The sequence below is a fragment of the Streptomyces laurentii genome (assembly GCF_040635425.1).
Taxonomy (GTDB): domain Bacteria; phylum Actinomycetota; class Actinomycetes; order Streptomycetales; family Streptomycetaceae; genus Streptomyces; species Streptomyces laurentii.
Genome location: NZ_JBEYHT010000068.1, coordinates 1 through 40,726, shown reverse-complemented (window position 1 = coordinate 40,726; position 40,726 = coordinate 1). Strand labels below are relative to the sequence as shown.

Genomic DNA, 40,726 nt, shown 5'->3' with positions numbered 1-40,726 from the left:
ACCGGCTGCCCCGCCGGGGGGCGGCCCCACCCCCCCCCACCCCCCCCCCCGCGGCCCTGACGGTGTGACGTCGGATCAGCCGTTGAACTCGGCGACGTTCTTCTTGGTGACGACCTTGACCGGGACCTTCACCATGGCGTCGATCTTCTCGCCCTTGGCGGCCTTGACGGCGTTCTCGACGGCCAGCTTGCCGAGCAGCTTCGGCTGCTGGGCGACCGAGGCGAACATCGAGCCGTCCTCGACCGCGACCAGGCCGTCGGGGGTGCCGTCGAAGCCGACGACCGTGACCGACTTGCCGGCCTTGTTGCCCAGGGCCTTGATCGCGCCGAGCGCCATCTCGTCGTTCTGGGCGAAGACGCCGTTCACGTCGGGGTGGGCCTGCAGCATGTTGGTGGTGACGTCCAGGCCCTTGGTGCGGTCGAAGTCGGCCGGCTGCGAGGCGACGACCTTGATGTCCGGGAACGCCTTCAGACCCTCGGTGAAGCCCTTGCCGCGCTCGTTGGCGGCCGAGGTGCCGGTCACACCCTGGAGGACCAGGATGGTGCCCTTGCCACCGAGCTTCTCGGCGAGCGTCTTGGCGGCGAGCATGCCGCCCTCGACGTTGTCGGAGGCGACGGTGGTGGTGACCTCGGCCTTGTTGACCGTGCGGTCCGCGGCGACGACCGGGATCTTCGCGTTGTTGGCGGACTTGACGGCCGGGCCCGCGGCGTCGGAGTCCACCGGGTTCACGATGATCGACTTCACGTTCTGGCTGGTGAAGTTCTGGATCTGGTTGGCCTGCTGCGAGGCGTCGTTCTGGGCGTCGGTGACGGTGAGGGCGATGCCCTGCTTGTGGGCCTCGGCCTGCGCGCCGTCCTTCAGCTGCACGAAGAAGGGGTTGTTGAGGGTGGAGACCGACAGGCCCACCTTCATCTTGTCATCGCCCGAACCGGAGTTGCAGGCCGTGGTGGTGAGGGCGAGCGTGGCGACGGCCGCGACGGCGATCGAGAGGTGCTTGGTACGCATGGTTCTCTCCTTGCAAGTGGAATGCGGGTGGCTGATCCGCAGGGGACGGTAAGACGGAGGGGGAAAACGGTGACGCGGTCAAGCGGTCAAGAAGTGACGCGGTGAAGCGGTGGAGCGGAGGGGTACGGCCGGTCAGGAGCGGCGGCGCAGCGTGTCCACGAGGACGGCGAGCGCGATGACGACACCGATGACGACCTGCTGCCAGAAGGCGGAGACCGAGAGCAGGTTGAGGCCGTTGCGGAGCACGGCGAGGATCAGCGCGCCGATGAGCGTGCCCGACGCCTTGCCGACACCGCCGGAGAGGCTGGCGCCGCCGATGACGACCGCCGCGATGGCGTCCAGCTCGTAGCCGTACGCCGCCTGCGGCTGCGCCGAGGCCAGCCGGGAGGCGAGGACGATGCCCGCCACGGCCGCGAAACCGCCGGCCAGGGCGTAGATGACGATCTTCTGGCGCTTGACGCGGATACCGGAGAGGCGCGCGGCCTCCTCGTTGCCGCCGATCGCGTACATGGTGCGGCCGATGTACGTACGGTTCAGCACCACGGCGGTGATCAGACCCATGGCGATCATCACCAGGACCGGCACCGGCAGCCAGCCGCCGAGGGTGGCGCCCAGCTGGGACACCGAGTCGGGGAACGCGATCGGGCTGCCCTGCGAGATCACCAGGGCGAGGCCGCGGCCGATCGACAGCATCGCGAGGGTCGCGATGAAGGGCGGCAGCTTGCCGAAGGAGATGAGCGCGCCGCTGACCAGACCACAGGCGATGCCGGTGGCGAGGGCGAGCACGATCGAGAGCCAGACCGGCAGGCCCATGGTGGTGGCGGTGTACGCGAGCACGGTGGCCGAGAGCGCGGCGACCGAGCCGACCGACAGGTCGATGCCGGCCGAGACGATCACGAACGTGACACCGAAGGCCAGGATCGCGGTGACCGCCGCCTGGACACCCACGTTGAGCAGGTTCTGGGTGGAGAGGAAGTCCCCGGACAGGAACGACATCGCCACGGCCAGGACGACCAGGGCGGTGAGGGCTCCGTTGTCGAGGAGCAGTCGGCGCAGGGCGGGCGCCTTGCCCGTGTCCTTGCCGCTCTTGAGCGTGTCAGTGGCCACGGGAGCCCTCCACATCCTTTACTGCGGTGTTCGTTGTCGCTGCGGCGCTGACGGCCAGCGCCATCACGGCGTCCTGCGTCGCGTCCTGCGCGGCGAGTTCGCCCGCGATCCGGCCCTGGGACATGACCAGGACGCGGTCGCTCATTCCCAGGACCTCGGGGAGGTCGCTGGAGATCATCAGTACGGCGTGACCGGAAGCGGTCAGTTGATTGATCAGCTGGTAGATCTCGACCTTGGCGCCCACGTCGATGCCGCGGGTCGGCTCGTCGAGGATCAGCACCTTGGTGTCGGCGAGCAGCCACTTGCCGATGACGACCTTCTGCTGGTTGCCACCGGACAGGGTGCCCACGTGCTGGTGCAGTCCGGCCATCCGGACCTTCAGCTGCTTCGAGATCCGGTCGGCGGCCTTGCGCTGCCCGGCCCGGTCGACGAAACCGGCGCGGCTCGCGCGGCCCAGCGTGACCAGGCCCAGGTTCTCCTGGACGGTCGCGTCGAGCACCAGGCCCTGGCCCTTGCGGTCCTCGGGGACGAGGCCGATCCCGGCGTCCATGGCCGCGTTGACGTCGTACGGGCGCAGCCGCCTGCCCTGCACCTCGACGGTGCCGGAGTCGTACGGGTCGGCGCCGAAGACGGCGCGGACGACCTCGGTGCGGCCGGCGCCGACGAGCCCCGCGAGGCCGACGACCTCGCCCGCCCGCACCTCGAAGCCGACGTCGTGGAAGGTGCCGGCCCGGGTGAGCCCGCGGACCTTCAGCAACGCCTGCCCGGCGCCCGCGCGTTCACGCGGGTACTGCTGCTCGATGCTGCGGCCGACCATGAGGCGGACCAGCTCGGCCTCGGGGGTGTTCGCCGGGACCTGGTCGACGCTGCGGCCGTCGCGCAGGACGGTGACGCGGTCACCGAGGGCGGCGATCTCCTCCAGGTGGTGCGTGATGAAGACGATGCCGACGCCGTCCTCGCGCAGCTTCCTGACGATCCGGAAGAGCTTCTCGACCTCTTCGGTGGTCAGGACGGCGGTGGGCTCGTCCATGATCAGCACGCGCGCGTCCAGGCTGAGCGCCTTGGCGATCTCGACCATCTGCAGCCGGGCGATGCCCAGTTCGCGGACGAGGGTGCGCGGGTCGACGTCGACACCGACCCGGGCGAGGAGCGCCTCGGCCTCGGTGTTCATCCGCTTGCGGTCGATGAGACCGAAGCGGCGCGGCTGGCGGCCCAGGAAGATGTTCTCGGCGACCGTCAGGTCGGGAACGAGGTTGAACTCCTGGTAGATCGTGGCGATTCCGAGGCGCTCGGAGTCCTGCGCACCCTGGATGCGCACCTCCTGGCCTCCGACCGTGATCCGTCCGGAGTCGGGGCGGTAGGCGCCGGAGAGCATCTTGATGAGCGTGCTCTTGCCCGCGCCGTTCTCACCGAGCAGCACATGCACCTCCCCGCGGCGCAGGTCGAAGTCGACGCTGTCGAGCGCCACCACGCCGGGAAAGGTCTTGCGGATGCCTTCGATGCGAAGCAACTCGTCCGGGTTGCTCACGACATGCTCCTTTGCGGGGGAGAGGGCCGCGCGGCGGGGGACCGCACAGCGGACGGCTCGCCGGGCTCGCCGGTCTCGCCGCAGGAGCGGCGGACGACGAGACGAGCGGGGAGGGTGACGGACGCGGCGGCCCGTCCTTCGACGCGGTCGACGAGCGCGCGGACGGCGGCCCGCCCCAGCTCGGCGGTCGGCTGGGAGATCACGGTGATCGCGGGGTCGGTGTGCACGAACCAGGGGATGTCGTCGAACGCGGCGAGCGCGATGTCGTCGGGGATCCGCAGGCCGCGCGCGCGGATGGCGTCCAGCGCGCCGAGCGCCATCAGGTTGTCGGCGGCGAACACCACCTCGGGCGGCTCGGCCAGGTCGAGGAACCGCTCGGTGGCCCGGCGTCCGCTCTCCGCCTGGAAGTCGCCCTGCCCGATGTACGCGTCGGGGAGCGGCAGTCCGTACTCGCTCATCGCCGCGCGGAACGACTCGACGCGCTCGCTGCCGGTGGTGGTCGCCGCCGGGCCCGCGATGATCGCGAGCCGGCGGTGGCCGAGCGCGTGCAGGTGGGCGACGAGGTCGTGGACGGCGGCCCGGCCGTCGGCGCGGACGACGGGGACGTCGACACCCGCGATCCAGCGGTCGACGAACACCATGGGGGTGCCGTTCGTGGCGGCGTTCAGCATGAGCGGGGAGCCGCCGTCGGTGGGGGAGACGAGCAGGCCGTCGATCCGCCGGTCCAGCAGGGTGCGTACGTGGTGGTCCTGGAGGTCGGGGCGCTCGTCGGCGTTGCCGATGATCACGCTGTAGCCGAGCTCGCGGGCCTCCTCCTCGACCGACCGGGCCAGGTGGGCGAAGTACGGGTTCACCACGTCGCTGATGACCAGGCCGAGGGTGCGGGTCTCGTGGGTGCGCAGGGAGCGGGCGACGGCGTTCGGCCGGTAGCCGAGCGTCTCGACGGCGGCCTGCACCCGGGTGCGCGCGTCGTCGCTGACCGACGGGTGGTCGTTGAGGACACGCGACACCGTGGCGACGGATACGCCCGCCGCGGCGGCGACATCCTTGATGCTCGCCATCGCCGGAAACACCTCCTTGTGAGTCCGTTCGCACATACCGGCCTGGAATCGTTTACACGGCCGACACGAAGGATTGGAATCGATTACATGGAGGTGGGGCAAGAGAAATCGGAGGGTCGAGATCCGATTGTGACCTGATGTGACTGGTGACGCTCAGATGAGCGAAGGGGGTAAAACGGTCCGTCGCCCCACCGTGCGACACGGCGGCGGCCCTCCACCGGCCCCGCCGGGTCTCGACAGGGGTGGCGAGGGTCGACGAGGGGCCGTGGGAGACGACGAGGGCCGCTGTCAGGTTCCGAAGCCGACTGCACGGATGACCGAAGCCCTCTGCACTCCGGCGTGAGTGGCCCTGTCGCTCCAGTCGGCGCGAGTTGATGTGGCGCCGTAGGCTCCGCTGGCCAGGACCGTAGGGAGCCCAGGTAGGCCCTAGCGTGGCCGTTGACGTCGCACGGCCAGGGTGGCGGAGAGCGCCGCTGTGACGGCGGCCAGGGGCAGGGCGCCCCGCAGGGCGTAGCCGATCCCGTCGGAGAAAGGCATGGCTTCCGCGGCTTGCAGAGCCAAGCCGATGCCGCCTGCCGCGATCAGCCAACGTCCGGCTGTGTTCCGCGCGAACATCAGCAGCACGCCGATGGCGAGCATGGCTGTCCCGACGCCGAACAGCGTCATCCGCACCATCAGTTCGTCGCTCGGTATCGCACCGATGTCGACGGCCTGGGCGGTTGCGACGGGGATGACCGGAACCGTGAGAAGGCATACCAACGCCGTCACAACAGTCGCGGTTCTGGCGGGGGGCTTCTGGATATTGGTCGGTGCCGTATCGGGTTGAGGGGGGCCCTGACCCGCCACGGGTGTGTACCCCGCGATGGTTCTCCGCGCACGCGTCTGAACAGGTCGGGCACCCTGCGGCGCAGTTTTCTCGGCATCGACCGCCAGGGGCGGTGACGTTGGCGAAGCGACCTTGGGGAGATGATTCAGCAGCGTCGCCTGGTGGGTGACGGTTTCCGCGGTGCGTTTGGTGAGCAGAGCGCGCATGGCGAGCGCGATGCGCCTCGGGGCGTCGCCGTAGACAACCCGGAGCGGAGTCGTGGCTGACATGGTGGGGGGTGGGGTGGGCTCGCCTGTTGATGGCGTGGGCTGAGGTGCGTGGTCGAGTTGTCGCAGGGCCTGGGCGACGTCGACGGCGTTTGGGTACCGCTGGTCGGGGTCCTTGTGCAGAAGGCTGAGCACGAGGTCGTCCCAGGTAGATGGGATGCCCGCGGACACGGAGCTGGGGGCGGGCGGTTCCTGGGTGAGGTGGGCCGTGAGGTAGCCCAGGGTGTCGGGAGCCTGGAACGGCAGCTGGCCCGTGATCAGTTCGAAGAGAAGGCAGCCGAGCGCGTACAGGTCGCTGCGCGGTTCCGGGAAACCGCGTGCTTGTTCGGGCGCCATGTACGGGGGCGTGCCCACGATGAAGCCGGTCTGGGTGAGGCGGTCCGAGGTCGCGTAGGGGTCGGCCGCCCGCGCGATGCCGAAGTCGAGGACCTTCACTGTGCCGGAAGGCGTGATGAGGATGTTGGAGGGCTTGATGTCCCGGTGCATGATTCCGGCGCTGTGCGCGTCGGCAAGCGCGTCGCATATCTGCGCGCCCCATCGGGCAGCGTCCGGCAAGGTGACCACGTCCCGGCGTAGCTTCGCGTCCAGGCCCTGGCCTCGCACTCGCTCCATCACCAGGAACGGGGCCTTGGCGTCCCCTGTGTCGGTCTCGCCGAAGTCGTGGACGGTCACGATGTTGGGGTGCTGCAGCTGGGCGGTGATCTGTGCCTCGCGCAGGAACCTGGCGCGTGCCTCGTCACCGCGGCTTCCGCCACCGGCGAGCAGGGAGATCACCTTGACTGCGACGGGCCGCCCCAGCGTCTCGTCCTGCGCCTCCCATACTTGCCCCATTCCGCCCTCGCCGAGTTGTTTTACCAACCGATAACGGCCCCCAAGGAGCTGGTCTCGCACTGCTACGCCTCCCCCGTTTCGAACATTCCTGTCCCTCCTGCCGGCGAACCGGCGCGATGGGGATCATGACGTGACCGCGAAGGCGACACGCCCGATACCCAGAGACCCGCCCAATGCCAGGGACCTTCGCCAAGACGGCCACCCTGATCCGGATCAGCTTTCCATCCCAGACGCGTCCCCGGCTGCGGAGTGGGGCTGTCGACTACCGCTCGCGCAGGGCTTCCGCTCCGTCCGATGACCTCGACTTGCTGCGGGTCAGGAGCCAGGGTCATTGTGAGTCTCCGGACGGCGCGATGGCAGAGACTGCGTCCGCGAGGTAGCGGTGAAGCGAGGTCTTGGGGATTCCGGTCTTCGCCGCGATCTGTCCGAGGCTGGTGCCTTGCTGCTTCAGCAGTCGGGCGTACTCGATCTTGTCGGCGGGGTGGGCGACGGGGCGGCCGATGTGGCGGCCGGCGGCTTCGGCGACGGCGCGCGCGTGGGCGGCGCGTTCGGCGGTGAAGGTGCGTTCCATCTCGGCGAAGAGGGCCAGCAGCAGGAAGGCGATGCGCCCCATGCCCTCGTCGGCGGTGTTGATCGGCAGCGGGTCGGCCAAGGAGCGCACGCCGATGCCCTTCTCGCCCAGATCGTGGACGAGGTTGAGGACTTCACGGAGATTCCGACCGAGCCGATCGAGGGTGTAGACCACGATGACATCGCCGGAGCGGGCGTAGGCGAGCAGGCCGGCCAGGCCGGGGCGCTCCACGGTGGCGCCGCTCTTCTTGTCGACGTAGGTCCGGCTCTCGGGGATGCCAGCCGCGCCGAGCGCGTCGAGTTGGCGTTCCAGACTCTGTTTGGTGGTGGAGACCCGCGCGTACGCGAGTTCGAGCCCGCCCGCGGGGTGGTGGTTGGTGGTTCCCATAGCCGGACCGTACCGGAAATCGGCTCCGTAAGGGGGTTCCGGAACGCCCTCTCTGGAACGACTTCCGGAACGGCTCGCGTGGCGATCCGCTTAGGACGCATGTCTCCTGACGCCCCGTCCGGCACCCTGTTCCACTTCCATGGAAGTGGAACACCGTCAGATGAGGTCGAGACGCCCCAGTTCGCGCGCGCTGGGCAGGAACGCGGCGGGGACGCCTTCCTCGTGGAGGGAGGCGCGCTCCTTTTCGAAGTGATCGAGGGTTCGGCATCCGATGGTCAGCAGGGCGAGGAGCTGCCGCGCGGTGGGCGGGTCGGTGCGGGCTGCGGTGAGTGCCTCCTCGAACGCGGTCATGAAGTCCTGCCAGGCGTTGCGGTACGGGGAGGGTTCGTCGCCGTCGTAGACGTAGTCGTGGGGTGGGACCTGAAGTGCTGAACCGAGGCGCCCGCGGACGGTGATCAGGCCGTCAGCCGCCATCTGGAGCGCGGTGGCGGCGGCGTCCCACATTGCCTCCCGGACCTCGTCTTTCAGCTGCTCAAAGGGGCGCCAGACGTTCAGCCCCGCGCGTTCCGGGTGTCCGGTGTTCTGCCAGATCAGCCGCAACGTTTTCTTGCCGTGGGCGCCTTGGCTGCTCGCGGCGAGGCTGACCTCGTCCAGGAGGGAGCGCAGGAGGCGGAACCACACCCCGGCGTGCACGTTCCTGCCGGGCAGGGCGACTCTGCCGGTGGTCAGTGCCTGGTGGGTGTAGTGGTCCAGGGCGGCACGGGGCGGCTCCAGCGGCTCCCGGTGCGTTTCCCGGCCCAGGATCAGCGCGGCCCTCACCTCGGAGATGTCCAGGAGGCGGCAGTCGTGCTCGACGCAGCTGGTCATCAGTGCCAGCCGCCACATCAGTGACATGCCCCGGTCCGGGTCGGCGACACAGACCGGACAGGCTCGCAGAGCGCCGGGGTGGGGAAGAAGCCACGGCCCCGCCCATCCCGGCTTGAAGCGCAGCACGTGATGCGTCGCGGCCTTTCGCGCGAAGAGAACGGAGTTGTCCCTCACGTAGGCGTCGAAGACCGACTGCGCGTCCCGGACACCCACGGGGAGCATGTCGAAGAGCCAGGGAACCCAGCCGGTCATAGTCATCGACCGAAGTCGGCTGAGGTCCACGCCAGTCTTCTCGGCGAGCGACACGAGTACCGCCGTCGGCGGGTTCAGGTCGAGATCGACCGGAGGGGCCAGGTCGACCAGGCCGAGGTTGTGCCGCAGCAGGTCGTGCACCGGCATCTCGTACAGCTCCGCGAGCCGCCCCAGCCACGACGACAGCGCTTGCAGCGGGCCGGGCTGCGGGTGCAGCGGCCAGCGCCGGACCGCGCTCACGTCAGCTCGCGCTCGAAGAGACGGCGCCGTTCGGTCGGGCCGACGTACGGCGCGAGCAACAGGGTGCGCTGGTTGATGGCTTCCTCGCCGGACTCGATCGCCGCGACAGCAGCATCGGTGAGCAGGTGGGCCAACTTGCCGATCGTTCCCTCGCTGCGGGTGAGCAGGTAGCCGGCCATCTCGGCAGTGGCGATCGGCGAGGCCCGGCGCAGAGGGAACGACGCGGCGAAACTCGCCAGCAGAGAGCAGGCGTCGACATCGGCATCCCAGCGCGCCAGCGTCAGCGGCGCGAACCGGTTCTCCAACTGGTCGTCCGCACGAATGGCCAGGTAGGCGTCCCGGGTACCGACACCGACCAGCGGGATGCGCAGCTCGTTGCCGAGATATCGCAGCAGGTTCAAGAACTCCCGGCGCTTGTCGCCGCTGCCGCCGAGGACGTTGTGCAACTCGTCGATCACCAGCACCCGCACCTCAGCCGCCCGCAGCAGCCGCAGTACCGCCTGTTCCAGGTCGGCCACCCGGTATCGGGTACGCAGCGGCGCGCCGAGCGCGGCCAGCAGAGCCGTGTAGAAGCGGATCACTGACGGCTCGGACGGCATCTGCACCACCAGGACCGGGATCTCCTCGCGGTCCGGATACGACACCGGCGGATGGCCGCGGCGGAACTTCTCCACGATCATCGACTTGCCGTTGTTGGTCGGCCCGATCAGCAACAGGTTCGGCATCCGCTGCTTGGACGGCCACGACAGCAGCGTCTCCAGCCGCTCAAGAGCCTCGGTGGCGCGCGGGTAGCCGATCCACCGGTCCGCCCGGACGTAGCGCAGCCGCTCCGCATCCGGCAGCCGCGCGATCTGCTGCGCGGCCGGGACCAGATGCGACAGGTCCACCGCAGCGTCCTCGTCCTCGTTCACCACTGCTCGATCACCTCGAACGGCCTGGCCACAGCCTTGCTCTCCTGGCCCACATCGGAGGCGGGCGCCTTCGGAGGCGTCACCGTAGGCTGCGGCCGGAAGGGTGCCTCAATGCGACGCTGGCGGTCGCGGCGGGCCTTGCGGGTCGTGGTCGCGGCGGTGTCGGTGATCTCCCGCATCTGCGCCACCATGGCGAACAGGGCATTCTCGTCGACCTCCGCACGGCCCAGCTCGCGCAGCCGCCGGGCGGCGGCCTTCTGCTCCCACGCGCTGATCGGCGGCCGCGACAGCGTCCGATAGGGGACCTCCAGATACGCGGTGCCGTCCGGGGCCAGGACCCAGATCCGGCTGATGTCACGCGGATCCCGGCGCAGCACGAACCGGCCCCACCGCTCGCGGCGGGCGATCCACGGCTTGAGCGCGTCGCTGTAGTACTGCACGCGGTCGATCACGAACCCCGACCGCGACAGAGTCCTGCGGATCACCGGCAGGAAGCCCACCAGGAAGGCGGTCTCGTTGGTCACCGTCACCAGCGGCCCCGACGCGGCGGCCTTCTCGGACCAGACCCCGGCCGGAGGGCGGCCCAGTGTCTCGTGGACCTGGCCGTGATAGCCGGCCACCGCCAGCGCCAGCCAGCCCTGCAACTCCCTTACGGTCAGCACGGCCTTGCCGTCGCTGTCGTAGGCGCCGCGCTCGGCGACGGACGAGAACGTGGTGCCCGGCAGTTCGTGCACGAGCTGCATCATCGTGCCGATCAGCCGCTCGACGATCCCGCCGAAGTGGGGCTGGCCGGGCGGCCGGTAACGCAGCTTGATGCCGTGCTGGTCGCAGCCGCGGCGCAGGGCCTCGCTCTTGAACTCCGCCGCGTTGTCCAGGTACAGCTCGCGCGGCTTGCCGCTCATCGGCCAAACCGCCTCCACGCCCAGCCGCTCCAGCCACGGCCGCTTGTCCATCGCCGTGTGGGCCAGACACAGCCCGACCGAAGTCGCCGACGGCGCCTCCAGCGTCACCACCAGGCCCACCACGCACCGGCTCGCCACGTCGATCGCCGCCGTCAGATATGGACGGCCGATCGGCAGCCGGTGCCGCTCGTCGACCACGATCACATCCACCGGCGTGTGGTCGACCTGAACCTGCTCCAGCAGGCCGGTGTCCGTCGGCGGCACACCGCCGGCCGACCGGAGAGGACGAACCGCCTCTCTTCCTTCGCGTTCCGAGACCGAAGCCACCGGGTCAAGCCGCTCGATCCGCCGCTGTACCGAGCCCCGCGAAGGAGTCCGCAGGCCGCGAGCCAGGCATAGGCGCGTGATCTCCTTGTAGACCGCTGCCACCGAGCGGCGCTGCCGCGTCAAGTACCAGGTCCGTAGCGCTTCCTGGACGATCGTCTCGACCTCACCAGACAGGCGCCCGCCGCCGCGGCCTCCGCTGGAAAGGCCAGGCAGCAGGTCCGACACCACTCCCTCACCGGCGCGCCACCGTCCAAGCAGGACGTACACCTGGCGCCGGGAGACCCGCAGCCGCTCGGCGGCCTCATCCGCCTCGGCCAGCCCCACTGTGTCCTTCGCCGCGAGCGACCCGATCACCTCGGCCTGCCGCACCGCGGTCTCCCACATCTGGGTCGGCGCGGTCAGCACCCCGCGCTCGGCCACCGGTTCCTTGGCCATCCGGAAGCCTCCGTCACGCACACGACTACGGACAACTCGACCGTAACGCAGGCGAGTTCGACCCGTCCGGCGCGTTCGCAGTTCCCTGCACTCGACAGCGAATCACCAGCTCACCCGTGCACGTGACTTCGGAAACTGACAGCCGCGGTCTTACGGAGCGGTGGCGCCCGGCACCGTCGGCAGGTAGCGCGGCGCCCGCCACGCGTCCAGCCGGTCCTCCATCGCCGCGCCCAGCGACAGCAGGGCCGCGTCCTCGCGGTCGCCCGCCATCAGGAGCAGACCGACCGGCAGCTCGCCGACGAACCCGGCGGGCACGGACAGCGACGGGTACCCGGCGACGGCGGCCGGGGTGGAGGACGGGATCACGTCGTCGTCGCCCCGCCCGCAGTCGGTCGTCCAGGCGGGCGGGTTCGCCGGGGAGGCGATGGCGTCCAGGCGGTGCGCGGCCATCGTCTCGTCGATGGACCGCCGGGACAGGTCCTTCAGCTCCGCGCGCATGGCCCGGTAGCCCGGATCCGTGGTCGGCGGCGCGGCCAGGGCCTGCTCGAACAGCTCCTGACCCGCGAAACAGGTCCGCTCGGCCGGATGCGTACGGTTGAACTCGACCAGGCCGGCCAGATCACGCGGCCGGTCGCGCGGACCCCGACGCGTCTTCAGATAGGCGTCGACGTCCCGGTGGAACTCGCTCAGCAGAGCCGGGAACTCCAGCTCCGCGAGCCGGTCCTGATACGGCGGCGTCACCTCGACGACCTCGGCCCCGGCCGCGCGCAGCCGTGCCGCCGTCCGGGTCATCAGGGCGTCCACGTTCGCGCCGAGCGAGGGAAGCCGCCACAGCCCGATCCGCTTGCCGCGCAGGCTGCCGGGGCGCGGCGTCGCGTCCGCGGGGCCGAAGGCGCCGCCGGTGCCCGTGACGTCCTGGCCGCTGAGGACCGACAGGGTGAGCGCGGTGTCCACGACGTTGCGCGCCATGGGGCCGGCCGTGTCCTGCTCGGCGGAGATCGGGACGACGCCGGACTGGCTGACGAGCCCGAGGCTGGGCTTGTGGCCGACGACCCCGTTCATCCCGGCCGGGCACACGATGGACCCGTCCGTCTCCGTGCCGATCGCCACCTGCGCCAGCGACGCGGCGAGCGCCGCCGCCGAACCGGCGGACGAGCCGCACGGGTTGCGGTCCAGGACGTACGGGTTGTTCGTCTGCCCGCCCACCGCCGACCAGCCAGAAGTCGGCTTCGCCGCACGGAAGTTGGCCCACTCCGACAGATTGGCCTTGCCGAGGATCACCGCCCCCGCCGCGCGCAGCCGGCCGACGAGCTCCGCGTCCGCGTCCGGCGGGCGCCCCGCGAGCGCGAACGACCCGGCCGTGGTCGGCATGTCGCGGGTGTCCACGTTGTCCTTCAGCAGGACCGGGATGCCGTCGAGCGGGCCGAGGGTCTTGCCGAGACGGTGCCGGACATCGCTGGCCGCGGCCTGGCGCAGAGCGGTCGGGCTGACGCGCAGCACGGCGTGGATCGTCGGGTCGACGGCCTCGATCCGCCGCAGATACGCCCGGGTCAGCTCCGACGAGGTCAGGTTCCCGCGCTTCATGCGTGCCTGTAATTCGGGGATCGTCACCGTGTCCAGGTCCACGCCGCGGACGACCGCCGGCCCGGCGGGGGAGGCGGAACCGTCGGCGGCCGAGGCGCGCTGCCCCGGCGCGCCCGCCGCCAGCAGGGGTGCCACGGCCAGGGCCGCGGTCAGCACCGTGAGGCTTCTCTTCTTCATGGGGGACACCCCACTGCAGGGCGGCCCCGCGCGCAAGAGGACCTTCCGCGCTTCCGCCCCGCCGCACGCGTCCCACGAGCGGAGCCGGACCCGATTCCCGTACGAGAGGGTCGCACTGACGCCCTGTCGGGAAACGCCCCGGTCACCCCGCCGCCACCCTGCCCCGCCCTGACACGCCCGGTGTCGATGGCCCGTTCGACGGAATGAGCCGGGGCGTTCGGGGCGCCCCCCCCGCCGTGTCGCCGGGATCCTTCCTCTCCTGGCGCACCGTTGCCGGTACTCATGCTGCGAGCGCGCGAGCACACGGAGAGGAACGGCCCGGATGACGCGATGTCAGGGGATGTCCGGTGGCGGGGCCGGACGGCGTCGGCGGGTCCGGCTCTGGGCGGCGCTGCTCGGGCTGGTGGCCGCCGTGCTCGTCGGTACGGGGGCGCCCGCGTCGGGCCAGGGCGACTGGGACTGCCTCGGCGGCCCCGAGACCCGGATCGGCTACCTCTTCGAGGCCGAAGGCTCGGGCTCCGCCCCGTACGACATCGTGCAGGTCGACTACACCACCGGCGCCGCGACGGTGGTGGGCGGCACCCCGGTCCCCGTGGACGGGGTCGGCTTCAACACCTACGACGGCTTCCACTACGCCGTGACCGGCGGTAACACGATCGTCCGGATCGACAGCTCCGGCAACACCACCACGGTCGGATCCGCCGCCGGCAGCGTCTACACCAGCGGCGACTTCGACACGTCCGGCCATCTGTGGCTGATGGGCAACATCCTCCCCGGCGCCTGGGCGGAGATCGACCTGGTGCCGGGATCGCCGACGTACGGACAGACGCTCGCCACCGGAACCGTCACCTGCCCGGGCAACCAGTACCGCGCCCTCGGCGACTGGACCTGGATGACCGGCCCCGCGGGCACCGGCCTGTACGGCGTCGCGGACATGGTGGGCCAGCGCCTCCCGACCATCCTGTTCTTCAACACCGTGACGCGCGCCTTCACCGTCGTCGGCGAGGTGAGCGGGATGCCCGTCGGGATCGGCGGCGTCGACACCCGGGGCAGCTTCACGGACGGCACGTTCCTGTACGTGTACACGTTCACCTCCGGCGCGGTCTACCGCATCGACTACGGCACCCGCGTCGCCACCCAGCTCCCGCAGAGCCCGGGCGCGATCATGTTCGGCGACGGCGCCCAGTGCGCCGCCGCGCACTCCGGCTCCGGCACCGCGCCGACGGTGATCTGCCCGGCGACCACGCTGGCTCCGGGAGCCTCGGTGACGTGTGAGGCGACGTATGTGGTCACCGCAGCCGATGCGCAGGCGGGCGAGGTCACCAACACGGCGAAGGCCACCGCCGACAACCCGTCCGGCACGGAGGTGAGCTCGGCTCCGGCGAGTGCGATCTTCACGACCCACGCCCCGCCGACGTCGTCGCTGAGCCTGAGGAAGTCGGTCACGCCGACCAGCGTCACCCTCGGGGACCAGGTCACGTACACCTACGTGGCCACGAACACCGGGGAGACCTCGCTGTCGGGTCTGTCGGTGGCGGACACCGCGTTCTCCGGTACGGGCACCCCGCCGGACGTGTCCTGCCCGGCGACCACGCTCGCCCCGGGCGCGTCGGTGACGTGCACGGCGACGTACACCGTCACCGAGGCCGACGCCCGGGCCGGACAGATCACCAACACCGCGAAGGCGACCGCCCAGGACCCCTCCGGGGCCGATGTCGCCTCGGGCCCCGCCAGCGCCGTCGTGATCACCAAGGAGACGCCTCCGGCCGCCTCGCTCGGTCTGAAGAAGTCGGTGTCGCCGGAGAAGGCCGGCGCGGGTGACGAGGTCACCTCGGATCCCGCGAGCGCCGTCCTGGTCACCAAGGGGACGCGGCCGCCAGCCGACTCGCTCAAGCTGAAGAAGACCGCGGAGGTCACCGACACCAACCACAACGGACGCAACGACCCGGGCGACATCGTCACCTGGACGCTGACCGTCACCAACACGGGCAGCGGCACCCTGCACGACATCGAGGTCGCGGATCCGGTCGCCGGCCCGGTGACCTGCCCGTCCACGCCCCTCCAGCCGGGCGCCTCGATGATCTGCGCCGCGCCGCCGTACACCCTCCGGGAGGAGGACGCGAAGCGCGGCCACCTCACCAACACCGCCGTCGCGCGCGGCGTCGACGACTCCGGTGAGGTCATCACCTCACGGAAGGCGCGGGTCACGATCCCCGTCCAGCGCGGGCACGGCCCCAAGCCCCCTCCGTACGGGGGCTACTGACCGGCGACGGCGACCGCATCCGACAACCGATGGCCAGCGGGCAACCCACCCGCCGGCCATCGGCGTGTGCGGCGGCTTCAGAAGCTCACGCGGTCGTGCAGGCGGAGCCGTTCAGGGTGAAGTCGGCGGGCTGGGCGAAGGTGCCCGTGTACGTGCCCTGGAAGCCGAACGTCTGGCTGCCTCCCGGGGCGATCCGCGCGTTGTGGCTCACCGGGCTCGCCGTGACGGCGCCCGAGGACGGGGCGACGGTGGCGTTCCAGGCGCTGGTGACGCTCTGGCCGGAGGGCAGGGTGAACCCGAGCTTCCAGTTGTCGACGGCCGTCGAGCCGGTGTTGGTGACGGTGACGTTCGCGGTGAAGCCGCCCGGCCACACGTTCGTGGCATAGGCCACCTTGCAGGCCGCCGGGGTGCCCGGGCCGGGGCCGGAGCCGCCGGTGTTCACGGTCGAGGAGAAGGAGTTCACCGCGAGCCCCGCGCCGTTCTCCCAGGGCTCGAAGCCGGCCTGGACACTGGTCAGGTACCAGTTGTTCTGGGCCATCCCGCGCGTCACGGTCGCCCGGACGAAGTCCATGACGTCGAAGCTCCAGCTGTCGATCGCCGACGGGGCGACGAAGGACAGCACGTCGTTGCCGCCGTTGTTGCCCGACCACAGCTGCCAGCTGCGCCCGCCCACGGTGGCCGTGCCGACCTGCGCGCCCACCGGCTGGATCGGTCCGACCTTGTTGAACCAGATCATGATCTCGGTCCGGTTCACGCCGTCCTTCTTCGGCTCCGGGTCCAGCCAGATGTCGTACGCCGCGTCGTACACGGCGCCGGAGACGTAGGTGTACGAGATGCTGCTGGGCGCGCTGGAGATGGTGTCGAGCCGCGCCGGGAGGTTCGTGCCCGGCGAGCAGTTGGTGTAGTGGCAGCCGTTGAAGACCGAGGGGTACGACTTCGGCGCGCCGTTGGTCGCGACCGCGCCGTCGGCCTGGGTGACCTTGAAGCCGGTGCTGGTGGCGCTGACGCACTGGGCGGCCGCGGTGCCCCAGCGGTTGTTCTGGACGACGTAACGTCCCTGGATCGTGGTGGAGCCGAACTGCTCGCAGATCGTCGTGTCGGCCTGCGCCGGCGCCGTCGTGGTGATCAGCGCGCCGATGGCCATCAGGGCCATGAGAAGACCGCTCAGCAGGGTGCGCGCGGAGCGGGCGGGGGGCGATGACGCTCTCATGCCGGGCCTCTCTCGAAGATGAGGGGATGTCATATGCCGTTCGGGGTGTGGGAGCGCTCCCATGTGTCGATGCTAGGGACTGTAGGAACAGAACGTGTCCCTGACAAGGCTGTGCGCGGCCGAGAAAATGGACGGCGCATGCGGCCCGCCCGGCCCCGCGCGCACCCCTGGCCCCCGTGGCCCCACGTCCCCCGTCCCCGCCCGGCTTCCGTTCCGGGGCCGCCCCGCTTCCGTCCCGGTTCCGCCCCGTCCCCGTCTCCTCCACGGAAGGGCTCCGCCGTATGACCGCCACCTCACCCTCCGGCAGACCCGCCGGCCCCGCCGCCCGCACATCCGCCCGTACCGGTGCCACCGCCGACGGCCGCGTCGAACTCCCGCCGGACGCCGTCCCCGCCGACCCCCGCTTCGTCAACGGCGACCTGCTGCCCGTGCCGCTTGCCGGACGCCGCTGGACCACGTACAACTTCGCCGCCCTCTGGGTCGGCATGGCCCACAACATCCCGTCCTGGCTGCTCGCCTCCGGCCTCGTCGCCCTCGGCATGGACTGGCTCCAGGCCGTCCTCACCATCGCGCTGGCCAATGTCATCGTGCTGCTGCCGATGCTGCTCACCGGGCACGCCGGACCGAAGTACGGCATCCCGTTCCCGGTCCTCGCCCGCGCCTCCTTCGGTCTGCGCGGCGCCAACCTGCCCGCGCTGGTACGCGCCGGGGTCGCGTGCGCCTGGTTCGGCATCCAGACCTGGATCGGCGGCCAGGGCATCTTCGTCCTGCTCGACAAGGTCTTCGGCGGCCACTGGGGCGACGTCGGCCGCATCGCCGGCCAGCCGTGGACGCTGTGGCTCTGCTTCGTCCTGTTCTGGGCCCTCGAACTCGCCATCATCCACCGGGGCATGGACGCCCTGCGCCGCTTCGAGAGCTGGGCCGCGCCCTTCGTCATCGTCGGCGCCCTCGTCCTGCTCGCCTGGGTCACCGTCAAGGCGGGCGGCCTCGGCCCCCTCCTCGATCAGCCGTCCGCCCTCGGCTGGGGTCCCGGCTTCTGGCGCGTCTTCTTCCCCGCCCTCATGGGCATGATCGCCTTCTGGGCCACCCTCAGCCTCAACATCCCCGACTTCACCCGCTTCGGCGCCGGCCAGCGCGCCCAGGCGTGGGGTCAGGCCCTTGGGCTTCCTACCACCATGACCTTGTTCGCCCTGCTGTCCGTGCTCGTCACGTCCGGTTCGCAGGCCGTGTACGGGGCGCCGGTCTGGGACCCGGTCGCGCTCGCCGCCAAGACCGACAGCGTCTTCGGACTGCTCTTCGCCCTGGTGACGGTCCTGGTCGCGACCATCTCGGTGAACATCGCGGCGAACGTCGTCTCGCCCGCGTACGACCTCGCCCATCTCGCCCCGAAGCGCGTCGACTTCCGCCGGGGCGCGCTGATCACGGGGATCGTCGGCGTCCTCATCATGCCGTGGAAGCTCACCTCCACGCCCGAGCTGTACATCTTCACCTGGCTCGGACTGGTCGGCGGGCTGCTCGGCACGGTCGCCGGCATCCTCATCGCCGACTACTGGCTGGTCCGCCGCACCGTCCTCGACCTCGCGGGTCTCTACCGGGTCGACGGCCCCTACTGGTACCGGGGCGGCTGGAACCCGGCGGCCGTGCTCGCCTTCCTCGTCGGCGGCGTGCTCGCGGTCGGCGGGTCGCACTCGGCGCCCGGCGCCGGACCGTTCCCCGAGGACGGCCTGATCCCGTTCCTCAAGCCGCTCGCCGACTACGGATGGGCGGTCGGACTCGTCGCCTCGATGCTGATCCACACCGCCTGCATGGCCCGGCGTTCCCGCGCCGACCACGCCCCTCGCACGGGCGGGTGACGGCGCGACACCGGCCGGGCCGCGGCCGGAGCGGGTCCTTTACCCTCGCCGTCCGCGTGCCATAGCCTCGGCGACGCGCACGCCACGCGCACGCGACGCGGAACAGCGGAACACCCGCACACTGCACCACACGAAGGCGGTCGTCGATGTCCGGCACGGAATCCTCCGACTACACCCAGCGGCTGGCCCGGCTGGAGAACGCGGGGATCAAACGCCTCCTGCCCACCCAGGCCCCCTACCGCTGGAACCTCAGGCGGCTCCGCCTCGGGCGCGTGCTGGACGTCGGCTGCGGCATCGGCCGCAACCTGCTCAACTGCGGCCCCGACAGCGTCGGCGTCGACCACAACGCCACCTCCGTCGCCACCTGCCGCGCACGGGGCCTCACCGCCTACACGCCCGACGAGCTGGCGACGGCCCCGGACTGCGGCCCCGGCGCCTTCGACAGCCTGCTCTGCGCGCACGTCCTGGAACACATGGACGAGACGCTCGGCAACACGATCCTGGAGCAGTACCTCCCGCTGGTGAAGCCGGGCGGCTCGGTCGTCCTGATCTGCCCCCAGGAGGCGGGTTACCGGACCGACACCACCCACGTCCGCTTCGTCGACTTCGCCGGCCTGCGCGCGCACGCCGAGAAGGCGGGCCTGGACGTCGCGCGCACCTACTCGTTCCCGTTCCCGCGCGCGGTCGGAAAGGTCTTCCCGTACAACGAGTTCAATCTCGTGGCGAGGAAGCCGAGGAGCTGACCGGCCCCTCCCGGGGCGGAGCCCAGTCGGGCACGTGGGCGGCCGCGGCGCGTTCCCAGGCGGCCACGCCCTCGGCGAGAGCGCGCGGGCCCGTTGCTCGCCTTCGCACTTCTGCTTCTCCGGGGCACGGCCGACGGCCTCCAGCGGTTTTATCCAATACCGACCGGGCCGAGGTGGCGCACTCTGCTGTCAGAGAGAGCTTTGCCGGGCCCGGGAGGTTCGGCAGGACCGTTGAGACGGAGTGCCGTTGATGAAGACCACCAAGAGGATCGTGGCGGTGGGTGCCGCTGCCCTGCTGGCCGTAGGCGTTGCGGCGGGCAGCGCGAGCGCGGACCAGTACGCCCCCTACATCGGCTACGGCTACAGCAACACCCACGATGGTGTGCAGTGTGTCCAGCACGCCATCAACAACTCCCCCACGCCGTACCACGACCTCGCCGAGGACGGGGTTTTCGGCCCCGACACCTACAACGGCATCATCGCCTTCCAGAAGTGGTGGAACGCGGCTGTCGCCGCCCCGCCGCTCCAGGTGGACGGCGTCGTCGGAAAGAGCACCGGCGGGCCCATGCAGGACTGGGCCGCCGACTGGGGGAACAAGTGCACCAAGGCCCTCCCGAGCTACCCGGCTCCCTGATCCTGGTACGGAATCGGGCAGAGCAGGACCGGAGTCCCGGGCGCCGTCAGGTGCCCGGGACTCCGGTCATCTCTCGGACCCTACGGGACCCGCGCCGTCCACTCCGGGGTGGCGAACTTCGATCCGGCCAGCTCGCGGGCGAGGGCCAGCTCCTCGTCGGTGACGTGGCCCTCCGCGAGGCCGTAGCGCGACCGGAAGGAGGCGATCATCCGCTCGATGACGGCCTCGCGCGGCAGACCGGTCTGGCGGCGCAGCGGGTCGACCCGCTTCTTGGCGCTCTTGGTGCCCTTGTCGGACAGCTTCTCGCGGCCGATGCGCAGCACTTCGGTCATCTTGTCGGCGTCGATGTCGTACGCCATCGTCACGTGGTGCAGCACCGCGCCCTCGCCCGCGACCATGCGCTTCTGCGCGGCGCCCGCGATCTTCCCGGCGTCCGTGGCGATGTCGTTCAGCGGCTGGTACCAGGCCTTGACGCCCATGTCGCCGAGGGCGCCGAGCACCCAGTCGTCGAGGTAGGCGTAGCTGTCGGTGAACGACAGGCCCTGCACCAGGGCGTCGGGGACGGAGAGGGAGTACGTGATGGTGTTGCCCGGCTCGATGAACATCGCGCCGCCGCCGCTGATCCGGCGCACCACCTCGATGCCGTGCCGCTCGGCGGCCTCCGGGTCCACCTCGTTGCGCAGCGACTGGAAGCTGCCGATGACCACGGCGGGGGAGGCCCACTCCCAGACCCGCAGCGTCGGCGGGCGGCGGCCGGCCGCGACCTCGGCGGTGATCACCTCGTCGAGGGCCATGTGCAGGGCCGGGGACTGCGGCGCCGCGTGGATCAGCTGCCAGTCGTAGTCGCTCCACTCGGTGGCGTGCGCGAGCGCCCGGCGCACCGCGACCGCGACGCCCTCCGTCGTCAGACCGTACATCTGCGTGCCCGGCGGCAGCGCCTGGTCGATCCGGGCGGCCAGACCGGCGGCGTCGGTGTCGGACGGGGCGCCTTCGAGCGCTCCGTCGATGGCCTCGATCGCCTCGTCCGGCTCCAGGAAGAAGTCGCCCGCGACCCGGACCCGGCGCAGCGCGCCGTCCTCCACGTCGAGATCGACGACGACCAGCTTGCCGCCGGGGACCTTGTACTCGCCGTGCACCGGACCTGCCTCCCAGCCCGTCGGGGGTGAATGCCGCCAGCGTACTCCGGCGACGGTGTGTGCCCGGCGGGCCGGGCCTATCTCCTCACCCGGCTGCGGACGGCCAGGGCGGCCAGTCCGAGCAGGGCGGGTTCGACGATCCGGGAGGCCATCTCCACGTATGTCCCGATGGGGCTCAGCTGCTGTCCGGAGGAGCGGAATACCACGGAGTTGACGACCACCCGCACCGACTTCTCGAACCGTTTGGCCGTCACGCGGCCGCGGTACGGCCCGCGCGGACCGGCCGGATCCGGGGTGTCGGTGACGAGGGTGATGCTGTCGCCGCTCACCTTTCCCGTACTCCGGGCCTTGGGATCGTCCTGCGGCAGACCCCACAGCATGATCGCCAGAACGGTGGCGGTCACGGCCAGGAGCAGCCATCCGAGGGCGCGCGTGGCCCGCAGGCCGTATCCGGACGTCGCCCAGTACAGGCGGAGGAGGGCACGTTCACCCCGGGACGACTCGGGGTCGTGGCGGCGCATCTCCATCTCGCCGTAGTAGAAGTCGGCCGCCCCCGGCTCGTTCCTGCCGTCCTCCAGGGCCTTGCGCAGCTGCCGGTACACCGGTGCCAGCACGGTGGGCTGGGGGATGCTCGCGCCCGCCGGAGCGGGCGTCCAGCCGGACGCGGCGTACCGCGTGGCCCGCCAGTGGTGTTCCTCGATCAGGGTGCGGCGACGGGTCCAGCGCCATCCTTCCGGAGGCGGGGGAAGAGGGCAGCGCCCCTCCAGTCCGAGCTGGTCGAGATGGACGGCCCCGATGAAGTGGCAGTGTGTCAGGTCGATCTCGTTCAGGGCGAGTTGGGCTGCGTCGACACCCCGGAGGGAGGTGAGGCGTACGCCGGGATCGGTGGGGTCCTGCCCGGTGCTCTCCTCGCCGTCGTCCGGGACGACGGGGCGGGGCCGGCCGGTGACGCTGACCGGGAAGTCCAGGACGGCGTCCGTCAGGTCGACCTCGGCATGACTGAGGCGCAGCGTCGCGGTCGTGCTCCACCGGGTCCGCCGGCAGCGGATGTTCCGTGCCGCGGCCTCGATGGTCACCGCGGACCGGAAGACCGCGCCGGAGAGGTCCAGGGTCCCGGCGAACGCCAGCGGGCCCAGCATGGCGGTCTTCTCGAAGGCCGCCTTCCGGAAGGCGAGGGTGCCGTGGATCTCGGCCCCGTCGAATCCCGCGTCGCCGGTGATCTCCGCCCCGGAGAATCCGGCGCCCTGACGGAAGTACGCGCCGTGGAACGAGGCGTCCCCGCCCATCGTGGCGGAGTCGAAGCGCGCGTCCCGGTCGAACCACGCCCCGTCGAACCACGCCGTGTGAGCGAGGGATGCCTTCGTGAACCGGGCGTCCTGGCGGAACGCCGCGCCGTTGAACCAGGCCGCCCCGCCGATCCGCGCCCCGGTGAACAGGGCGATCCCCAGGAACTCCGTCCCGCTGAACGTCGCGTCGCCGCCGACGCCCAGGTCCTGGAAGACCGCGTTCCCACCGATGCTCTCGACCGCGAAGCGGAGCGCGCCGGCGATCTCGGCCGTGTGGAACCAGGCCGCGCCGAGGATCTCCGCGCCGTCGAACCAGGCGTCGTGCGCGACCTTCGCCTCCCCGAACCTGAGGTCTCCCTCGAACCGGGTCCCGACGCAGGAGACGCCGCCCCCGAACCGGGCCCCGCCGAAGGAGGCGACCCCGGTGACATGCGCGTCGTCGATACGGGCGTCACCGCTGAACTCCGCCTCGTCCAGCAGGACATGACCCAGCCGGGGCCGTCCCGTCGACAGGTCGCGGACCGCGGACAGCAGGTCGTCCAGCAGTCGCGGGGTGAAGGGGGTGCCGCGGTGGTCGAGGTCGCTGCCGGGGGCCAACCCCGCCAGGTACGCGGCTCGTTCGGCCGTGCCGAGGTGTGCCAGGCAGGCCGCGTGGGGTTCGACGCGGCGGCCGCGGCAGAGCCCTCCGTCGGCGTACTCGCAGTGCGGCCAGTCGGGGGCTTCGGGCGTGAGGGTGCCGGAGGGCGAGGTGATGGCGAACTCCTGTGCCGGCGAAGGGACATGGATGGTGTCGGTCGTGAGGTGTCCGGAACGCCGGGACTCACTCGGTGTACAGCGTGATCATCGCCTTGTCCGTGTGCCGTGGATCCTCGGCGAAGGCCTCCACCAGCCAGCGCCCCGGCCCCCCTTCCACCCGCGCGCGCAGGAGTCCCGGCGCGTCACGGACCAGGAGGACCGGCTGCTCGGCCCCGCGGGGAAACCGCCGCATGACGGCTCGCACGTTCCGGTCCCGCAGGTCGGTTCCCAGGACGGCGACCTCGAACGGTTTGCCAGCGACGGCTTCCGCGGGAGCGTGCAGGGTGATCTGGGTGTCACCGGCGAGCATGGCGTTCACCGGGAGGCCCTTCCGGATGGCGGAGACCTTGTCGCCGAGGGCCGCGGAGCTCGCCAGGTCGGCGTGCCGGTGATCCGTCCAGAGCATGTCCTCCAGGTCCTCGGGACCCCAGCCGGCGAGGGCCGACTCCCGTGGCACCGTCCCGTCTCCGGGACCCAGATCGTAGGCCGGGCTCGACAGGTCGACGTCCTGCCCGTCGGCGGTGAGCGCGACGGTGCGCACCGTGGGGTGGGCGGTGCTCCCCAGGCCGTACACCCGGTAAGGCGGCCGGCCGTCGGGGTCGGTGCGCCGATGCGCCTCGCGCGCGCTTCGGATCGCGTGGTGGAAGGACAGGGCGTCGTCGACGAGGGCCGTGGGCAGGCCGGGCACGGGATACCTGTCGTCGGCGATGGTGCGCGGACGCGACTTGCCCGTGACGCGGACCGCGTCGTACACCGGCAGGAGTTGGGCCACGGACGGCAGGCCGAGGGCGAAGGTGCGCAGGATGTCGTTGAGCCCGCGCGCGGCGCTCCCCGCGGCCGAACCGTCCCCGGCGCCATGGCCGGTCAGCAGCCGCAGGGCCTGGGCCATGCCGTCGTTCGGCGAGCCCAGGGTGACCAGGGTGCGCGCGGTGTCCCGGCCGCCGAGGCATTCGAGGTAGTAGCGGCCGACGAGGCCGCCCGTCGAATGGCACACGAGCACGACCCTCGGCTCGTCCGGGCGGTCCGGATAGCGCCGGTCGACCTGCTCGGTCCACCGGGCGAGTTCCCGCGAGATCCGGCGCCCGAGCTCCTCGGCGACGAGCCGGTGGGACAGCCGCCAGTCGTACGGGAAGGGGACGTACTGCCCGTCGACCGGATCGCCGAGCGCCGCGCGCAGGTCCGGGTAGCCCGCGCAGGACAGCAGTCCCGGCATCGAGTCGGGCGACGTCAGCAACTCGTCCGCCACCAGCCGGAAGCGGTCCTCGGGCGCCTCGTCGCCCAGGCCCGGGGGGAGGGCCAGGGGTGCCAGCGACGCGGCCGAGGGCCGGGACCGGAGCAGGGCGTCGCCGCACTCGCTCCACACGTCCCGGCCGTGCCTGGTCAGCCGGCTGCCGAGGAATCCTGGTACGAAGACCACGAGGTCGTGCTCCACTCACACACCCTTCTTCGTCGCACGGCCGCTCATGCCGTGTTCTCTGTCCGCTGATGCTGATTCGATTTAGGGGGCCGGGGCCGGGGGCGGGGCCTGGGACACGTTCACGCCGGACCCGGCTCCCGGGGCCCGAAGAACGCGTGCGGCAGCCGTACGAGATCGCACCGGTCGTTCCCTTGCAGCGCCACCACCAGGCCCTCCGGATCCCGGGCGGCGTCCATGGTGTGCACGGTGTAGCCACGCCACGGGACACCCTGCCCGTGCAGCCACGCCTTGGCCCGGACGTCCCACACGCGCAGGGCCGCCCGTTCGCCGGAGACCAGCAGCAGAGGGTGCTCCGGAGGACCCGCGAACCGCAGCGAGGTCACCGCCCCGGGACCGTGGTCGAGCCGTACGGGCTCCTTGGTGAACCGGGACGAACAGTCCTTCAGATGAATGCCGTTGTCCGACCAGGCCAGCAGGGGAATGGACAGCTCGTCCTCGGCGTCGTACAGCTCGCCCAGCGTGAGATGGGAGGGGAACACCCCCGGGACGCGGTGCGCCGACGTCAGGCCCTGCGCGCCGTGCTTCCAGAGGCCCAGCTCGTCACCGAGATCGGCGGCGAGCCAGTGCGTCCCGTCGCGCATGGCCCGGGCGTCCAGTCCGCAGCAGCGCAGCCCGGCGGGCACGGGCCGTCCTTCGTGCCAGTCGAACCCGGAGCCGGACGCGCCGGTCCGCAGCTCGCCGTGGGTGACGCGATGCCGGTCCGGTACGTGGATCCGCAAGGCCGTCGTCGCGTGGTCGACGGCGAGGCCGATGGACGTGACCGGTTCCCCCGCGTCCCCGCCGAGCACGAGGTCGTGGAGGGACTCGACCGAGAGGTCCTCGGCGAGGCGCCACACGCGGACGGTGCGCTCGGCGGCCGCGACCACGGCCCAGGCGCCCGGCAGGCGGACCGCGGCCACGGCGGTCACCAGCTTCAGATGGGTGAGGACCGTGGCGGGGAGATCGGCCGGAGCACCACGACCGGGCCGGGACACCCTGATCTCGTCGTTCCAGGTACGGCACAGCAGCGGCGGCCCGTCCGGCGCCTCGGCCAGGGCGACCGCCGGTCGCTGGTTGCTGGGCCGGCGCCGCCGTCCGTACCTGGCGGCGAGCGCCGGGGCCACGTCGAGCATGCGGATGTCGGGGCCGTCCGCCACGGCGAGCAGTCCCTGGCCGCCCGGATCGAAGGCCATGGCCTTGCGGGGAGCCGTCAGCTGGAACTCCGCCTCGCCCGACGGATCCTCGACGTCCCAGATACGCACGCCGACCTCCTCGTACCCGGCCAGGAGCACGGTGTCGCCGTGGCGTCCGAAGGCGAGTGCTCCGGCCGTGGAACGGAGTTCGCGGACGAGCCGCACGGTGGGCGGCGCGGAGGGGGCGGCCGGGTCGGTCGCACAGTGCCAGACGCGCACCCTGCTCCCGTCGGCGACGGCGATCCAGCCGTCCACCCGCTCCGGGTGCGGCGTCCGGTCGTCCACCGGGCCGGTCATCGCCGCGGCGGCGAGCGCCGGGTCGTCCAGGCCGCAGAGGACCACCTTCTTCGTGAGCCGGCGGCCGGACCGGTCCGTGAGCCGGTCGACCTCGACGAGGACGGCGGCCCGCTCCCCGGCGACCAGGGCGAACAGGCGGGGCCCCAGGGCGAGCGCCGCGAGCCGCCGTACGTCCATCGTGGCGATCTCCGTCAGATGCGCGCCGTCCCGGCCCATGTCCTGCTTCCAGGACCACACCCAGACCCGCCGTCCGTCGGCGGCCAGCACGACGGTCTCCGAGGGACTCTCGGCCGCGGCGAGACCGCCGACCGTGCCACCCCAGCGGTAGACGTGGTCGGGCAGGCGGGAGCCGGAGTGCCAGAAGTAGAGGGCCCGGTCGTCGCGGGCGATGGTGGTCCAGTGCGGGCCCGCGCCCACCTCCCGTACCTCGGTGAGGGCGTTCCCGCGTTCGTCGGCGGCTTCCCGGGTCCGGCGGGTCAGCAGCCGGGTGCCCGAGTCGGGGTGGAGAACCAGGATCTCGCCGCGCCCGCCGGCGGTCAGCGTGTCCCCGAGCATCAGTTCCGCCGCGCCCGTGCTCGCGCGCCAGCTCAGCGTCCGGGCCCCGCCCAGCGGGGCCGCGCGACGCCACTCCAGCGGGTCCGGCGGCATGTCGGTCCAGTACTCCTGCCAGGGCAGGAAGCCGTCGATCCCCGCTGACGTCCGGTAGGTGGCGTCCCGGTGGCTGACGAACGCCGTCGCGCTCAACAGGGTTTTGCGAGACAGCAGTTCGTCGTGGGGGGACGTGGCGGACAAGGCGCGGAAGGCTCCGCCGATCCGTCCGTAGAGCGCCGCCCCGTCACAGTCGCGGGCGAGCGTGGCGGCCAGCGGCACCATCACATGGGGGTTGGTTCGCAGCAGGAAGGCCACGTCCTTGAAGAGTTCTCGCAGTTCCTCCGGCCCGACCTCGGCGGCATGCGCCCCCAGATAGTCGAACGTGTAGTCGTCCGCGCCGCTCCAGCCGGGACCGGGCAGGGCGCGAAGCGCCCTCACCACCGTGCGATGGGCGTCCTGCGCGCTCGACGCGGCCTGGGCGAGGAAGTACGCGCCGTAGCTGGGGTGGGCCAGGCGAAGCGTGGTCTTTCCGTCGCGGCCGGTGGCCTGCGAGGCGACGATGCCGCCGTCGGCCCGTCGGCACACGTGTGCCAGATCGCCGCGGGTGAGCGCGGGACTGCCCGGATCGCGCAGCGCGTTGGCGAGCGCGAGCCAGGTCCGTCCGGGCTTCAGACCGAGCCCCTGGGCCACGGCCAGCGGGCGCAGGACCTCGTGCGCGCGCCTCGCCCGCCGCTCCGAGGTGAGATGGCCCATCTCCTCGGCCAGTCGCGTGCGCAGGTCCATCCCGCCGTGCCGCATCCACGGCTCGAGTTCCTTCTCGGTGACGGCGCGGCCGCGGCGGGCGAGCTCCGTGGCGGCGAGGCGAGCCACCAGGAACGAGCCGTGGCTGTGGGAGGCGACGAGCCGGGAGGTCCACTCGCGCTCGCTCCTCCTCTCGTCTCCTCGGTAGGGGGAACGCGCCGTGTCGAGTACGGACGCGGCCATGGCGGCGATGCCGCTCCGGGCCTCCTCGTCGTCCTCGAGGACCACCGGACCCACGCTCTGGTCCAGGGTGTCGAGGAGCGACTCCTCCTCCGTGCTCGCGGTGGCCCGCCGTCGGGGCTGGGCCCTCGTCCCCACGACCACGCGGACCCCCCAGAGCCCGGACAGCGGGTTCAGCAGATGGCGTGCGATGTCGTGGGCCTGCTCGGGCAGGGCCTCGTCGAGGGCGTCGAAGAGCAGATTGAGGGAGAAGTTCGCGGTGGAGACGAGGGTGTCGACCGCGGCGCGGAACTCCTCGGGGGTGACCGGCCGTTCGGGCAGCGGCCCCACTCCCTCGAGAGCGGTCAGCACGTCCCAGAGCAGCTCCATGAGCGAGTGGATCGACTGCCCTCGGCAGCTCAGGGCGGCGTGCACGGTGCCGGCCCGGGGCAGCGTCGAGGGGTCGAGGTCGGGACCGAGCGCCTCCCGCTGGCCCGGCAGCGACGTCAGGGCCAGCCGGCCGAGCAGCGCGGTCTTGCCCATGCCCGCGAGGCCCGTCACGGCGAGCAGCCCTCTCGGGTGGGTGTCCATCCAGCGCACCACCCGGGCCAGGGCGCCGTTCCGGCCGGCGAAATGAAGGTCGAGATGGCCGCCGGTCTCCAGACCGAACTGTTCGGCCTCGACCCACGGCTTGCGCCGCTTCAGTTCCGCCGGTGTGTACAGGCGGCGCCCGCTGTCCTGGAAATAAGGGTTGTCGAGGAAGTTGTTGGGCAGGGACCGCACTTCCGTGTAGCCGGGGCGCTGTCCCGCCTCGTCGAGTCCGGCGGCCGCGGCCTCCGCGTCCACGGCGTCCCGCAGATACGGCAGGGGAAGGTAGAGGGCCGACGGTTCGAAGGGGCGGGCGTGATCGGGGGCCACGAAACCGGGCTTGGCCAGAGCCTCGTCGAGCCACTTGACCCAGCGCCCCTCGGGGACCTCCGCGTCCGTCCCCGAGGTCCCGATGACGGCGAAGCCCGCCCGGCGGCTCTGCCGGGCGCCGGCCACGCTCGTGCGGTCCTGGGCCAAGGCCCGGCGCAGGGCCGCGGGCAGGTCGTGGGAGAAGCACGCGTCGACGATCAGAAGGGTGTCGGTCTCGTGGTCGGGGCGCAGGAGGCGGTCCACGAGATCCGTCAGGGCGAGGGCCCGCTCCGGCGCGAAGCGGCCGTCCTCCCAGGAGTCCGCGCAGGCGAGGAAGTAGCCCTGGTCCTGCCGGTGGAGTCCGTGTCCCGTCCAGTAGAGGATCTTCCGCTCCGCGTCGTGGGCCAGGAAGTCCTCGATGGCGTCGCCCAGTTGGCGGCGCGTGGCCCCGGCCTCGTCGAGGCGGACGGACCTCCCGAAGCCCAGCGCGTCTCGCGCGATGTCGGTGAACCGGCCGCGTACGCCGGCCACGTTCCTCAGCCGGATCTGCTGCCGCCTGTCCTCGTCGGGGTGGCGGTAATCGGACACGGCGACGGTGCCCACGAGAGAGGCGGCCCGCCGCCTGGACCTGATCAAAGTCAGATGCTCGCCCACATCGCTCCATATCATGTCCTCGTCCGATGTCCGTAGCTCTACCAGGCCCGAAGATCCGTGTACAAGGTCCTGGAAAGGAAGTTGACGATGCCTCGAGACCGATTCACCGTCGTCGGACGGGAGACGGCCTGCCACATCTACGAGGGTGACGGGGTCCGTTCCATCCTGGAAGACGAAGTCCGTGTCAAGTACCGTCCCACGCGGGTGCAGTTCCCGGAGGAGATCGGCGGCTGGCGGCACGCCATCGAGGAGGAGCAGCAGCGGAACGAGGCGCTCGGGCTGCCGCATCGCTGGAACAACGACCGCTTCGCCGTCGAACGGGTGGTCGTGACCCGCACGCATCTCGACGAGCAGCCGGTGGTCACCGTCTCCCTCCAGGACGCCGACTACTACGACTTCCTCACCACGTCCCTCAACCTCCAGCGCCGGCAGAAGAACGGTCTGACGCTGCGCCAGCAGTATCTGGAGGGTGAGGATCCCGCCCACGCGCCCGCGTGGATGAACTGCAGCTTCGGCGTCAACGTGGCGGTGGAGACGGGCAAGGACGGGTGCATGCTGTTCTCGCGGCGCAGCGCCCATGTGGCCGGGCCCAACAGCTCGCGGTGGAACTCCTCGGCCAACGAGGGCCTGGCCCGTCAGCACGATCTCACGGAGGACGGCCGCACGGTCAGCCTGTACGCGGTGGCCCGCCGCGCCCTGTACGAGGAGCTCGCCGTCCATGACACCGACCGGGTGGAACTCGAACTCCTGGGCTTCGGCCTTGACTTGGAGAACCACCAGTGGGCCGGATTCTTCCGCGCCGTGCTGCCCGACCTGGACGAGCGGACACTGCGGCTGCGCTGGACCCGCGGGGTGACCGACAAGTGGGAGCACGACCGCTTCGAGTTCGTGCCCGCCGACCCGGAATCCGTACTCGGCTTCCTCGCCGACGAGCCGCCGGAGCGCTGGACCCCCTGCGCGCCCGCCCTCTTCTACCTCGCCCTGGTGCGCGGCGCGGTCCAGCGCGCGGACGAGAATCCGGCGGCGCGCTTCGACGTCGAGACCGCCGAGCAGCGGGTGATGGAGGCCCGCGGGCTGTGAGCCGGTGCCGGGCGCGGGCCCGTGGACTGTGAGCCGATGCACCGGCGCCGGCCGGCCGCCCCGGCCCTCTGGCCGGGACGCATGACCACCGGCGGGCGCCCGTCGCGCCCGCTCCCCGCGCGGGGCGGCCTGTGTCCTTCGGAGCCGGTCACGAAGGCCGCGGACCGGCCGCGGCCGGTCTCAGGAACCGCAGCGGGTTCCCGGCCCATATCCCGTGCCCGGGTACGGAGTCGAGGACCAGGGACCCCATGCCGAGCACGGCCCGCGGGCCCACCCGGACGTACTCCCGGATCTTGGCGCCGGCCCCCACGTACGCACCCTCCTCCACCACGGACCCGCGGCCGAGGAACACCTGGGCCCCGATGGTGGCGTAGTCGCGCAGCGACACGTCGGCCGCCATCATCGTCTGGGGCCGCACGATCACGTGGTCGCCGATGACGGCTCCCGGCAGGACGCACACCATCGGCATGATCACCGCGCCGTGGCCGATCACGCAGCCGGGATCGACGACCGCGCTGCGGTGGACGAGGGTGGCGTAGCGGTGCGCCGGCAGACCCAGCCGCTCGACGATCCGCCGACGCGCGCCGTGGTGGTCCACATGACAGACCGAGACGACCACCTGCGCGGAGGGGTGCCGCGCGACGGTCTCCAGGCCGCCGAGGACCGGCCATCCGTCGACCGAGGAGCCGCGCAGAGCCGGGTCGTCGTCGACGAAGCCCCGCACGCGCCACTTCCGGTGTCCGGCCTCGTCCTCGTCCCGCGCCCCCAGCGAGGCGATCGCGCGGCCCATCCCGCCGGCCCCGACGATCAGCAGGTCGACCGGGCGCCGGTCGCCGGGGCCGGTCCGCCTCATCTCCGTGAAACCGTGCGGCACATGTGCTCCTCGTCGCTGCGTGCGGTCGCCTCGCCGTACGGTCCACGTCGGTACACGCGGTACGGCACGCGGACGGTACGGCACACGTCTCCTCGCGGCGATCCGGTTTCCGGCCCTCTTTTCGAGACGGGCGGTGCGCGGGGCGGCGCACCGGGAGTCCGGCGGGGCCGGGGCGGGGCCCGGTCACGTACGGTGTCCGGCCTATCCTGGGGGCAGGGATCGCCGGCCGACACGAGGAGTCCGAAGGTGACGTCGATGTTCGATGCCGTGGTCGTGGGGGCGGGGCCGAACGGGCTGACCGCCGCCGTCGAACTCGCCCGCCGGGGCTTCTCCGTGGCCGTTTTCGAGGCGAAGTCCACCGTGGGCGGCGGCGCCCGCACCGAGGAGCTGACGCTGCCCGGCTTCCGGCACGACCCCTGTTCCGCCGTGCACCCGCTGGGCATCGGCTCGCCCGTGTTCGGCACGATGCCGCTGGACCGGTACGGCCTGGAGTGGCTGCACCCCGAGCTGCCGATGGCCCACCCCTGGGACGACGGCACCGCGGCCGTCCTCGCCCGCTCCGTCTCCGAGACCGCCGCCTCCTTCGGGCCGCGCGACGCCGGCGCGTACCGGCGGCTCGTCACCCCGTACGTCCATCGCTTCGACAGCCTCGTCCGCGACTTCATGCAGCTGCCGTCCACCGCGCTGCCCCGCGATCCCGTCACCCTCGCCCGCTTCGGGATCGACGGACTGCCGCCGTCCACCTGGCTGACGCGCCGTTTCCGCGACCCGAAGGCGCCCGCCCTGCTCGCCGGGCTCGTCGGCCACGTCATCGCTCCGCTCGACGGCTTCGCCACCAGTGCCGTCGGGCTGGTCTTCGCGGCCGCCGCGCACGCGGTGGGCTGGCCGCTGCCCCGGGGCGGCTCCCAGTCGATCTCCGACGCCCTCGCCGCGTACCTGAAGGACCTCGGCGGTGCCGTGCACACCGACTTCGAGGTCAAGCGGCTCGACGACCTGCCGCCCGCGCGCGCGTACGTCTTCGACACCTCGCCCACCGCGCTCGCCCGGATCGCCGGGCTCGGCGCGTCCTACGACGGGTACCGGTACGGGGCCGCCGCGTTCAAGATCGACTACGCGCTGTCCGGGCCCGTGCCGTGGACCGCCGAGGCCGCCCGCCGGGCCGGCACCGTGCAGGTCGGCCCGACGGCGGGGGAGATCGGCACCGCCCTGCGCCAGGCCTCCTCCGGCACGGCCCCCGACACTCCGTTCCTCATCACCGCCCAGCCCAGCCTCGTCGACCCCGGCCGCGCCCCCGACGGCAAGCACGTCTTCTGGGCGTACGGACACGTCCCGCACGGCTGGCGCGGCGACCTCACCGACGCCATCGAGCGGCAGATCGAGCGCTTCGCGCCCGGGTTCCGCGACCTGATCCTGGCCCGCGCCACCGCTGGTCCGCCCGAACTGGCCGAGCGCAACGCCAACTACATCGGCGGCGACATCGCCTGCGGCGCGGCCCGCGGGCTCCAGCTGCTGCTGCGCCCCAAGCTGTCGCTGTTCCCCTACAGCACCCCGCACCCGGCGGTCTTCCTCTGTTCCTCCGCGACCCCGCCCGGCCCCGGCGTGCACGGTATGTCGGGTCACAACGCGGCCAAGGCGGTGTGGCGACGGCTGCGCACACCCGGAGCGGCCGCGGCGGCCTGAGCCACCCGACCGCTCCGAGCCCTCGGAGCGGGCAGGGTGACCGGCGCGCAAAACGCGGTGCGCGCCGGCGGATCCCGCGCGACGATGAGGACATGAGCGCACAGCCTGCCGATGCGTCCGCCCCCACGGATGCCCCCACCCTCGTCCTCGTCCGTGGCGACATCACCGACCAGGACGCCGACGTCCTCGTCAACGCTGCCAACTCCTCCCTCCTCGGCGGCGGGGGAGTGGACGGCGCGATACACCGGCGCGGCGGGAAGGCCATCCTGGACGACTGCCGCAGGCTCCGGGCGGGCCACTACGGACGCGGCCTGCCCACCGGTCAGGCCGTCGCGACCACCGCCGGAGACCTCGCCGCCCGCTGGGTCGTCCACACCGTCGGCCCCGTGTACAGCCGTACCGAGGACCGTTCCGCGCTCCTCGCCTCCTGCTACCGCGAATCCCTGCGCGTCGCCGACGAGTTGGGCGCCGGGTCGGTCGCGTTCCCGGCGATCTCGACCGGCGTCTACGGCTGGCCGATGGACGACGGCGCCCGGATCGCCGTCGAGACCGTTCGCGCGGCCCGTCCCGCTTCGGTCCGGGAGGTGCGCTTCGTCCTCTTCGACGCCCCCGCGTACGCCGCTTTCGAGGTCGCGCTGGGGTGAGGCCGCGGGTGGGGACGCGGGCGCGGGCCCGGGCGGGCACGGCCATGTCGTTTTTCCGCCAGCCCGCCCGCCCCCGATCGCCGATCCTGGAGGCATGCACACCGACACCGAGCGCTGCGTGCGGGCCGTCCAGTCGAAGGACGCCCGCTTCGACGGCGTCTTCTTCACCGCCGTCCGCACCACTCGGATCTACTGCCGCCCCAGCTGCCCCGTCGTCCCGCCCAAGCCCGAGAACATGGAGTTCCACCCCACCGCCGCGTCCTGCCAGCGCGCCGGATTCCGCGCCTGCAAGCGCTGCCGGCCCGACACCAGCCCGGGGTCCCCGCAGTGGGACGCCCGGGCCGACAGCGTCGCCCGCGCCATGCGGCTCATCCAGGACGGCGTCGTCGACCGCGAGGGCGTCCCCGGGCTCGCGGCCCGGCTCGGCTACTCGACCCGCCAGATCGAACGCCAGCTCCTCGCCGAACTCGGCGCCGGCCCGCTCGCCCTCGCCCGCGCCCAGCGCGCCCAGACCGCGCGCGTCCTCATCGAGACCACCCCGCTCCCCATGGCCGAGATCGCCTTCGCGGCCGGTTTCGCCTCCATCCGCGCCTTCAACGACACCGTCCGCGAGGTCTTCGCCCTCACCCCCGGCGACCTGCGCGCCCGCGCCGCCCGCAGCCGCCCGGCCGCGCCGCCCGCGACCCCCGGGACGATCACCCTCCGGCTGCCGTTCCGCGCCCCCCTGAACCCCTCGAACCTCATCGGCCACCTCGCCGCCACCGCCGTCCCCGGCGTCGAGGAGTGGCGCGACGGCGCCTACCGCAGAACCTTGAGCCTCCCGTACGGGCACGGCATCGTCGCCCTCGCCCCGCGCCCCGACCACATCCTGTGCCGGCTGTCGCTCACCGACCCGCGCGATCTCACCCGTGCCATCAACCGCTGCCGCCGCCTGCTCGACCTCGACGCCGACCCCGTCGCCGTCGACGAGCGGCTGCGCGCCGACCCGCTCTTCGCGCCCCTCGTGGACGCGGGCCCCGGACGGCGGGTGCCGCGCACCGTGGACGCCGCCGAGTTCGCCGTACGAGCCGTGCTCGGCCAGCAGGTGTCGACAGCCGCGGCCCGTACCCACGCCGCCCGCCTGGTCACCGCGCACGGCACCCCCGTCGACGACCCCGAGGGCGGCCTCACCCACCTCTTCCCGGACCCCGCCGCGCTCGCCGGCCTCGACCCCGAGACCCTCGCGCTGCCCCGCAGCCGCCGCACCACCCTGCTCACCCTCGTCACCGCCCTCGCCGACGGCAGCCTCGCCCTCGGCCCCGGGACCGACACGGAAGAGGCCCGCGCCCGGCTCGCCGCCCTGCCCGGCTTCGGGCCCTGGACCACCGAGATCATCGCCATGCGGGCGCTCGGCGACCCCGACGCCTTCCTCCCCGGCGACCTCGGCGTCCGCCGCGCCGCCGCCGGGCTGGGCCTGCCCGCCACCCCCGCCGCGCTCACCGCCCGCGCCGCCCGGTGGCGGCCCTGGCGCGCGTACGCCGTCCAGTACCTGTGGGCCACCGACGACCACCCGATCAACCACCTCCCCGCGTAAGGAACCACCGCCATGCCGCCCACCGTCCGGCACACGGTCATCGACAGCCCGTACGACCCGCTGACCCTGGTCGCGGTCGACGGCGTCCTCAGCCGCCTCCACATGACCGACCAGCGCCACCGCCCGCCCGAGGAGACCTTCGGCGCCCCCGACCCGCGCCCCTTCACCGAGGCCGTCCGCCAGCTCGACGCGTACTTCGCGGGCGAACTCAACGAGTTCGACCTGCCGCTGCACCTCGTCGGCACCCCGTTCCAGCTGCGCGTCTGGGCGGAGCTCCGGCGCATCCCGTACGGGGAGACCCGGACGTACGGCGAACTGGCCGAGGACCTCGGCAACCCCGCCGCCTCCCGGGCCGTCGGCCTCGCCAACGGCAAGAATCCGGTCGGCATCATCGTCCCCTGCCACCGTGTGATCGGCGCGAGCGGCAGCCTGACGGGGTACGGCGGCGGGCTCGACCGCAAGCGCCGGCTGCTCGCCTTCGAGACGGGCACCCCGGCCGACGGCGACACACTGTTCTAGCGTCCACCGCCCGCGCGAACCGGCCGCGGCGCGCCCGTTGCTCCGATCGGCGGATCTTCGGCGGGCGCGCGTGGAAGGGCGCCCCCGCCGGGGAAGCCGCGCCCCTACGGTCGCGCCGTGAACACGGCGCTGACGGTCCTCGCGGCCGGTCTGAAGATCGACTGGGCGAAGATGCCCACGTACAACACCATCATGTCGCTGTGCGCCGGAGCGGGTCTGCTGCTCGTCGTGGCCCTCGGCTGGATGCTGCTGACGGACCGGCCCGTGGTGCCCGACGCCTGGGCGATGGGCTTCGGCACCCTGGGCCTGATCCTTTTCGCGACCGGTCTGCACATGACGCTGACCTGGCCGCTGGCCGGGCAGGGCTTCCCCTTCGACAACGTCATCTTCGGGGAACCCGCGCTCGGCTTCGGCGTCCTGCTGCTCTTCGCCTCGTTCTTCCTCTGGAAGCGCGGCGGGGTCGTCAGCTCGGGAGCGGACCGCGGCCGCTCCGTCTCGGCCCTGGCCGCGCCCGTCTCGCTGCTGGTCTTCGGCCTCGGACTCGCCTGCTTCGCCATCGCCGCGGCGGGCTGGCACTACACCCTCTTCGCCGCGCCGCCCGAGGAGCCCATCTCGGGCGAGTTCGCCGACTACCCGATGCTGGAAGCCGGCTTCATGTCGTCCCTGTACGTGCTCACCGGCATCGGCGCGGTGCTCTTCCCCTTCGTGTTGCGCACCCGGGGCGGGGCGATGGCCTGGGTGGCCGGCGTGTGCTGGACGATCGCGGGGCTGGCGTTCCTGCTGTTCGGGGCGCTCAACTACTTCACGCACATCGGACTCATCGTCAACACGATGTGAATCGCGGCCGTATACCCCGTACGGCCACCGGCCACCGGCCACGGGCCACCCGGTACGGCCGCCGGTCCCGCCGGCCGGTGTCGTCGCGCGCCGCGCCTTCGCTAGCGGAGCCGGTCGAGCAGCGCCGGCAGGGCGGTGCCGATCGGCTCGCGCACGATCTCGTCCGCGAGCGGGTCGTACGGGGTCGGCTCGGCGTTCACGATGATCAGCCGGGCCCCAGCCTCGGCCGCGAGGCCCGCGAGTGAGGCGGCCGGCTGCACCTGGAGACTGCTGCCGACGGCGAGGAACACCTCGGCCGCCTTCGCGACCGCCATGGCCCGCGCCAGCACCTCAGGGTCGAGATGCTCCCCGAACATGACCGTCGCCGACTTCAGGATCCCGCCGCACTCCCGGCACGGCGGATCCGCCTCCCCGGCCTTCACCCGCTCCAGCGCCTCGGCCATCGACGACCGGGCCTGGCACGCCGTGCACACCACCGACCTCGCCGAGCCGTGCAGTTCGAACACCTTGCGCGCGGGCACTCCGGCGGCCTGGTGCAGCCCGTCCACGTTCTGCGTGATCACCCGCAGCGCGTTCCCGGTCTTCTCGTACGCGGCGATGGCGAGGTGCGCCGTGTTCGGCCGCGCCCTCAGCACCGGCCCGTCCAGCCGCATCCGCCACGAGCGGCGGCGGATCTCCGGGTCGGACATGTAGGGGCCGTACGTGACGAGCCGCTCGGCCTCCGGGTCGCGCCGCCACAGACCGTCGGGTCCCCGGTAGTCCGGAATCCCCGAATCGGTGGATATCCCGGCGCCCGTCAGAATCGCAACCATGGTCATATGCCAAGCCTAGGTAGACCCGGACACCACCCGCGAATGGATTAAGGCCGGCATATTCGGGTCGGGTCGGACCGGGAGCACCTTGTTCAGCGGGCCGGCCGCCCGTCCTCCAGCTCCACCGGACCGCGACCCGCCGCCAGAGCGTCGAGAGCGGCGTGGACGCGTACGCACAGGGCGTCGGGGAGATAGGCGGCGAGATCCGCCCGCTCGACCAGCTTCCAGGAGTCCAGCTCCTCCTCCTGGAGCCGGATCGCGGCGAACCGCTCGTCCGCGAGCACCCCGCCGTCGTACACGTACGCCACCAGCGGCGGGCGCGCCGCCCCGTGCACCCAGTCCACCACGAGTAGCGGACCCGGCTCCGCGTCGAGACCGATCTCCTCGGCCGTCTCGCGCCGCGCGGCCTGGCGCGGCGTCTCTCCGGTGTCGGCCTCGACGGTGCCGCCCGGCAGGGTCCAGCCCGCCCGGTAGTTCGGCTCGACGATCAGCACCCGGCCGCTCGCGTCGCGGAAGACCGTGGCCGCGGCGGCCAAGACCCGGGGCAGGCTCGCGATGTACGCGACGTATGCGGCGGAAGGGCCCAAGGGAGGAGTGGGACCGGGGGCGGGACCGGAGGGAACACCGGGAGTCGTCATCCCGTCAGCGTAGCCAGCCGCACCGTCCGGTCCGCCAGCTCACTGATCCGTACGCGGTCGAAGCCGGTCACCGCGCTGCGCACCCGGTCGCGCAGCGGCTCCGACCACTGCGGCGGGATCGCCGCGGCCCCGCACAGGACACCCGCGACCGAACCGGCCGTCGCGCCGTTGGAGTCGGTGTCCAGGCCGCCGCGCACGGTCAGCGCCAGCGTGCGGCTGAAATCCCCCTCCCCGTACAGCAGCCCCGCGGTCAGGACCGCCGCGTTCGGCACCACATGGATCCAGCCGAGCCCGCCGGTCTGCCCCGCCAGCTCCGTCAGCGTCTCGGCCCACTCCACGCCCGCCTCGTGCAGGGCCATCGTGTGCCGCACCGTCCGGGCGAGCCGGGCGCTCGCCGGGATCCGCTCCAGGGCGGTCGCCAGCGCCGTGCGGGTGTCGGGCGCCGTGAACGCGGCCGCCACCAGCGCCGCCGCCCACATCGCCCCGTACACGCCGTTGCCGGTGTGGGAGAGGACCGCGTCGCGGCGGGCCAGCGCGGCGGCCCGGCGCGGATCGCCCGGCGAGGTCCAGCCGTACACGTCCGCCCTGATCAGCGCGCCGATCCACTCCTGGTACGGATTGTCGTACGTGGCGGTCAGCGGCGGCTTCAGGCCGTTCGTCAGGTTGCGGTACGCGACCCGCTCCGCCGTGTACGTCCGGAGATACGGCAGCCGTAGCAGCCACTGCTCGCCGACCTGCTCCGTGGTGAAAGAGAACCCCCGCGTCTCCAGCAGATGCAGCCCCAGGATCGAGTAGTCGATGTCGTCGTCCCGGCAACTGCCGTTGATCCGGCCGCGGACGCACTGCGGCCACTCCGGCCGCAGCTCGAACCCGTCGGCGCCGGCCGCCGGCGGCGCGGGCAGATAGTCCGTGAGCGGCAGGGCGCCGGTCAGCCGCAGATAGGCGTCGATCCGCTCGGGCGTCCAGTGCTCGCCGCACTCCACCGGTTTGCCGAGCATGTTCCCGGCGATCCGCCCCGTCCAGCCGCCGAGGATCCGGTCGGCGAGTTCGCTGTGCTTGAGCAGGCCCATGGCATTGGTCTACCGAATGCGGGGCCGCGCCGCGCGCCGACGCACCGCCCGCCGCCCCGTGAGCAGGGGGTGGCAGGGCGTCACCCCCGCCCGATAGGGTCGGCGACGGCGCGACTGCCTGTTCGAAAGCAAGGGATGCAAGGTGACGGACGGAGCAGTAACCAAGGCCGCGCGCGTGCTCGTCGCGGCGGACAAGTTCAAGGGCTCGCTCACGGCCGTGCAGGTCGCCGAGCGGGTCACCGCGGGTCTCCGGCGGGTCGTCCCGGGACTCGACATCGAAACCCTGCCCGTCGCCGACGGCGGCGACGGCACGGTGGCGGCGGCCGTCGCGGCCGGGTTCGAGCGGCGCGAGATCCGTGTGACCGGGCCGCTCGGCGAACCCGTCACCGCGGCGTTCGCACTGCGCGGCACCACCGCGGTGGTCGAGATGGCGGAGGCGTCCGGCCTCCAGCTGCTGCCGCCCGGCGTGTTCGCCCCCCTCACCGCCACCACGTACGGCTCCGGGGAACTGCTGCGCGCGGCCCTCGACGCCGGAGCCACCGACATCGTCTTCGGGGTCGGCGGCAGCGCCACCACCGACGGCGGCGCCGGGATGCTCGCCGCGCTCGGCGCGGACTTCCGCGACGCGGACGGCGAGCCGGTCGGCCCCGGCGGCGGCGCGCTCGCGCGGCTCACGTCCGCGGACCTCTCCGGCATCGACCCACGCCTCTCCGGCGTCGACCTCGTCCTCGCGAGCGACGTCGACAACCCGCTGACCGGTCCCAAGGGCTGCGCGGCGGTCTACGGGCCGCAGAAGGGCGCCGGCCCCGACGACGTCGCCGCACTCGACGCCGCCCTCGCGCACTACGCGCGCGTACTCGAAGACGCGATCGGCCCGAAGGCCGCCGGTCTTGCCGCCGCCCCCGGCGCGGGTGGCGCGGGCGGCATCGGCTACGGCGCGCTGCTGCTCGGCGCGCGCTTCCGCCCCGGCATCGAGCTGATGCTCGACGTCCTCGGCTTCGCCCCCGCGCTCGCCCGCGCGACCCTCGTCATCACCGGCGAGGGCTCCCTCGACGCGCAGACCCTCCACGGCAAGGCGCCTGCGGGCGTTGCCGCGGCGGCCCGAGCAGCCGGCAAGGACGTCGTCGCGGTGTGCGGACGGCTCGCTCTCGCGCCCGAGGCGCTGGGGGCGGCGGGGATCCGGCGGGCGTATCCGCTGACGGACCTGGAGCCGGACCCGGCGAAGTCGATCCCGAACGCGGGGCCGCTGCTGGAGCGCGTGGCCGCGCGGGTGGCGCGGGACTTCCTGGTGTAGGACGCGGGGGCGGGCGGGACGGTGCGCTGGTGCCGCGGGCGGGGGTCGTGTTCCGTACCACGTGAGGTACGGCGCGGAGCTGGTGGGCCGAGACCCCCGGCCCCCGGCCCCCGTCCCCCCCCCGCTCCCGTCCCTACCCGCGCCCGCGGGTAGGGGCCCCCACCTCAGGGGGCGAAGGCTCGGAGGGTCGTGTCGACAAGTGAGTCGGCGTACGCGGCGGTCAGCGGAGCGCTGCGGTGCAGCCACCTCTGGAAGAGGGGCGCGTAGAGCACGTCGAGGACCAGTCGAGGTCGGCGCCAGGGTCGAGCTGGCCGGCCCGCTGGGCGCTGCGCAGGCGTGCTTTCTTGGCCTCTTCCAGCGGTCGGGCCAGCTCCCGATGCGCTACGAGGAGCGCGCCGACGCCGTTGACGTATACCGCTTCTGGCAGGAGCGCAACGGCGGCGAGCGCCGCGTCGCCGGC

General features: G+C 72.3%; 29 protein-coding genes and 3 pseudogenes. 11 read left to right on the top strand and 21 right to left on the bottom strand.

Annotation, left to right across the window (positions count from 1 at the left end; translation table 11 throughout):
• Positions 1–75 precede the first annotated feature (75 nt).
• From ABZ693_RS36205 to ABZ693_RS30480, 10 genes and pseudogenes are all read right to left on the bottom strand, one after another.
• Positions 76–912 (bottom strand): annotated as a pseudogene (locus ABZ693_RS36205) (D-ribose ABC transporter substrate-binding protein); the annotation flags it as partial.
• A gap of 228 nt (positions 913–1,140) precedes the next feature.
• A pseudogene (locus ABZ693_RS36200) lies at positions 1,141–2,112 on the bottom strand (ABC transporter permease); the annotation flags it as partial.
• A complete protein-coding gene (locus ABZ693_RS30515; protein WP_359883937.1) occupies positions 2,102–3,640 on the bottom strand; it encodes a sugar ABC transporter ATP-binding protein in 1,539 nt (512 codons plus the stop codon). The gene ABZ693_RS30515 and the pseudogene ABZ693_RS36200, both read right to left, overlap by 11 nt.
• Entirely contained in the window at positions 3,637–4,701 is a 1,065-nt protein-coding gene (locus ABZ693_RS30510) for a LacI family DNA-binding transcriptional regulator (RefSeq protein ID WP_359883935.1), read from the bottom strand. The genes ABZ693_RS30515 and ABZ693_RS30510 overlap by 4 nt, the downstream gene beginning before the upstream one ends.
• 426 nt (positions 4,702–5,127) lie before the next feature.
• On the bottom strand, positions 5,128–6,684 hold the full coding sequence (locus ABZ693_RS30505) for a serine/threonine-protein kinase (RefSeq protein WP_359883932.1): 1,557 nt from the start codon (positions 6,682–6,684) through the stop codon (positions 5,128–5,130).
• Between the two features lie 268 nt (positions 6,685–6,952).
• Positions 6,953–7,582, bottom strand: a complete 630-nt coding sequence (locus ABZ693_RS30500; protein ID WP_359883931.1) for a recombinase family protein — start codon at positions 7,580–7,582, stop codon at positions 6,953–6,955.
• A gap of 156 nt (positions 7,583–7,738) precedes the next feature.
• Positions 7,739–8,941 (bottom strand): TniQ family protein, encoded by a 1,203-nt coding sequence (locus ABZ693_RS30495; protein WP_359883928.1) that lies wholly within the window; start codon positions 8,939–8,941, stop codon positions 7,739–7,741.
• Positions 8,938–9,852, bottom strand: a complete 915-nt coding sequence (locus ABZ693_RS30490) for a TniB family NTP-binding protein (protein WP_359883925.1) — start codon at positions 9,850–9,852, stop codon at positions 8,938–8,940. The genes ABZ693_RS30495 and ABZ693_RS30490 overlap by 4 nt, the downstream gene beginning before the upstream one ends.
• Positions 9,849–11,516, bottom strand: a complete 1,668-nt coding sequence (locus ABZ693_RS30485; protein ID WP_359883922.1) for a TnsB C-terminal domain-containing protein — start codon at positions 11,514–11,516, stop codon at positions 9,849–9,851. The genes ABZ693_RS30490 and ABZ693_RS30485 overlap by 4 nt, the downstream gene beginning before the upstream one ends.
• 150 nt (positions 11,517–11,666) lie before the next feature.
• A complete protein-coding gene (locus ABZ693_RS30480) occupies positions 11,667–13,277 on the bottom strand; it encodes an amidase family protein (protein WP_359883919.1) in 1,611 nt (536 codons plus the stop codon).
• Positions 13,278–13,599: 322 nt separating this feature from the next.
• On the opposite strand from ABZ693_RS30480, the gene ABZ693_RS30475 reads away from it, so the two are divergent.
• The gene (locus ABZ693_RS30475; RefSeq protein ID WP_359883916.1) at positions 13,600–15,540 is read left to right on the top strand and encodes a DUF7507 domain-containing protein; all 1,941 of its coding nucleotides are present in this window, start codon (positions 13,600–13,602) and stop codon (positions 15,538–15,540) included.
• Between the two features lie 85 nt (positions 15,541–15,625).
• Here ABZ693_RS30475 and ABZ693_RS30470 read toward each other — a convergent pair whose 3' ends face one another.
• Positions 15,626–16,750 (bottom strand): glycoside hydrolase family 12 protein, encoded by a 1,125-nt coding sequence (locus ABZ693_RS30470; RefSeq protein ID WP_359883914.1) that lies wholly within the window; start codon positions 16,748–16,750, stop codon positions 15,626–15,628.
• A gap of 281 nt (positions 16,751–17,031) precedes the next feature.
• On the opposite strand from ABZ693_RS30470, the gene ABZ693_RS30465 reads away from it, so the two are divergent.
• The 3 genes from ABZ693_RS30465 (at position 17,032) to ABZ693_RS30455 (ending at position 19,980) form a co-directional block, all read left to right on the top strand.
• On the top strand, positions 17,032–18,603 hold the full coding sequence (locus ABZ693_RS30465; RefSeq protein ID WP_359883911.1) for an NCS1 family nucleobase:cation symporter-1: 1,572 nt from the start codon (positions 17,032–17,034) through the stop codon (positions 18,601–18,603).
• Positions 18,604–18,749: 146 nt separating this feature from the next.
• On the top strand, positions 18,750–19,346 hold the full coding sequence (locus ABZ693_RS30460) for a class I SAM-dependent methyltransferase (RefSeq protein WP_359883908.1): 597 nt from the start codon (positions 18,750–18,752) through the stop codon (positions 19,344–19,346).
• A 250-nt stretch (positions 19,347–19,596) separates the two neighbouring features.
• The gene (locus tag ABZ693_RS30455) at positions 19,597–19,980 is read left to right on the top strand and encodes a peptidoglycan-binding domain-containing protein (RefSeq protein ID WP_359883906.1); all 384 of its coding nucleotides are present in this window, start codon (positions 19,597–19,599) and stop codon (positions 19,978–19,980) included.
• Between the two features lie 80 nt (positions 19,981–20,060).
• Here the strand turns inward: ABZ693_RS30455 and lplAB are convergent, their stop codons facing one another.
• The 4 genes from lplAB to ABZ693_RS30435 all read right to left on the bottom strand — a co-directional run bounded on the left by lplAB (position 20,061) and on the right by ABZ693_RS30435 (position 29,179).
• Positions 20,061–21,116, bottom strand: a complete 1,056-nt coding sequence (lplAB, locus tag ABZ693_RS30450) for a lipoate-protein ligase LplAB (protein WP_359883904.1) — start codon at positions 21,114–21,116, stop codon at positions 20,061–20,063.
• A gap of 77 nt (positions 21,117–21,193) precedes the next feature.
• A complete protein-coding gene (locus ABZ693_RS30445) occupies positions 21,194–22,999 on the bottom strand; it encodes a pentapeptide repeat-containing protein (RefSeq protein ID WP_359883901.1) in 1,806 nt (601 codons plus the stop codon).
• A 223-nt stretch (positions 23,000–23,222) separates the two neighbouring features.
• Complete coding sequence (locus ABZ693_RS30440; protein ID WP_359883899.1) at positions 23,223–24,629, bottom strand: esterase/lipase family protein; 1,407 nt, start codon at positions 24,627–24,629, stop codon at positions 23,223–23,225.
• A 104-nt stretch (positions 24,630–24,733) separates the two neighbouring features.
• Positions 24,734–29,179 carry a peptidase C14 caspase catalytic subunit p20 gene (locus ABZ693_RS30435; RefSeq protein WP_359883897.1) on the bottom strand — a complete coding sequence of 1,482 codons (4,446 nt, stop codon included), beginning with the start codon at positions 29,177–29,179 and terminating at the stop codon, positions 24,734–24,736.
• Between the two features lie 153 nt (positions 29,180–29,332).
• Between ABZ693_RS30435 and ABZ693_RS30430 the strand changes: the two genes are divergently transcribed.
• Entirely contained in the window at positions 29,333–30,325 is a 993-nt protein-coding gene (locus ABZ693_RS30430) for a translation initiation factor 2 (RefSeq protein ID WP_359883894.1), read from the top strand.
• Between the two features lie 148 nt (positions 30,326–30,473).
• Here ABZ693_RS30430 and ABZ693_RS30425 read toward each other — a convergent pair whose 3' ends face one another.
• Positions 30,474–31,199, bottom strand: coding sequence for an acetyltransferase (locus tag ABZ693_RS30425; protein WP_359883892.1), 726 nt, complete (start codon positions 31,197–31,199; stop codon positions 30,474–30,476).
• A 246-nt stretch (positions 31,200–31,445) separates the two neighbouring features.
• On the opposite strand from ABZ693_RS30425, the gene ABZ693_RS30420 reads away from it, so the two are divergent.
• The 5 genes from ABZ693_RS30420 to ABZ693_RS30400 all read left to right on the top strand — a co-directional run bounded on the left by ABZ693_RS30420 (position 31,446) and on the right by ABZ693_RS30400 (position 36,452).
• A complete protein-coding gene (locus ABZ693_RS30420) occupies positions 31,446–32,879 on the top strand; it encodes a phytoene desaturase family protein (RefSeq protein ID WP_359883889.1) in 1,434 nt (477 codons plus the stop codon).
• A 92-nt stretch (positions 32,880–32,971) separates the two neighbouring features.
• Complete coding sequence (locus ABZ693_RS30415) at positions 32,972–33,523, top strand: O-acetyl-ADP-ribose deacetylase (RefSeq protein ID WP_359883887.1); 552 nt, start codon at positions 32,972–32,974, stop codon at positions 33,521–33,523.
• A gap of 94 nt (positions 33,524–33,617) precedes the next feature.
• Entirely contained in the window at positions 33,618–35,096 is a 1,479-nt protein-coding gene (locus ABZ693_RS30410) for an AlkA N-terminal domain-containing protein (protein WP_359883885.1), read from the top strand.
• Positions 35,097–35,108: 12 nt separating this feature from the next.
• Entirely contained in the window at positions 35,109–35,615 is a 507-nt protein-coding gene (locus ABZ693_RS30405; protein ID WP_359883882.1) for a methylated-DNA--[protein]-cysteine S-methyltransferase, read from the top strand.
• Positions 35,616–35,786: 171 nt separating this feature from the next.
• Complete coding sequence (locus ABZ693_RS30400) at positions 35,787–36,452, top strand: DUF981 family protein (protein WP_359883939.1); 666 nt, start codon at positions 35,787–35,789, stop codon at positions 36,450–36,452.
• 101 nt (positions 36,453–36,553) lie between these two features.
• Here ABZ693_RS30400 and ABZ693_RS30395 read toward each other — a convergent pair whose 3' ends face one another.
• The 3 genes from ABZ693_RS30395 to ABZ693_RS30385 all read right to left on the bottom strand — a co-directional run bounded on the left by ABZ693_RS30395 (position 36,554) and on the right by ABZ693_RS30385 (position 38,972).
• A complete protein-coding gene (locus ABZ693_RS30395) occupies positions 36,554–37,270 on the bottom strand; it encodes an SIR2 family NAD-dependent protein deacylase (protein WP_359883880.1) in 717 nt (238 codons plus the stop codon).
• Positions 37,271–37,356: 86 nt separating this feature from the next.
• Entirely contained in the window at positions 37,357–37,851 is a 495-nt protein-coding gene (locus ABZ693_RS30390; RefSeq protein WP_359883877.1) for an NUDIX domain-containing protein, read from the bottom strand.
• 47 nt (positions 37,852–37,898) lie between these two features.
• Positions 37,899–38,972 (bottom strand): ADP-ribosylglycohydrolase family protein, encoded by a 1,074-nt coding sequence (locus ABZ693_RS30385; RefSeq protein ID WP_359883874.1) that lies wholly within the window; start codon positions 38,970–38,972, stop codon positions 37,899–37,901.
• Positions 38,973–39,114: 142 nt separating this feature from the next.
• Here ABZ693_RS30385 and ABZ693_RS30380 point away from each other — a divergent pair, with 142 nt between their 5' ends.
• Positions 39,115–40,266: a glycerate kinase gene (locus ABZ693_RS30380; protein ID WP_359883872.1), complete on the top strand. Its 1,152-nt coding sequence runs from the start codon at positions 39,115–39,117 to the stop codon at positions 40,264–40,266.
• A 164-nt stretch (positions 40,267–40,430) separates the two neighbouring features.
• On the opposite strand, the gene ABZ693_RS30375 is transcribed toward ABZ693_RS30380, so the two are convergent.
• Together ABZ693_RS30375 and ABZ693_RS30370 are read right to left on the bottom strand one after the other, a co-directional pair.
• Complete coding sequence (locus tag ABZ693_RS30375) at positions 40,431–40,538, bottom strand: TetR family transcriptional regulator C-terminal domain-containing protein (RefSeq protein WP_359883869.1); 108 nt, start codon at positions 40,536–40,538, stop codon at positions 40,431–40,433.
• Positions 40,487–40,726 (bottom strand): annotated as a pseudogene (locus ABZ693_RS30370) (hypothetical protein); the annotation flags it as partial. The gene ABZ693_RS30375 and the pseudogene ABZ693_RS30370, both read right to left, overlap by 52 nt.

Bases quoted from the DNA above. Each gene is read 5' to 3' on its own strand.
- ABZ693_RS30510 (WP_359883935.1), bottom strand. From the start codon at position 4,701: ATGGCGAGCATCAAGGATGTCGCCGCCGCGGCGGGCGTATCCGTCGCC.
- ABZ693_RS30500 (WP_359883931.1), bottom strand. From the start codon at position 7,582: ATGGGAACCACCAACCACCACCCCGCGGGCGGGCTCGAACTCGCGTAC.
- ABZ693_RS30485 (WP_359883922.1), bottom strand. From the start codon at position 11,516: ATGGCCAAGGAACCGGTGGCCGAGCGCGGGGTGCTGACCGCGCCGACC.
- ABZ693_RS30480 (WP_359883919.1), bottom strand. From the start codon at position 13,277: ATGAAGAAGAGAAGCCTCACGGTGCTGACCGCGGCCCTGGCCGTGGCA.
- ABZ693_RS30475 (WP_359883916.1), top strand. From the start codon at position 13,600: ATGACGCGATGTCAGGGGATGTCCGGTGGCGGGGCCGGACGGCGTCGG.
- ABZ693_RS30470 (WP_359883914.1), bottom strand. From the start codon at position 16,750: ATGAGAGCGTCATCGCCCCCCGCCCGCTCCGCGCGCACCCTGCTGAGC.
- ABZ693_RS30465 (WP_359883911.1), top strand. From the start codon at position 17,032: ATGACCGCCACCTCACCCTCCGGCAGACCCGCCGGCCCCGCCGCCCGC.
- ABZ693_RS30460 (WP_359883908.1), top strand. From the start codon at position 18,750: ATGTCCGGCACGGAATCCTCCGACTACACCCAGCGGCTGGCCCGGCTG.
- ABZ693_RS30455 (WP_359883906.1), top strand. From the start codon at position 19,597: ATGAAGACCACCAAGAGGATCGTGGCGGTGGGTGCCGCTGCCCTGCTG.
- ABZ693_RS30430 (WP_359883894.1), top strand. From the start codon at position 29,333: ATGCCTCGAGACCGATTCACCGTCGTCGGACGGGAGACGGCCTGCCAC.
- ABZ693_RS30415 (WP_359883887.1), top strand. From the start codon at position 32,972: ATGAGCGCACAGCCTGCCGATGCGTCCGCCCCCACGGATGCCCCCACC.
- ABZ693_RS30410 (WP_359883885.1), top strand. From the start codon at position 33,618: ATGCACACCGACACCGAGCGCTGCGTGCGGGCCGTCCAGTCGAAGGAC.
- ABZ693_RS30405 (WP_359883882.1), top strand. From the start codon at position 35,109: ATGCCGCCCACCGTCCGGCACACGGTCATCGACAGCCCGTACGACCCG.
- ABZ693_RS30400 (WP_359883939.1), top strand. From the start codon at position 35,787: ATGCCCACGTACAACACCATCATGTCGCTGTGCGCCGGAGCGGGTCTG.
- ABZ693_RS30395 (WP_359883880.1), bottom strand. From the start codon at position 37,270: ATGACCATGGTTGCGATTCTGACGGGCGCCGGGATATCCACCGATTCG.
- ABZ693_RS30385 (WP_359883874.1), bottom strand. From the start codon at position 38,972: ATGGGCCTGCTCAAGCACAGCGAACTCGCCGACCGGATCCTCGGCGGC.